The organism is Nocardia sp. NPDC058058 (genome assembly GCF_042885355.1).
In the GTDB taxonomy this organism is placed as follows: Bacteria; Actinomycetota; Actinomycetes; order Mycobacteriales; family Mycobacteriaceae; genus Nocardia.
This window is the reverse complement of sequence record NZ_JBHVSA010000004.1, coordinates 1,252,842-1,310,512: the sequence shown is the minus strand read 5'-3', so window position 1 is coordinate 1,310,512 and position 57,671 is coordinate 1,252,842. Positions and strand designations below refer to the sequence as shown.

The 57,671-nt window shown below is 67.7% G+C and carries 43 protein-coding genes (2 of these 43 cut by a window edge); 15 read left to right on the top strand and 28 right to left on the bottom strand.

Annotation, left to right across the window (positions count from 1 at the left end; translation table 11 throughout):
• The 3 genes from ACFVUS_RS37035 to ACFVUS_RS37025 form a co-directional block, all read right to left on the bottom strand.
• A protein-coding gene (locus ACFVUS_RS37035) for an amino acid adenylation domain-containing protein (protein WP_387777679.1) crosses the window boundary here: on the bottom strand, positions 1 to 13,754 show its 5' portion. The gene continues 424 nt to the left of window position 1, outside the view; 13,754 of the gene's 14,178 nt are visible here — the first part of the coding sequence; it begins with the start codon at positions 13,752 to 13,754; its stop codon lies off the left edge, out of view.
• A 6-nt stretch (positions 13,755 to 13,760) separates the two neighbouring features.
• Complete coding sequence (locus tag ACFVUS_RS37030; protein WP_387777676.1) at positions 13,761 to 14,474, bottom strand: DUF6875 domain-containing protein; 714 nt, start codon at positions 14,472 to 14,474, stop codon at positions 13,761 to 13,763.
• A gap of 192 nt (positions 14,475 to 14,666) precedes the next feature.
• Complete coding sequence (locus ACFVUS_RS37025) at positions 14,667 to 16,058, bottom strand: glycine--tRNA ligase (protein ID WP_387777673.1); 1,392 nt, start codon at positions 16,056 to 16,058, stop codon at positions 14,667 to 14,669.
• Between the two features lie 241 nt (positions 16,059 to 16,299).
• Here ACFVUS_RS37025 and ACFVUS_RS37020 point away from each other — a divergent pair, with 241 nt between their 5' ends.
• The 3 genes from ACFVUS_RS37020 to ACFVUS_RS37010 all read left to right on the top strand — a co-directional run bounded on the left by ACFVUS_RS37020 (position 16,300) and on the right by ACFVUS_RS37010 (position 18,229).
• Complete coding sequence (locus ACFVUS_RS37020; protein ID WP_387777670.1) at positions 16,300 to 17,313, top strand: hypothetical protein; 1,014 nt, start codon at positions 16,300 to 16,302, stop codon at positions 17,311 to 17,313.
• 208 nt (positions 17,314 to 17,521) lie between these two features.
• Positions 17,522 to 17,812, top strand: coding sequence for a metalloregulator ArsR/SmtB family transcription factor (locus tag ACFVUS_RS37015; RefSeq protein WP_364640379.1), 291 nt, complete (start codon positions 17,522 to 17,524; stop codon positions 17,810 to 17,812).
• A gap of 3 nt (positions 17,813 to 17,815) precedes the next feature.
• Positions 17,816 to 18,229 (top strand): Fur family transcriptional regulator, encoded by a 414-nt coding sequence (locus ACFVUS_RS37010; RefSeq protein ID WP_387777667.1) that lies wholly within the window; start codon positions 17,816 to 17,818, stop codon positions 18,227 to 18,229.
• Positions 18,230 to 18,298: 69 nt separating this feature from the next.
• Here the strand turns inward: ACFVUS_RS37010 and ACFVUS_RS37005 are convergent, their stop codons facing one another.
• A complete protein-coding gene (locus ACFVUS_RS37005; RefSeq protein ID WP_387777664.1) occupies positions 18,299 to 19,273 on the bottom strand; it encodes a hypothetical protein in 975 nt (324 codons plus the stop codon).
• Between the two features lie 103 nt (positions 19,274 to 19,376).
• Between ACFVUS_RS37005 and ACFVUS_RS37000 the strand changes: the two genes are divergently transcribed.
• Complete coding sequence (locus ACFVUS_RS37000; RefSeq protein ID WP_387777661.1) at positions 19,377 to 20,003, top strand: TetR/AcrR family transcriptional regulator; 627 nt, start codon at positions 19,377 to 19,379, stop codon at positions 20,001 to 20,003.
• A gap of 45 nt (positions 20,004 to 20,048) precedes the next feature.
• On the opposite strand, the gene ACFVUS_RS36995 is transcribed toward ACFVUS_RS37000, so the two are convergent.
• The 3 genes from ACFVUS_RS36995 to recO all read right to left on the bottom strand — a co-directional run bounded on the left by ACFVUS_RS36995 (position 20,049) and on the right by recO (position 22,208).
• Positions 20,049 to 20,462 (bottom strand): hypothetical protein, encoded by a 414-nt coding sequence (locus ACFVUS_RS36995; RefSeq protein WP_375968468.1) that lies wholly within the window; start codon positions 20,460 to 20,462, stop codon positions 20,049 to 20,051.
• A complete protein-coding gene (locus ACFVUS_RS36990; protein WP_387778568.1) occupies positions 20,459 to 21,262 on the bottom strand; it encodes an isoprenyl transferase in 804 nt (267 codons plus the stop codon). Before ACFVUS_RS36990 ends, ACFVUS_RS36995 begins: the two co-directional genes overlap by 4 nt.
• Before the next feature lie 178 nt (positions 21,263 to 21,440).
• Positions 21,441 to 22,208, bottom strand: coding sequence for a DNA repair protein RecO (gene recO / locus ACFVUS_RS36985; protein ID WP_387777658.1), 768 nt, complete (start codon positions 22,206 to 22,208; stop codon positions 21,441 to 21,443).
• Positions 22,209 to 22,463: 255 nt separating this feature from the next.
• Between recO and ACFVUS_RS36980 the strand changes: the two genes are divergently transcribed.
• Entirely contained in the window at positions 22,464 to 23,885 is a 1,422-nt protein-coding gene (locus ACFVUS_RS36980) for an amidase (RefSeq protein WP_387777655.1), read from the top strand.
• Between the two features lie 37 nt (positions 23,886 to 23,922).
• Here the strand turns inward: ACFVUS_RS36980 and era are convergent, their stop codons facing one another.
• From era to ACFVUS_RS36950, 6 genes are all read right to left on the bottom strand, one after another.
• A complete protein-coding gene (gene era, locus ACFVUS_RS36975; protein WP_364638534.1) occupies positions 23,923 to 24,864 on the bottom strand; it encodes a GTPase Era in 942 nt (313 codons plus the stop codon).
• On the bottom strand, positions 24,861 to 25,271 hold the full coding sequence (locus ACFVUS_RS36970) for a cytidine deaminase (RefSeq protein ID WP_387777652.1): 411 nt from the start codon (positions 25,269 to 25,271) through the stop codon (positions 24,861 to 24,863). The genes era and ACFVUS_RS36970 overlap by 4 nt, the downstream gene beginning before the upstream one ends.
• Positions 25,264 to 26,586, bottom strand: a complete 1,323-nt coding sequence (locus tag ACFVUS_RS36965; protein WP_387777649.1) for a hemolysin family protein — start codon at positions 26,584 to 26,586, stop codon at positions 25,264 to 25,266. The genes ACFVUS_RS36970 and ACFVUS_RS36965 overlap by 8 nt, the downstream gene beginning before the upstream one ends.
• Complete coding sequence (ybeY, locus tag ACFVUS_RS36960) at positions 26,583 to 27,149, bottom strand: rRNA maturation RNase YbeY (protein ID WP_364638543.1); 567 nt, start codon at positions 27,147 to 27,149, stop codon at positions 26,583 to 26,585. The genes ACFVUS_RS36965 and ybeY overlap by 4 nt, the downstream gene beginning before the upstream one ends.
• A gap of 22 nt (positions 27,150 to 27,171) precedes the next feature.
• Positions 27,172 to 28,230 (bottom strand): PhoH family protein, encoded by a 1,059-nt coding sequence (locus ACFVUS_RS36955; protein WP_387778565.1) that lies wholly within the window; start codon positions 28,228 to 28,230, stop codon positions 27,172 to 27,174.
• Between the two features lie 185 nt (positions 28,231 to 28,415).
• Positions 28,416 to 29,318, bottom strand: coding sequence for a LysR family transcriptional regulator (locus ACFVUS_RS36950; RefSeq protein WP_387777646.1), 903 nt, complete (start codon positions 29,316 to 29,318; stop codon positions 28,416 to 28,418).
• A 156-nt stretch (positions 29,319 to 29,474) separates the two neighbouring features.
• On the opposite strand from ACFVUS_RS36950, the gene ACFVUS_RS36945 reads away from it, so the two are divergent.
• The gene (locus ACFVUS_RS36945; RefSeq protein WP_387777643.1) at positions 29,475 to 30,722 is read left to right on the top strand and encodes an MFS transporter; all 1,248 of its coding nucleotides are present in this window, start codon (positions 29,475 to 29,477) and stop codon (positions 30,720 to 30,722) included.
• A gap of 169 nt (positions 30,723 to 30,891) precedes the next feature.
• On the opposite strand, the gene ACFVUS_RS36940 is transcribed toward ACFVUS_RS36945, so the two are convergent.
• The 6 genes from ACFVUS_RS36940 to hemW all read right to left on the bottom strand — a co-directional run bounded on the left by ACFVUS_RS36940 (position 30,892) and on the right by hemW (position 36,960).
• Positions 30,892 to 31,632 (bottom strand): 16S rRNA (uracil(1498)-N(3))-methyltransferase, encoded by a 741-nt coding sequence (locus ACFVUS_RS36940; protein WP_387777640.1) that lies wholly within the window; start codon positions 31,630 to 31,632, stop codon positions 30,892 to 30,894.
• A gap of 4 nt (positions 31,633 to 31,636) precedes the next feature.
• On the bottom strand, positions 31,637 to 32,788 hold the full coding sequence (gene dnaJ / locus ACFVUS_RS36935) for a molecular chaperone DnaJ (protein ID WP_387777637.1): 1,152 nt from the start codon (positions 32,786 to 32,788) through the stop codon (positions 31,637 to 31,639).
• Between the two features lie 36 nt (positions 32,789 to 32,824).
• A complete protein-coding gene (hrcA, locus tag ACFVUS_RS36930; protein ID WP_375968474.1) occupies positions 32,825 to 33,865 on the bottom strand; it encodes a heat-inducible transcriptional repressor HrcA in 1,041 nt (346 codons plus the stop codon).
• Positions 33,866 to 34,028: 163 nt separating this feature from the next.
• Positions 34,029 to 34,355 carry a hypothetical protein gene (locus ACFVUS_RS36925; protein WP_387777634.1) on the bottom strand — a complete coding sequence of 109 codons (327 nt, stop codon included), beginning with the start codon at positions 34,353 to 34,355 and terminating at the stop codon, positions 34,029 to 34,031.
• 141 nt (positions 34,356 to 34,496) lie between these two features.
• Positions 34,497 to 35,732: an epoxide hydrolase family protein gene (locus tag ACFVUS_RS36920; RefSeq protein ID WP_387777631.1), complete on the bottom strand. Its 1,236-nt coding sequence runs from the start codon at positions 35,730 to 35,732 to the stop codon at positions 34,497 to 34,499.
• A 31-nt stretch (positions 35,733 to 35,763) separates the two neighbouring features.
• Entirely contained in the window at positions 35,764 to 36,960 is a 1,197-nt protein-coding gene (hemW, locus tag ACFVUS_RS36915) for a radical SAM family heme chaperone HemW (protein WP_387778562.1), read from the bottom strand.
• Between the two features lie 214 nt (positions 36,961 to 37,174).
• On the opposite strand from hemW, the gene ACFVUS_RS36910 reads away from it, so the two are divergent.
• The gene (locus tag ACFVUS_RS36910; protein ID WP_387777628.1) at positions 37,175 to 38,011 is read left to right on the top strand and encodes an immunity 49 family protein; all 837 of its coding nucleotides are present in this window, start codon (positions 37,175 to 37,177) and stop codon (positions 38,009 to 38,011) included.
• A gap of 3 nt (positions 38,012 to 38,014) precedes the next feature.
• On the opposite strand, the gene ACFVUS_RS36905 is transcribed toward ACFVUS_RS36910, so the two are convergent.
• Positions 38,015 to 38,422, bottom strand: a complete 408-nt coding sequence (locus ACFVUS_RS36905; protein WP_387777625.1) for an SgcJ/EcaC family oxidoreductase — start codon at positions 38,420 to 38,422, stop codon at positions 38,015 to 38,017.
• A 389-nt stretch (positions 38,423 to 38,811) separates the two neighbouring features.
• Between ACFVUS_RS36905 and ACFVUS_RS36900 the strand changes: the two genes are divergently transcribed.
• The 5 genes from ACFVUS_RS36900 to ACFVUS_RS36880 are packed head-to-tail and all read left to right on the top strand — an operon-like array spanning position 38,812 to position 44,525.
• Complete coding sequence (locus ACFVUS_RS36900) at positions 38,812 to 40,602, top strand: nitrite/sulfite reductase (RefSeq protein WP_387777622.1); 1,791 nt, start codon at positions 38,812 to 38,814, stop codon at positions 40,600 to 40,602.
• A 15-nt stretch (positions 40,603 to 40,617) separates the two neighbouring features.
• Entirely contained in the window at positions 40,618 to 41,328 is a 711-nt protein-coding gene (locus tag ACFVUS_RS36895) for a phosphoadenylyl-sulfate reductase (protein WP_387777619.1), read from the top strand.
• On the top strand, positions 41,307 to 42,233 hold the full coding sequence (cysD, locus tag ACFVUS_RS36890; RefSeq protein WP_387777616.1) for a sulfate adenylyltransferase subunit CysD: 927 nt from the start codon (positions 41,307 to 41,309) through the stop codon (positions 42,231 to 42,233). Before ACFVUS_RS36895 ends, cysD begins: the two co-directional genes overlap by 22 nt.
• Entirely contained in the window at positions 42,233 to 43,531 is a 1,299-nt protein-coding gene (locus ACFVUS_RS36885) for a sulfate adenylyltransferase subunit 1 (protein ID WP_387777613.1), read from the top strand. The genes cysD and ACFVUS_RS36885 overlap by 1 nt, the downstream gene beginning before the upstream one ends.
• A 1-nt stretch (position 43,532) precedes the next feature.
• Positions 43,533 to 44,525 carry a sirohydrochlorin chelatase gene (locus ACFVUS_RS36880; RefSeq protein ID WP_387777610.1) on the top strand — a complete coding sequence of 331 codons (993 nt, stop codon included), beginning with the start codon at positions 43,533 to 43,535 and terminating at the stop codon, positions 44,523 to 44,525.
• A gap of 346 nt (positions 44,526 to 44,871) precedes the next feature.
• Here ACFVUS_RS36880 and ACFVUS_RS36875 read toward each other — a convergent pair whose 3' ends face one another.
• Entirely contained in the window at positions 44,872 to 45,090 is a 219-nt protein-coding gene (locus ACFVUS_RS36875) for a hypothetical protein (RefSeq protein ID WP_387777607.1), read from the bottom strand.
• A gap of 181 nt (positions 45,091 to 45,271) precedes the next feature.
• Between ACFVUS_RS36875 and ACFVUS_RS36870 the strand changes: the two genes are divergently transcribed.
• The 3 genes from ACFVUS_RS36870 (at position 45,272) to ACFVUS_RS36860 (ending at position 47,517) form a co-directional block, all read left to right on the top strand.
• A complete protein-coding gene (locus ACFVUS_RS36870; protein ID WP_387777604.1) occupies positions 45,272 to 45,829 on the top strand; it encodes a hypothetical protein in 558 nt (185 codons plus the stop codon).
• A 104-nt stretch (positions 45,830 to 45,933) separates the two neighbouring features.
• Entirely contained in the window at positions 45,934 to 46,581 is a 648-nt protein-coding gene (locus ACFVUS_RS36865) for an HAD family hydrolase (RefSeq protein WP_387777601.1), read from the top strand.
• A 174-nt stretch (positions 46,582 to 46,755) separates the two neighbouring features.
• Positions 46,756 to 47,517 carry an SDR family NAD(P)-dependent oxidoreductase gene (locus ACFVUS_RS36860; RefSeq protein ID WP_387777598.1) on the top strand — a complete coding sequence of 254 codons (762 nt, stop codon included), beginning with the start codon at positions 46,756 to 46,758 and terminating at the stop codon, positions 47,515 to 47,517.
• Between the two features lie 458 nt (positions 47,518 to 47,975).
• On the opposite strand, the gene ACFVUS_RS36855 is transcribed toward ACFVUS_RS36860, so the two are convergent.
• The 7 genes from ACFVUS_RS36855 to ACFVUS_RS36825 all read right to left on the bottom strand — a co-directional run.
• Positions 47,976 to 50,327: an Hsp70 family protein gene (locus ACFVUS_RS36855; RefSeq protein WP_387777595.1), complete on the bottom strand. Its 2,352-nt coding sequence runs from the start codon at positions 50,325 to 50,327 to the stop codon at positions 47,976 to 47,978.
• 630 nt (positions 50,328 to 50,957) lie between these two features.
• Positions 50,958 to 52,547, bottom strand: a complete 1,590-nt coding sequence (locus ACFVUS_RS36850; RefSeq protein WP_387777592.1) for an FAD-dependent oxidoreductase — start codon at positions 52,545 to 52,547, stop codon at positions 50,958 to 50,960.
• A 15-nt stretch (positions 52,548 to 52,562) separates the two neighbouring features.
• Positions 52,563 to 53,567 (bottom strand): diiron oxygenase, encoded by a 1,005-nt coding sequence (locus ACFVUS_RS36845; RefSeq protein WP_387777589.1) that lies wholly within the window; start codon positions 53,565 to 53,567, stop codon positions 52,563 to 52,565.
• 145 nt (positions 53,568 to 53,712) lie between these two features.
• Positions 53,713 to 54,750, bottom strand: a complete 1,038-nt coding sequence (locus tag ACFVUS_RS36840) for an Hsp70 family protein (RefSeq protein WP_387777586.1) — start codon at positions 54,748 to 54,750, stop codon at positions 53,713 to 53,715.
• Between the two features lie 345 nt (positions 54,751 to 55,095).
• On the bottom strand, positions 55,096 to 56,925 hold the full coding sequence (locus tag ACFVUS_RS36835; protein ID WP_387777583.1) for an N-acetylmuramoyl-L-alanine amidase: 1,830 nt from the start codon (positions 56,923 to 56,925) through the stop codon (positions 55,096 to 55,098).
• A gap of 180 nt (positions 56,926 to 57,105) precedes the next feature.
• The gene (locus ACFVUS_RS36830; RefSeq protein ID WP_375968490.1) at positions 57,106 to 57,555 is read right to left on the bottom strand and encodes a Rieske (2Fe-2S) protein; all 450 of its coding nucleotides are present in this window, start codon (positions 57,553 to 57,555) and stop codon (positions 57,106 to 57,108) included.
• Positions 57,556 to 57,648: 93 nt separating this feature from the next.
• On the bottom strand, positions 57,649 to 57,671 hold the 3' portion of the coding sequence (locus ACFVUS_RS36825; protein WP_387777580.1) for a DUF6529 family protein. The gene runs 751 nt beyond the window's last position; 23 of the gene's 774 nt are visible here — the last part of the coding sequence; the start codon falls outside the window, past its right edge — the gene reads right to left on this strand; its stop codon occupies positions 57,649 to 57,651.

The following is a 57,671-nucleotide window of genomic DNA, read 5'->3' as shown; positions in this document are numbered from 1 at the left end:
TCCATCATGATCAGCGAGTCGACTCGCGCACCGCGACCGCGCAATTCGACCGCGATGGCGTGCGCGATCGGACCGCCCGCGGAATAGCCGAGCAGGTGATACGGCCCCTCGGGCTGTACCCGGCGGATCTCCTCGACATAGCGCACGGCCAGATCGCGAATCGTGCGATCGGCGGTGCCGCCGTCCACCACGCCCGGCGATTGCAGTCCGTACACCGGATGCGCGCGGTCGATGTATTGCACCAATCCGCCGTAGCACCAGGCCAATCCGACCGCGGGATGGATGCAGAACAGCGCCGGGCCGTCGCCCGCCGGACGCATGGGGAGCAGGACCCGCAGCGACGGTTCCACGCCCTTCTGCTCGGCGGCCGCGGTGATCCGGCGGGCGAGTGCGGCGGGGGTGGGGTCCAGGAACATCCATTGCAGTGGCACCGGGATGCCGGTGCGCTCGCGAACCAGGGTCACCAACTGGACCGCGGCCATGGAGTTACCGCCGACCTCGAAGAAGTTGTCGTCCACGCCGATCCGTTCGGCCGCGAGTACGGTTTCGAAGGATGCGGTGAGGGCGCGCTCGGCATCGGTGCGCGGCGCGCGGTACGGACGCCGCTGCGGCTCGGGGTGAATCTCCACGGCGGGGGTGTCCTCGTCGTGAATCCTCACGGTGAGGGGTGGGAGCCCGCCCGCCTCGACCACACCGATCGGGGTGTCCGGGGCCGCGGTGACCGCCGCCACCAGGGCAACGAAGGCGTCGGCCATGAATCGCGCGGTGGCACGGTCGAACAGATCGGTGGCGTAGGTCAGCGCGCCGGTGATGCCCGCCGGCTCACCCGCAGCGCCGAACTGCTCGGCCACCATCCATTCCAGATCGAACTTCGAACCGGGTGCCGGAGCTTCGAACGGCCGAATCTCCAAGCCCGGCAGCGTGGTACGCGGAATGCGCACGTTCTGGAAGGCCAGCAGCACCTGGAACAGCGGATGATGCGCGGTGGAGCGGGCCGGGGCCAATGCCTCCACCAGGCGTTCGAAGGGCAGATCCATATTGCCGTACACGGCCAGATCGGCACGGCGGGTCGCCGCGAGCGTCGCGGGGAAGGTCGCGGCCGGGTCCAAGCGGGAGCGCAGGACGACGGTGTTCACGAACATCCCTACGAGATCATCGAATTCGCCGTCGCCACGGCCCGCCACCACCGAACCGAGTGCGATATCGGTGTCATCGGAGAGCCGGGCCAGCAGCACCGCCAGGGCGGCGTGCACGACCATGAACGGGCTCGCGCCCTGGGCGCGGGCGAGCACCTGGAGACGGTCGTGAACCATTGCGGGAATGGCGAATTCGATGCGATCGCCGATACCCGAGGGGAGCTCGGGGCGGGGGCGGTCGGTCGGGATGCGATGCACCTCGGGCACTCCGGCGAGCGTCTCACGCCAGAAATCCAATTGGCCGTGCGCGAGGCTCCGCGGGTCGGCGTCGGAGCCGAGCAGATCACGCTGCCACAGTGCGTAATCGGCGTATTGCAGTGGCAGCGGAGCCCATTTCGGCGCATCACCGGCGGTGCGGGACATATACGCGCCCAGCACATCTCGCGCGAGCGGGGCCATGGACCAGCCGTCGGCGGCGATGTGATGCACCGCGAGCGCCAGCACCGCGTGCCCGGGCGCGGTGTGCAGAACACAGACGCGCAACGGCACTTCGCGAGTGATGTCGAAGCCACGGGACAGCTCCGACATCAAGCGCTGCGTGACTTCCCCTACATTCGTAGCGATTTCGGTGACGGGTGTCGCACCGGGGGTGGCGGGCAGGATCTCCTGATACGGCAGACCGTCCGCGCCCGCGGGGTAGATGGTGCGCAGGGTCTCGTGTCGCTCCACCACATCGTCGATGGCGGCGCGCAGTGCCGAGATATCCAGTATCCCTTCGATTCCGAACGCACCGGGGATGTTGTAGACCGGCGAACCGGGGTCGTAGCGGTTCAGGAACCACATGCGCTGCTGGGCCGCCGACAGCGGAATCCGTTCGGGGCGTTGCCGCGGGCCGGGTCGCGGGCGATCAGCCGCCGCGCCCGAGGTGACGAACGCGGCCAGTTCGGCCACCGTGGGAGCGTCGAAGAGTGCCCGGACGGGAACCGCGCGGTCGAGTGTCACACTCAGCCGCGCCACCACCTGGGTGGCGATGAGCGAATTGCCGCCCAGCGCGAAGAAATCATCATCGCGCCACACCTGATCGATGCCGAGGACCTCGGCGAAGACGGCGGCCACCGCCGCCTCGTCGGGGCCGATGGCGGCCTCACGCGTACCGGCGATGAGCCGCGGGGCGGGCAGGGCATCGCGGTCGAGCTTGCCGTTCGCGGTGCGCGGGAGTTCATCGAGCACCGTGATGGCGGCCGGGACCATGTAGGACGGAAGTCTTTGCGCCACCGCACGCTTCAGCGCCACCGTATCCACCTCGGCTCCGGTCTCCGGGATCACATAGGCGACCAGCATTCCGCCGCGAGCGTCCTCGCGCACCAGCACGACGGCACGGGCCACGGCCGGATCGGCGCTCAACGCGGCTTCCACTTCACCCAGTTCGATGCGCAGGCCGCGCAGCTTCACCTGGGTATCGGTGCGGCCCAGGTATTCCAGATCGCGATTGCGACGGCGAACCAGATCGCCCGTGCGATACATGCGCCGTCCCGGTACGAACGGATCGGCGACGAAGCGGGCGGCGGTCAAGTCGGCGCGGTCGTAATAGCCACGCGCCAACGGGATTCCGGACAGATACAGTTCGCCGATCACGCCCTCCGAGACGGGGCGCAGCCGATCATCCAGGACCAGCGCCCGCACACCCGGGGCGGGTGCGCCGATAGTGATCGGATCACCCGGGCGCAGCGGTGCGCTGCCGGTCGCCCACACCGTGGTCTCGGTGGGGCCGTAGTCATTGAAGTGCAGGCGATTCGGCTGCGGCGCGGACCAGGCCGCGACCAGTTCCGGCGGGCAGGGCTCACCACCGGTGATGATCACGCGCAGCCGATCCAAACCCGCCGGGTCGACCGTCGCCAGCGCCGACGGCGTAATGGCGATATGCGAGACCTGTTCCCGGGCAAGCAGTTGCGCGAGGTCCGCACCCGCGAAGACAGTGGGCGGAGCCACCACCAGTGTCGCGGCCGCGCTCAACGCCATGGTCAACTCCAGCACCGAGGCATCGAAACTCGGTGACGCCACCTGCAATACGCGGGAATCGGAGGTGATTCCATCCCGAACGCGCTGCGCATCGGCGAGGTTCGCCAGACCGGCGTGCGTCACCACCACGCCCTTGGGCGCACCGGTCGATCCGGAGGTGAACATGACGTAGGCGGCGTTCCCGGGCAGCGCGCGCGGTGTGGGACCACCGGCCGATCGGCCATGCGGCACTAGCGCCCCGGCGCGGGAGCTGGGCGCGGGTTGGTCCGTACCGCTCCGCTCATCGCGGTCGCCCCGGTCAGCGGCCGCCGCGCCGACCCGAGGGTGCCGCACCGCAGACGGGAGGTTGTGCACGGCAGCGGATTCCGCCGCCCCGTCGGTGTCCAGGCACCACCAGTCGACGGCGTCGGGCAGGCGGTCGCGCTGAGCGGTCACGGTCAGGCCGATGCTCACTCCGGAAACGTCGACGATGCGGGCGATGCGCTCGGGTGGATACGCGGGATCGATCGGGACGAAGGCCGCGCCGCTGCGGGTGATCGCCCAGACCGCGAGAATCGATTCGATCGAGCGCGGGATGCCAACGGCCACCAGGGTTTCCGGTCCGGCTCCGGCCCGGGTGAGTTGGTCGGCGAGGTGCCGTGACCGCGCATCGATCTCACCGTAGGTGAGTTGGCGGTTGTCACAGGTGACCGCGACGCCGTCCGGATTCGCGGCAACCGCGGCGGCCATGAGCTCGGCCAGCGTACGCGGTGTGGCGGCCGGGATCGCCTGCACCGCCAGCTGATCGCGTTCGGCGGCCGTCAGCAGGTCGATATCGCCTACTGCCAACTCGGGATCGGATGTGACCGCGGTGAGTAGCCGCGTCAGCCGATCGGTGAACGCGGCCGCCGTCGATTCGTCGAAAAGATCTGTGGCATAGCCGCATCGCAGTTGCAGGCCGTCGACATCCGCGACCACCGTCAAGCTCAGGTCGAATCGGCTGTTGGTCTGCGGCAATTCGATCGGGGACACCGTCAGCTCGGGCAGGCGGAGTTCCGGAATCGTCAGGTTCTGGTACACCAGCATGACCTGCACCAGCGGATGCCGGGATTCGGACCGCGCCGGGGCGAGCACCTCGACCAATCGCTCGAACGGCACATCGGCGTGCTCGAAAGCGGCCAGATCACCGTCACGCACCCGGTCCAGCAGCGCACCGAAGCTCTCCCCGGCCTCGACCGCTGTGCGCAGGACCAGGGTGTTCACGAACATCCCGACAAGATCATCGAGGTCCCGCTGCCCGCGCCCCGCCACCGGGGTGCCGACCACCACGTCCCCGCTGCCGCTCAGCCGGGCCAGCAGCACCGCCAGCGCGGCGTGTACGACCATGAACGGGGTCGCCCGGTGCCTCCGGGCAAAACGGTCGATTCCGGCCGTCAGCGCGCCATCCAGCCGGGCCACGGTCTCCCCGGCGCGATGGGTCGCCCGCGCCGGACGCGGCCGATCGGCCGGCAGCTCGACATGATCGGGCAGATCCGCCAGCGTCCGCGACCAGAACCCCAACTGCCGCGCCAGCAGCGACTCGGAATCCCCCTCCTCCCCCAGCCGCGCCAACTGCCACAGCGTGTAGTCCGCGTACTGCACCGGCAGCTCCGCCCACCCGGGCGACTGCCCGGCCGCGCGCATCGCATATGCGGCGGCCACATCCCGCGTGAGCGGGGCCATCGAGAAACCATCGGTCGCGATGTGATGCGCGACCAGCACTACGACGTGCTCCTCCGCATCCGAGTGCGCAAGCGATCCCGCCGCCGCAGCAGCTTGATCGGAACCCGCGAGCGGCCCACTCGAGGGCAGCGCAGGCGATCTACCCGGCTCAACCCGGAACAATCGCAAGCGCAGCGGGACGGCAGCGGTGACATCGAAACCGGTTGTCACAGTGTCGATCACCGCCGACACCAATTCCTCTGCGGTGACCGTGACGGGTTCCAGATCCAACGGCACCGCATCGACGGCGAGCACGCGCTGGCCGCCGACACCGTCGATATCGGGATAGACGGTGCGCAGGCTCTCATGCCGCTCGAGCACATCGCGCAGCGCGGCCCGCAGCGCGACCCGATCCAGTCGCCCCGAAAGCCGCAGCGCCACAGGCACGTTGTACGCGGGCGACGCGGGATCATAGCGATTCACGAACCACATGCGCTGCTGCGCGGGCGACAGCGGCACCGGATCCGGACGCGGACCGCGCACCAACTCAGGACTCGGTACGCCGCGCAACGCGACAGCCACGCGCTGAGCCAGATCGCCGACGACCGGAGCGTCGAAAAGCAACCGCACCGGGACGGAGATACCCAGATCGGCGGTCAGGCGAGCCGCGACCCTCGTCGCGATGAGCGAATCGCCGCCCAGGGCGAAGAAGTCGTCGCGCGCACCGACTCGTTCGTGACCGAGCACCTCACCGAAGGTCGCGGCAATCAGCACCTCGCCTCCGACCGGCTCGACGTACTCCGCCTGTGCCACTTCGGGTTCCGGTAGTGCCCGCAGATCGATCTTGCCGGTACGGGTCCGAGGCAATTCCGCGAGAACCTGAATACTCGCCGGCATCAGATAGCGCGGCAGCCGCGCCGCCGCCCACGACATGAGCTCCGCCACCGTGAGCGGTGCGGCCGCCCGCACCGCTGCCGAAAGAGTCACGTACGAGGCCAGTGCGGTTGCGCCGGTGGCGGTTTCCCTGGCCACGGTGATCGCCGACTCCACCTGCGGGTGGCCGACAAGCACGGCGTCGACTTCACCGGGCTCGACGCGAATCCCGCGCACCTTCACCTGGAAGTCCGTCCGCCCCACGTACTCGAATCCCGCAGAGGTGCAGCGCATCAGGTCGCCCGTGCGGTACATCCGCTGGCCAGCGGCGTACGGATCCGCGACGAACCGGCCCGCGGAAAGACCAGCGCGCCCGGCATATCCACGCGCCACCCCCGGACCGCACAGGTACAACTCGCCCACGGCCCCCACCGGCACCGGCCGCAACCAGCCATCGAGCACCAGCAGGGTCGCACCGGGCACCGGAGCCCCCAGCACCGCCACGGTCTCCGCCGTCATCGGCTCGCCGTACGCGGCGGCGATGGTCGCCTCCGCCGGACCGTAGGAATTGACCATGATGCGACCGTCCGCCGCCAGCGGAGCCGTCATGCGTGCTACCAGGGCGGGCGGGCAGGGCTCGCCGCCGGTCGCGATGACGCGGACAGTGTTCAGGGCCTCGACGGCCACGGTCGCGAGGACGGTGGGCGTGCAGATCAGGTGGGTAGCCGAACTCGCGACAAGAGCGGACCCGAGTTCGGCACCGGCGTTAGCTTCGGGCGGGGCCACGACCAGAGTCCCCCCGGCCGCGAAGGTGCTGAGCCACACCAGGATCGCGGCGTCGAAGGCCGGGTTGAGGCAGTGCAGCATGCGGGTATCGCGATCGAGGAGGCAGTGCCGCGCGGTGGCGGTCGTCAGGTTCGCCAGGCCGGTATGGGTGACGGTCACGCCCTTCGGGGTGCCGGTGGAGCCGGAGGTGAAGATGACGTACGCGGCATGTGCGGGAAGCAGCGGCGTGATTCGGTCGGCATCGGTGATCGGGTCGGCGGGTGACTCTTCCATTCGGGCAGACGTTTCCGGGGCATCGAGCACCAGCCAGGGCAGGTCCGACGGCAGGCCGCCGACTACCGTGGAATCGGTGATGCCCAGCAGCGCATCGCATTCGGCGGCGATGGTCGCGGTGCGATTCGCGGGCTGGGAGATGTCCACCGGGGCGAACGCCGCACCGGATTTCGCCACCGCCCAGATCGCCACCATGGACGAGAGCGAGCGCGGGAGTGCGATCAGCACTGTCCGCTCCGGGCCTGCACCGGCATCGATCAATATGCGCGCCAGGCGATTTGCCCGCACGTCGAGGTCCGTGTACGTCATGACGACCGGATCTCCGAGAGCGTCGGTGATCGCGATCGCGTCGGGCAGTCCCGCGGCGGTGAGCAGGTCCGGGAGCAGGCGGGCCGGGATCGCCGGTGCGCCATGGCGGACGGCGGGGGAATCCAGCGCATCGCTGGTGCGCAGGGCAGAGATTCGGCGCTGCGGATCCTCGGTGAGGGCGACCAACAGCTTCGCGAGAGACGTTGCGATCGAATCAGCCTGTGCGCCATCGAAATAACGTGGCGATCTGGTCAGCTCCAGACGCAATTCGGCATTGGCGTAGGTGGCCAGCGAGAGCGGATAGTGGGTGCCGTCGTGCGCGCTGATGCCGGTCACGGCCAGTTCGGCCTGGCGGGTGGCGGCGGTCAGGGCCGCCGCGTCGACCGGATAGGACTCGAAAACCGTTGCGGTGTCGAACAGCGGGCCGAGGCCGGTGTGGGCGTGGATCTCATCCAGGCCGAGGTACTGCGCATCGGCGAGGGCGGCCTGCTCCCGCTGGACGCGGGTGAGCAGATCGGCGACGGTTTCTCCCGGGTCCAAGGTGATGCGGACCGGGACCGTATTCACCAGCATGCCGACCATGCGATCGGAACCCGGCAGCTCCGGTGGCCGCCCGGAAACCGTTGCGCCGAACACGATATCGGCTGAGCCCGTGAGCGTGCCGAGCAGCAGCGCCCACGTCGACTGGACAATGGTGTTCACGGTGACCTGGCAGGAGACCGCCAATGCGCGCAGACGTTCGGCGGCGTCATCCGGCAGGGGAACCGCGTGCGCGACCGGTGCGGTGGTCGTATCGGCGCGCGGGGCGGCGGGCGCGACCAAGGTCGGGCCGTCGAGATCGGCCAGCGAGCGCGCCCACACCTCCCGGGCCCGCTCGGTATCGCGGCCGGAGAGCCATGTGAGGTAGTCGCCGAAGGGAACCGGCGGTGCGAATCCGCTGTCGTCCCCGGAGGTTTCGTACAGGCCGACGAGTTCGGCGAACAGCAGCGGCATGGACCAGCCGTCGAGAATCAGATGGTGGTTCGTGATGACGAGCCGGTACCGGCGCTCGCCCATCGCCAGGCACAGGAATCTGATGAGCGGTGGCATGGCCACGTCGAAGGGTTTCGAAAGCTCCTGCGCCGCTATCGCATCCAACTCCGACTCGGTAGCGCCGAACGCTTCGCGGTACTCGCACGGAGCCTGCGCGCGGGCGGCGATGACCTGCACCGCGCGCTCTCCCGACTGTGCGAAGCCCGCCCGCAGCACTTCATGCCGTTGAACCAGCGCCCGGGTGGCAGCCGTCAGGCGCGTCGGATCCAGCTCACCTTCCACATCGATGACGGCCTGCACCGAATACCCATCGGCCTCGCCCCCGGCCAGTTGCGCCTGGAACAGCAGTCCGCGTTGCAACGGAGTCAGCGGCAGCACATTGTCCAGCCGCCCGTAATCCCTTTCCCACGAATTGATTTCCGACTGCGTGACGGATAGCAGCGACACATCGCCGGGCGTGATCCCACCGGATTCCGGCGTTCCCACCGCGTCAGCGATCTCCTCCACCGCCGCCACCCATTCGTGCGCCAGCGCTTCGACCGCACTGCTCGTGATGGCACCGGGTGCGTACTGCCATACCGCCCGGAGTCGCAGCCCGTGCTCGGACTCCAACACCACCGCATCCACCGAAACCACAGCGGCCAAGGGCATTTCCGCGTCAGCGTGACCGCCGAGACGGGCCGCCATGCCCACCGGCAACCACTCCCCCGCGACCTCGAGCGCCGGAATCACACCGAGATAGTTGAACCCGAACTGCGGCTCCGGCAACCGAGCCAACCCCGCGCCGGCACTCTCATTCGAATACCGCAGCAGCCCGTATCCGAGTCCGCCCCGGGGCACCCCGCGCAACTGATCCTTGACCAGCTTCAAAGCCCCGACCGCCGATTCGGTGGCGACGGGACCCAGCCGCACCGGCACCTGCGCGGTGAACCAGCCGACGGTCCGCGACAGGTCCGCGCCCGGCACCACCGTCTCGTCCCGCCCGTGCCGCTCCACCAGCACAACGGTTTCCGCGGCGGCACACCCGACTGTCTCCGTATCGGCGGCCCGAACGCTGCCGGGGTCTGCCGCGCGAACGGATTCCGCGGCGGTGGCGGTGGCTCGAGCGCGGCGGGCCAGCGCCAGGGTCAGCCCGGCCAGCAGCGCATCCTCGACGCCGCATCGATAGGCGGCGGCGAGCCTGTTCACCAATATCGCGGCGGCGGTGGCGGAGATCTCCACCTCGAGCCGTCCCGCTGAGCCGTGCGTATCGAGCTCCGGGTCCAGGCGTCGCGTGCCCAGAAGCGGGTCCTGCGCCAAAACCTTTTGCCAGTAGTCATATTCGCTGTCGGGCCACTGCGGATCGGACTCGATATCCGAGGTTGTCCGCGCCGTATCGCCGGCTGCCGCGACATCGCGCAAAGCGTGCGCCCAGGTGCGCATGGAGGTGCCGGTGGACTGCAACGCCGGAATAGCCCCGACGGCGGCCTGCGACCAAGCGGACATGAGGTCCGGCAACAGAATTCGCCAGGAGACCGCGTCACAGGCCAGATGGTGCACCGCGATCACGAGTCGGCCGGAGACATCGGGACCCGCGTCCAGCCAGGTGAGCGCGACCATAATGCCCGCCCGCGGGTTCAACCGCGTCACCGCCGCGGCCAACTCCGGTTCGATCGCGGCGGCGAGACGATCGGCCACGTCCGATCCGATGTCATGCGACATTCCCGACTCATGTTGCGCACATACAACTCTGGCGATCAGGGCGGCCGCATCAACCAGATGCGATGGCTGCACCTCCAGCTCCGGGCCGGAGGCGGCGGAAACAACGCGAGCGCGCAACATATCGTGCCGGTCCAACAGCGCCTGCACGGTGCGGGTCAGCGCATCCCGTTCGACCCCCGGCGGGAGTTGAACAACCATGGATTGCGCGAAATGCTCCCAGCCCGGCCGGGACAGCAGCCAGGCCGCGACCGGGGTGAGCGGCATGCGCCCCACCCCGCCACCGGGAAGTTCGGCAAGCCCGGCCGGACGATCCTCGGCACGAGCGACGATGGCGGCCAGCGCCGCCGGCGTGCGCTGCTCGAAAACCTCACGCGCCGAGAAGATCAGCCCGGCGGCCCGCGCCCGCGAAACCAGGGTGATCGCCATGATCGAATCACCGCCGAGCGCGAAGAACGAGGTATGCGGCCCCACCTCGGCGGTACCGAGAATCTCGGCGAACAGTGTGCACAGTATGCGCTCGGTCGCAGTGACCGGTTCCGCCCGCTGAACAGGCTGCGCGACAACGGGTTCGGGCAGCGCCCGCCGATCGACCTTGCCGTTCGCGGTCAAAGGAAGCGCGCCCAGCACGGTTACCGTGCCCGGCACCATATAGGGCGGAAGTCGCCGCGCGGCATGATCCAGCAGATCGGCCTCGGTGACACTCACCCCCGCGTGCGGCACCACATAGGCCGCCAGCACCGTGCCCCCGTTGCGTCCGGGCCGGGCCACGGTAACCGCGATCTCCACCGCCGCATGCGTATTCAACGCCGCGTCGATCTCCCCCAGCTCGATCCGCATACCCCGCAACTTGACCTGGAAGTCCCCTCGCCCCACGTACTCCAACACCACGGCAGGGTTGCCGCCGCGCAATTCGGAATCCAGCGCACCATGTCCGAGCGCGACGGCGGCACTGTCGCCTGCCCGAACCACAACACCGCGCGTGGCGAGAGTCCAGCGGACCAGATCGCCGGTGCGGTACATGCGGCCACCGCCGGGGGCGGGGACGAAACGTTCGGCCGTCAGACCGGGTCTGCCGACGTAGCAGCGCGCGACACCGGGCCCGGTCACATACAGCTCGCCCGCCACGCCGATGGGGACGGGGCGCAGCCAGCGATCCAGGACCAGCATGCCCGCGCCGGGGATGGGGTCGCCGATGCCCGCGTTCTCACCGGGCACCAGACCCTTGGTGTAGGTGACGGCCACGGTGGATTCGCTGGGGCCGTAGGAGTTGAGTAGATCGCGGCCGATTCCGAAGCGCGCCACTATATCCGGCGGGGTCGGCTCACCGCCCGAGGAGACCGCGCGTACGCCGTCCAGAGCATCCGGCTCCAGGGTGGACAGCACCGCCGGGGTGGAGCACACCTGGGTGATGCCGTAGTCCTGCACCAGCGTGGCCAATTCGCTCCCGAGCACCGGATCCGACTCGGCCACAACCAATGTCGTACCTGATGCGAATGCCATCAGCCACTCGAGTACCGAAGCGTCGAAACTCGGGTTCAGGCATTGCAGCACCCGGGCACCAGGTGCGACCCGGTATGAATCAACCACCGCCGCAGCCAAACCCGCGAGACCCGCATGGGTCACCACCACACCTTTGGGCGTACCGGTCGACCCGGAGGTGAACACCACATATGCCGGGTTGGCCAGCCGTGGCCGACCGCGTAGCTCATGCGCGGCCAGCGGATCGGCGGAGTACCGCACCCCGGCGACCCTGCCGCCCAGGTCATTCGGAGAATCCGGGCCTGCGCCGCGATGCGGCGCGGCCACCGCAGCAAGCGCAAACCCCCCATCGGGCGCAGCATGCGCATACTCCCCATCGGGCCGATCGGACGCGGGAATGCCGGGAACGTCCTCGGTGGGCGCTCCAACGGAGTCAGGGGCGCTCGGTCCAGCGGTCTCGACAGGCGGTGCGCTCCGCAGACTCTGGATGAACGATTCGTTCGTCACGGGTTCGGCTGGGCCGTCGGGGTCGGGCTGCCCGGAAAGCAAGTGGTCCAGGGGAATCCAGCGCACCGCGTCGGGCAGATCGGCGGAATGCGCGAAGGCCAGGCCCAGGGTCGCGCCGCATTCGGAGGCGATGCGCGCCATTCGGTCGGCGGGCATGGCGGTGCCCAGCGGTACGAAGGCGGCCCCGGTCTTGGCCACCGCCCACAACGCGACCATCGCCTCGATGGAGCGTGGGAGTGCCAGCAGCACAGTCGATTCCGGACCGAGCGCCGGGGACGACGGGTGTGCGGGATCGGCGGATTCGTGTAGGAGCCTACGCGCCAGGCGGTTCGACAGCGCGTCGAGTTCGCCGTAGGTGAGTTGGCGGTCTCGGCCGATGACGGCGAGGCCGTCGCGCCCTGCCTGTCGCAACCCCGCTGCCAGAATCTCCGGTAGCAGGCGGGGTTCCGGGGCTTTCGCGCCGTGTGAACCCGCGAGCAGTGGCTTCTCGTCGGCGGTGTAGTACTCCAGGGATGTCAGCGCCGTATCGGCCTCGGCGGACAGCAGGGATTCGAGCAGGGTCAGGAAGCGGCGGTGCTGGCGGCCCAGCGAATCCTCTTCGTACAGGCGGGGATTCGCGGCGAAGTCGACATGGATCGGTGCGCCCGCACCATGCTGGTAGAAGTTGACGAACAGATCCTCGATCGGCCCGGAGGTCAGCACGTGCAGGCTGGAATCGACGCCCGCGAAGTCGATTCCGGCCGGGAACAGCATGATGTTGATGACCGGGCCGACGAAGCCGCGACCGAACTCCGGCCGTGCCACGTCCTCCCGAGCCTCGCCCGGCCGCATACCGTCGCCGCCCGACGGCACCCCGGAATCAGGCCCGGCATCCGCGCCAACAGCAGGCCGATCCCCCGAATCAGACTCGGCATCCGCGCCGTTCGCGGGTCGCTCCCCCGCACCCCAGTGCATATCCTCGGCGCGAAAACGCTGGTGGCGCAGGGCTCCCGAGGCCGCCACCCGAACCGCGTCGAGAACCTCGCCGACCGTGCCCGCGCGCGGCACCCGGAGGCGCAGCGGTACCACGTTGGCGATCATGCCGCCGGAGCGGCGCAGTACCGCCGTGGTGCGGCCCGAGACCGGCAGGCTCAGCACCACGTCCTCGGTGGCGGTGAGCCGGGCGTAGTACAGCGCCAGCGCCGCCATCACCACGGTGGCCGAACTCGCGTCGAAGCGATGCGCCGCGCTCTCCAGGCGTGCGGCGGTATCGGCTCCGAGTTGGGCACGGGCCTCGCGGCCCAGGGCGCGAGCGGGCGCGGTGGCAGAGACCAGGCTGCACCGTTCGGGCATGCCCGCGGTGACCTCGCGCCAGTACCGCTCATCGGAGCCGAAGCGGCTCGAATCGCGGTATGCCAGTTCGGCTTCGTGCACCTGTAGCAGCGAGGCGGCGGTTCCGGCGGGCGCCGGCTCACCGCGCACGGTCGCGTTGTACAGCTGGGCGACCCGATACAGCATGGTCACCGAACCGAAGCCGTCGATGAGGATGTGGTGGGCGCGGGTGTACCAGAGGTGATGGTCGGGCCCCACCCGGATCACCGTGGTGATGCCCGCCCGCTCCCCCAGCAGATCGATGGGCGCGGCCACATCGGCGCGCATCCATTCCAGCGCCGCCGCAACGGGTTCCGGCCGGTCGGCGAAATCCAGGAACCCCACCGCGGGTTCGATATTGGGGTCGACGACCTGATACGGCCGGTCCTCGATCTCCACCAATCGCAGTACGCCGGAACCGAATTCGCGTCCCGCGACGGCCGCGGCGTTACGCAGCGCGCCCAGGTCGAGCGGACCACGCATCTCGATGTACTGCGCCTCCGAGAGCGGCACGCTCGGATCCAGTTGCTGCGCATACCACATGCCGAGCTGGGCCGGAGAGAGCGGGAAGACTGTGGCGGTCTGTTCCGCCGCGAGTTCGCGCGTCATAACGCCTCATCGAGTACCGGTCGAACACGATTCGTCTTCCCGCTGTTCCTCATACGCCGGAACCCAGGAGTCGGGACGAGCCGTCAGCCGGCCCACCATGACCGTCCGCACATGGGCGGGCAGTCCGGGTGCGAACTTGCGCACATACGCGTCCATCCATTCCGGCTTTTCGAGCAGGAAAGGGAAATCGGTTGTCATCATCGAGCGCACCACCAACATGGGCAATGGCGCGTCCAATGGCCGGAAGTCTTTGTTCCACAATCCCGGCTGATCACATCCCGGGTAGAATTGCCCGAGCATCGCACCACGTTCGACAAATTTGGTCTTGAATTCCGCGTGAATCTCGTCGATCAATGAATAGTCAACCAAATTCGGGAATACGGTGATCATTCCGCGCAACACCGATGTCGAACTGCCATTGCCCGTTGGCAGTTCCGGATAGACCTCGAGGGCGTCCTCGATGATGGCCCGCACCCACATCGGCCGCGGCTCCGCGGCCGGGACCTGCGCAAGCCACAGCAGGTCCCGCCGCATGGACGGTTTCACATACGGACATACCGGTCCGTCACGACCCAGGTCGGCACTGGGTCGGGTCAGAAAGGAATCAGCCCAAGATCGAAAGGCCGCAACCGTGGAACGCGCGGCAGGACAAGACGATCCCGAGTCCCCCAATGAGACCCATTGCAGCCCCGAACGGGGGCCGATAACACGCTCACTCATGACTCACCTCGGCAGATTGAGCTACAGCGACATGCGCCGTTGCACCCCATACCTATTAATACTGCCTCGGTCATGGGCCGTTAACACGAGTAGTGGCATACTCAATTGCCAATCAGCGCCCCGAATTTCAGGGGCAACCGAATAAAGAAAAGACCGGTCAGGCATTGACCGGTCTTCCTCGGGAGTCTGGAATCAGGCGCCGATCAGGCGCGCGGCCAGGTAGCCCTCTACTTGATCAAGCGCGATTCGCTCCTGCGCCATGGAATCCCGCTCGCGCACGGTCACCGCGTGATCCTCGAGCGTGTCGAAGTCGACGGTGATGCAGAACGGGGTGCCGATCTCGTCCTGACGGCGGTAGCGGCGGCCGATGGCGCCGGCGTCGTCGAACTCGACGTTCCAGTTGCGGCGCAGCTGCGCGGCCAGATCCTTCGCCTTGGGCGAGAGATCCGCATTGCGCGAAAGCGGCAGCACCGCGGCCTTCACCGGCGCGAGACGACGATCCAGGCGCAGCGTGGTGCGATCCTCCACCCCGCCCTTGGCGGTCGGCACCTGCTCCACGTGATACGCGTCCACCAGGAACGCCATCAGCGAACGGGTCAGACCGGCCGCGGGTTCGATCACGTACGGCGTGTAGCGCTCACCGCTGGTCTGATCGAAGTAGCTCAGATCCTGTCCCGAATGCTCGGAGTGGGTCTTCAGGTCGAAGTCGGTGCGGTTGGCGACGCCCTCGAGCTCACCCCACTCGCTGCCCTGGAAACGGAAGCGGTACTCGATATCCACCGTGCGGGTGGAGTAGTGCGAGAGCTTCTCCTTCGGGTGCTCGTACAGCCGCAGGTTCTCCGGATCGATGCCCAGATCGGTGTACCAGGCCAGCCGGGTGTCGATCCAGTACTGATGCCACTGCTCGTCCTCACCCGGCTTGACGAAGAACTCCATCTCCATCTGCTCGAACTCGCGGGTGCGGAAGATGAAGTTGCCCGGGGAGATCTCGTTGCGGAAGCTCTTGCCCATCTGGGCGATACCGAACGGCGGCTTCTTACGCGCGGTGGTCTCGACGTTCTTGTAGTTCACGAAGATGCCCTGCGCGGTCTCCGGGCGCAGGTAGTGCATGCCCTCTTCGGACTCGACCGGGCCCAGGTAAGTCTTGAGCATCATGTTGAAATCGCGCGGTTCGGTCCACTTGCCGACGGTGCCGCAATCGGGGCACACGATGAGCTCCATGGACACCGAGTCCGGATCATCGAGCTTGTGCTTCTCGGCGTACGCCTCCTGCAGGTGATCCTGCCGGTGCCGCTTATGGCAGTTCAGGCACTCCACCAGCGGATCGTTGAACACCGCGACGTGCCCGGAGGCGACCCACACCTGACGCGGCAGAATGATCGACGAATCGAGGCCGACCACATCCTCGCGACTGGTGACCATCGAACGCCACCACTGCCGCTTGATGTTCTCCTTGAGCTCGACACCCAGCGGACCGTAATCCCACGCCGATTTGGTGCCGCCGTAAATCTCACCGCTCGGGTACACCAGACCCCGTCGCTTGGCGAGGTTGGCGACGGTGTCCACCTTCGACTTGGGTGCCACTGAGGAAATCTCCATCCGGTCCGTGAAAACTACAAGGGACGTACTCAAGCCTATCGGTACCGGGCTAGGCGTTTTACCCCGGGCGCGGGCATCGCGAGCGCACCCGGGTGGGTCGCGCTGCCCCCGGTATTCGGGGCTGCGGGCCTGCGGTCGACACGCCATAGTGGAACGACCGGTCGGCCGCTCCAGCGCCGCGACGACTGACACGGGTGCGGGCGATCGGCGAGGCCGGGGGCAGGCTATGTGGAACTATCCGACCGGCGATGACGAATACCGGCCCTGGGAGGATCCGCCACCGCCCGCCGCGCCGCCCGCGTCACCGGCGGCCCGGCCGGTCCCGCCCGCGCCGACCGCCCAGCCCGCCCCACCGATCAGGAATGCCGGACCGATCGAATCGTGGCAATCCAGATTGTTCGGCGCCATCGCGATCCTGCTGGTGACAGCGGTCATCGTGGCGTTGAAGATCCACGCGTTCTCTTCGACACTGCCGCACCATGATTCGACGGTGCGGGTCACGATTCCGAGCACGCCGACGGGACTGTCGTACGGATTTCCGATCGACCCGGCCCATCCGTTCCGGGGGACCGCCGCCAACCTCTGGGACCAGGGCGGGGACGGGGTGCGGTTGCCCAATGCCCAAGCGGTGGGCCATTTCTCGGCCGAGCAGGTGGCCGCGGCCGAAGCCCGCGCCAAACAGCTCATCACGCTGGCCAGGCTCGACCCACACGTACTCGAAACCGGTGATGCCGAACCGGTACTGGCACTGCTCGCGCCACACCAGGTGGAAGCGCTGCGCGAGCAGCTCACACCGGGCAATGAGAGCCAAACCGCTTGGATTACCACCAAACTCGCGCCGGGCTTCACCCTGCTGCCCGCTACACCGCGCGTGACCGGCAGCATGTCGGCGAACCTCGGCGACAAGGGCGAGCTGAGCATCAAGACCGATTACATCGTGGCCTACGCCTTCCGCCCGCCCGCATCGCCCGTGATCAACGATCCGATGCAGGTGATCGTGCTGGTGCGGGAGCAGGTCGAGTACACCTGGGTCGACGATCCCGCCTACGGACAGAGTTCGCAGGGCATGCACTTCGGCGATATCCGGTCACACACCTACGCCGCCAACTGCGCGTGGTTCAAGAAGGGCCATCTGGCCCCCTCCTACAGCGAGACCTCGAAACCGAGTGGAACCCCGGCGCGCCCGACCGAACAGTACTTCGACCCCACCATCCCGATTCCCACCGAATCCAACTGCTGAGCGGTTACGAACCGACCCTTCCCGACACGCTCCGAGTGTCACGTTTGACATGCGCACCCTTGCATATAAGAATGGCATCGGTTTCCAATAAGGAGTTGGTTCGATGACCACCGACAGTGGTGCCCCCCTGCGGCGCTCACGCGTCGCCACCGAGGCCCCGGCCGCGATTCCGCACGACCCGTACCCGTACCGGTCGCCCCAGCCGCCGATGGTGCCCTCGCGCACCATTCTGGACTCGGCCGGAGAACTGCTGCGCGCCCTGGCCGCGCCGGTGCGCATCGCCATCGTGCTGCAACTACGCGAATCGCCGCGCTGCGTCCACGAACTGGTCGACACCCTCGGGGTGACCCAGCCGCTGATCAGCCAGCACCTGCGGATTCTCAAATCCGCGGGCGTGGTGCGCGGTGAGCGCACCGGGCGCGAAGTGATCTACGAACTGGTCGACGAGCATCTGGCGCATATCGTCATCGACGCCGTCGCGCACGCAGAGGAGGGGTGAGTAGTGGGAACAACCGAGAAGACGGTCGGCGTCCGCAGCACCCGCCAGCGCAGCGCCATCGCGGCCCTGCTCGCCGATATCGACGAATTCCGGTCCGCCCAGGAGCTTCATGATGAACTCCGGCGGCGCGGCGAGGGCATCGGGCTGACCACGGTCTACCGGACGCTGCAATCGCTCGCCGAGGCCGGACTGGTCGATATGCTGCGCACCGACTCCGGGGAGTCCGTGTACCGGCAGTGCTCCACCGGACACCACCACCATCTGGTGTGCCGCCACTGCGGGCGCACCGTGGAGGTCGAGGGACCGACGGTGGAGGCGTGGGCGGATTCCATTGCGGCGGAACACGGTTTCACCGATATCAGCCACACCATGGAGATCTTCGGCACCTGCGGCGGCTGCGCCGCCGCGAAGAGCTGAACGGCCCATTCGAACGGCAATCGCGCCCCTTGCGGTGAAACGCAAGGGGCGCACTGCGTTCGGTGAGCATCAGCCTGCGGCGGCCGGTACCGGCTCCCTGAGATCGACCGTCGCGGCAGCCGGGCGTGAGCGCACGATGCCGATACCCAGCAGGGCCACGGCGGCCACGGCCCAGACCAGCAGGACCGTCAGCGGGCCGCCCGCCTTCGCGCCGTCGAAGAAGGCGACCGAGCGGAGCAGACTGGCCGCCGCGCCCGGCGGCAGCAACTGGCCGATCGTGCCCCAGGGCCGCGGCAGCAGTTCGGGAGCGGAAGTGGCCGCCGAGAACGGATTTCCGATGAGCACGATGGTGATCGCCGCCAAGCCGATGCCCGCCCTGCCGATCGCGGCGGCGAGACCGACCACGGTCCCGGCGACGGTGAAGGACACCAGCCCCGCGATCGCGGCCAAGGTCAGGTAGGAGCCCGGGAGCAGCGACAGCCAGCCGCTGATGATGCTCATGCTGAGCAGGCCGCCCGCGATGGCGAAGGTCGTCAGACCGATTCCGCGCGCGGGGATGGACGGGATCAGCAGGGTCAGCAGTACGCCCGCGGCGATACCGGACAGGGCTAGCGGCAGCACCATCGCACCGAAACCACTGCCGCGCGGGTCATCCGGATCGGCGGCGACCACATCCTGAACGGCCGGGGCCGGGGTTCCCGAAAGCTGCTGGGCAATGGCCGAGAGCTGTTGTGCCACCGCGGGACTCGCGGCGGAGGCGACCAGCACCAGCGGCTGGCCGCCGGTCACGATGGCGCCGTACACATCCCGATTCGCGATGGCGTCGCGGGCGGCGGATTCGTCTGCGACGGTGCGGATATCGAAGGCGTCGGCATCATGTGCGGCCAGCTGTTGCGAGACGGCGGCCGCTTGCGGCCCGGTGACGGCGATGGGCAGCTCGCGCGGCTTGATATTGGCAGCGGGCCAGGCGAATGCGATGAGCATGATCGCTTGGATGAGCGCGGCCGCGAGGCCGAAGGCGACAGCGCGCTGGGTGGTGGACATCAGACACTCCCCGTAAATCGGATGTTCGTTCTCTTTTATTGGGACAACCCTGACATCGAGCTGTCAGCTTGTCAAGAACGGATATTCGTTTTACTTTGGGCGTATGCCCAGAGTCAGCGAAGAGCACCTGGAACGCCGCAGACAGCAGATCCTCGACGCCGCGCAAACGTGCTTCGCCCGCAAGGGCCTGCACACCACCACCATGCAGGACGTCTTCGCCGAGTCCGGACTGTCCGCGGGGGCGGTGTACCGCTACTTCAAATCCAAGGACGACATCATCGCGGCCCTCACCACCGAGGCCACCGTCGATCTGCGCGCCGCTTTGAGCGAGGCGGTCTTCAGCGATCCGCTGCCCACTCCCCCGGAGCTCATTCGCACCATCTCCGAAACCATCGTGCGGCTGTCGGGGCCCGGCGGCCCGGTCCGGCTCATCCCGCAGGCCTGGGCGCTGGCGCTCACCGATGCCAATATCGCCGACTACGTGCGCACCAATATCGGTGGCATTCGCCGACTCTGGGTCGACTACGCCATCCGCATGCGCGAAATCGGCTGGCTCCCACCGGATGCCGATGTCGAGGCGGTCGGCAAGGCGTTCCTCGGGCTGCTACCCGGATTCATCCTGCAATTCCTGATCCTGGGCGATACCGACCCCGAATCCTTCTCACGCGGAGTCGAACAGATGTTGCCCGCGTACGCGAGACTGCCGCTGCCCGAAGCCTCGCCCAACTGAGCGCGATTCACCGGCGGCGACGAAAGCCGTTGCCGCCGTGTGAATTCAGGGCAGCACCAGACCCTGGCGGGCGCGGCCCGCACCGGACAGCACCAGCAGCAGCATGGTGGCGAGCGCTTCATCCTCCAGGCCCGCGGCCGGGAAGGTGTAGCGCAGGATGATGTCCGCCAGCTTGTCGTGACCGACGATCGTGATCGAGCCGAACTGTAGAGCCGCGTTGCGTTCGGCAACGCGCTTGTGCAGCTGCGGTTTCAACGGGCGATCCCAGGCCAGCACACAGGTCAGGGTGAGCACGTCCAGGCCGGGGGCCAGATTCACCCCGCGCAGCGAGCACAGCGCGCCGTCGAATTCGAAGCCCAGGCCGCCGCCCTCCTCGACCCGGACCGCGACGTCATAGCGGGACAGCGCGGCCCCGGCGCGCGCCTGCAATTCCGCCGCCGGGGCGATCGCATCGCTCACTTCGCGCCACCGAAGCGGCGGTCGCGCTTGGCGTACTCCATGCAGGCGTCCCACAGGTTGCGACGGTCGAAATCCGGGAAAAGCGTTTCCTGGAACACGAATTCGGCGTACGCGGACTGCCACATCAGGAAGTTCGAGGTGCGGAACTCACCCGACGGGCGCAGGAACAGATCCACATCCGGCATATCCGGCTCGTCCAGGAAGCGGGCGACGGTGTCCTCGTTCACCTTCTCCGGATCGATCTCACCGGACTTCACCCGGCGCGCGATTTCCCTTGCGGCATCGGCGATTTCGGCGCGACCGCCGTAGTTGACGCACATGGTCAGCGTCATCACGTCATTGTCCTTGGTGAGCTCCTCGGCGATCTCGAGCTCCTTGATCACGCTGCGCCACAGGCGCGGTCGCCGCCCGGCCCAGCGCACCCGCACACCCATCTCGTGCATCTCATCGCGGCGACGCCGGATCACATCGCGGTTGAAGCCCATCAGGAACTTCACCTCATCCGGACTGCGCCGCCAATTCTCGGTGGAGAAGGCGTACGCCGACAGCCACTTCACCCCGATCTCGATACAGCCCTCGACGGTATCCATGAGCACCGCTTCCCCGCGCTCATGCCCCGCGGTCCGCGCCAGCCCACGCTCCTGCGCCCAGCGGCCGTTACCGTCCATCACCAGCGCGACATGCCTGGGCACGAACTCGGCGGGAATCGCGGGCGGCGTCGCACCCGAGGGATGCGGCGAAGGCGGACGCACCGCGCGCTGGACAGCGGAAGGTTTGCGAGTACCGATCACGCCCACCATCCTGCCCGATGCCCCCAACCCCGCGAACACACCCACGGACTTCCCACCGACTCCCCACACTTCCCCCACATAGCGGCATCGCCGCACCAACGCGAGCACACGGGATGGAACGTGAAGACTCCGGCAATATGACGGTGGGTGCGGACTGCTCACACCCCGGAACTCCGGGGATCCCCAATCAGCTGACGGCGGCGGATTCGGCGGCTTCGTGCGGGCGGGTGCGCTCGATCAGGGGGAGGGTGCGGAGTTGGCGTTCGAGATGCCATTGCAGGTGGGCCGCGACCAGGCCGCTGGCTTGGCGGCGGAGGTTGTCGGGGACGGCGTTGACGCCGGACCAGTCGCCGCGGTGCAGGGCGCTGAGGTGTTCGAGGACGCCGAGCATGGGGGTTGCCGAGCCCGGGGGACGGCAGTGCACGCAGACCGCGCCGCCCGCCGCCACATGGAAAGCGCGGTGCGGGCCGGGGGTGGCGCAGCGGGCGCAGTCGTCGAGAGCCGGTGCCCAACCGGCGAAACCCATGGCGCGCAACAGGAATGCGTCGAGGATGAGTTCATGCGGGCGAATACCCTGCGCGATGGCGCGCAGCGCACCGGCGGTCAGGGTGTGCAGTCGAGGCGCGGGCGCGCGCTCCTCACCCGCCAGGCGTTCGGCGGTTTCCAGCACGGCGCAGGCGGTGGTGTAGCGGCCGTAATCGGCGACGATGTCCGAAGCGAAGGCTTCGACCGTATGCACCTGGGTCACCACATCCAGATTGCGACCGGGGTGCAACTGCACGTCCACATACGCGAACGGCTCCAGCCGAGCCCCGAACTTGGAGCGGGTGCGGCGCACGCCCTTGGCGACCGCGCGCACCAGACCGTGCTGGCGGGTCAGCAGGGTGACGATACGGTCGGCCTCGCCCAGCTTGTGCTGGCGCACCACTACCGCATTGTCTCTGTACAACTGCACCGCAACAGTCTCGCACGCGGGACCGACCGCGCGACGACGGTGTGCGAGCGCGCCGAAAGATTTGGTACGGGCGCGAATACCGGAAACTCCCGATGCCCGGTATCCGATCGCCCGTCTGTGCAGCGCCGGGATCGCAGCAGCCCACAGGATATCGCCGACTGAGAACTCTCGGGTTCCTAAATGGGCGGAGACCCTGGACGTGTGACCAGAATCGCGCTAGGTTTCCGGCGTGCGGCAGGGAGATGGGAATCACGGATGACCACGGCATCGGTACATGAGCTCGGGCTGGCGGAGCTGGCGGCGGCGCTCGAGCGGGGGAAGATCAGTTCGGTGGCGGCCACCGGGGCGGTGCTGGACGCCATCGACGCCAGCCAGCAGGGACTCAACGCGTTTCGGATCGTGCGGCGGGAGCAGGCGCTGATCGAGGCGGCCGAGGCCGATCGGAAATTGGCCGCGGGTGAACGGGCACCGCTGCTGGGAGTGCCGATCGCGGTCAAGGATGACACCGATATCGCCGGCAGCCCAACGGCTTTCGGATGCGGTGGCGAATTCCCGGACAAGACCGAGGACGCGGAATCGGTGCGCAGGCTGCGCGCGGCGGGTGCGGTGATCGTCGGCAAGACCAATACCTGTGAGCTGGGGCAGCTTCCGTTCACGAGCGGTAATGCGTTCGGGCACACCAGGAATCCGTGGAGTGCGGAGCATACGCCGGGCGGGTCGTCCGGTGGTTCGGCGGCGGCCGTCGCGGCCGGATTGGTGCCTGCCGCACTGGGTTCCGACGGTGCGGGGTCGGTGCGCATTCCGTCGGCGTGGAACAACCTGGTGGGCATCAAACCGCAGCGCGGGCGCATCTCCACCTGGCCGCTGCCCGAGGCGTTCTACGGCCTCACCGTGAACGGTCCGCTGGCGCGCACGGTCGCCGACGCGGCGCTGCTGCTGGATGTGGCGGCGGGACCGCACACGGGCGATCTGCATAGGCCGCAACCGATTCGAGCCGCCGACGCGGTCGGGCGCGATCCGGGCAAGCTGCGCATCGCGCTGTCGCTGCGCACCCCGTTCACGGCCATCAAGACCGCACTGGACCGCGAGGTGGAGGCGCGCGTGCACGCCACCGCCAACGCACTGCGAAACCTCGGGCACGAGGTCACCGTCGCCGATGTGCACTACGGCATCCTGCTGGGCGCGACCTTCCTGCCCCGCTCCATGGTCGGCATCCGCGACGCGCTGCACCGCCTACCCGGCGCACAGGTGGATCCGCGCACCCGGAGCAACGCCGTCACCGGCCGTGTACTCGGCCCGGCGCTCTTCGCCGCCCGGCGCGCGGAACCGTTGCTGCGCATGCGAATCGGCCGCTTCTTCGACAACTACGACCTGGTGCTGGCCCCCACCACCGCCACTCCCCCGCCCGGCGTGCACGAGATCGACGATATCGGCTCGTGGGCCACGGATCAGCTCATCACCTCGTCATGCCCGTACACCTGGCCGTGGAATGTCCTGGGCTGGCCCGCGGTGAACGTCCCCTCGGGCTTCACCGACGCGGGCCTGCCCGTCGGCTCCCAGCTCATGGGCCCGGCCAACTCCGAACCCCTGCTGATATCGGTTGCGGCCCAATTGGAATCCGAACTCCAATGGCACAAACACCGCCCAACCCCTTGGTGGAACCGCCCCGCTGCCTGACCAAGATCAGGCGGCGGCATCACACGGGTGCCCGATGTCAGAAGCCCAAGCGGCCCAACTGCTTCGGGTCGCGCTGCCAATCCTTGGCCACCTTCACGTGCAGGTGCAGGTAGATACGAGTGCCGAGAATCTTCTCGATCTGCTTGCGGGCGCTGGTGCCCACCTCTTTGAGGCGGGCGCCGCCCTTGCCGATGATGATGGCCTTCTGGCTGGGGCGTTCCACGTAGAGCAGGGCGTGCACGTCGAGCATGCCCTCGTGGGTGCGGGTGCCCTCGGTGGCGGTGTCCTCGTTCTCCTCGCGCTCGAGGATGTCCTCGATGACGACCGCGAGCGAGTGCGGGAGTTCGTTGTCCAGGCCTTCGAGCGCGGCTTCGCGAATGAGCTCGGCCATGAGGGTTTCCTCGGGCTCATCGGTGAGTTCGCCGTCCGGGTAGAAGGCGGGGCCCTCGGGCATCTGCGAGGCGATGACGTCGATCAACGTCTCGACCTGCTCACCCTTGACCGCGGAGACCGGCACCAGTTCGGCTTCGGGGCCGAGCAGCGCGGATACCGCCATGAGTTGATGCGCGATGGCGTCGCGGCTCACCTTGTCGATCTTGGTGACCACACCCAGCAGCTTGGTCTTGGGCGCCATCAACTTGATCTGCTCGACGATCCACCGGTCGCCCGGACCGATCTTCTCATCCGCCGGAATGCAGATGGCGATCACGTCGACCTCGGAATAGGTATCGCGCACCAGATCATTGAGCCGCTGCCCGAGCAGCGTGCGCGGCCGGTGCAGACCGGGGGTGTCCACCAGAATCAGCTGCGCGTGCTCACGATGCACGATGCCGCGAATGGTGTGCCGGGTGGTCTGCGGACGCGAGGAGGTGATGGCGATCTTCTGCCCCACCATGGCATTGGTCAGCGTGGATTTGCCGGTGTTCGGCCGTCCCACGAAACATACGAAGCCCGAACGGAATACGTCTTTACTGCTCATTCGAATACCTCCGACTCGGTTTCCAGATCGAAGCCCTCGGGAATACCGGGCCGGGTGGCCGGGTCACCTTCGACCGGCCCTTCCACTACCTCGAACACCGCGCCCTTGGCATCGGTGAAGACAATGCGCGCCGTCGGCGACACCTCACGCACCGCGGGCACGCCGGGATCGGAGAACCGCCCCGCCACCACCACCGCGGCCTCGAAACCCTCTGCGCCACTGGAGATCGCGGCAGCCACCGCCGACTGCAACGCGGTCAGCTTCAGACTCGGCAGACCGACCTCGCCCGCCGCGTAGGTGCGCCCATCGGTATCCCGGATGGCCGCGCCCGCGCTGCCGCCGGTGCGGCCCATCGCACCGCGCGCGAGGATCAACAGTTTGTTGTCCTCGGCGTCCAAGTCAGTCATCGGATTCTCCCTCTTCGTGTGCGCCGTCCGGTTTCCCTTCGGCCGCTTCGTTTTTGACCTTCTCCAGCGGGCGGCGCACCACGACCGTGTGCACCCGCACCCGGCCGCGCGCGTCCGAACCGCCCTCACCGCGCAGCTGCAAACCGTGGATCACGGCCTTGGAACCCGGCAGCGGGACACGGCCCAGCGCATGCCCGAGCAGGCCGCCGACGGTGTCGACATCCTCATCGTCGATTTCCATATCGAACAGTTCGCCCAGGTCCTCGACCGGAAGTCGCGCGGAGACACGGTATTTGCCCGGGCCGATCTGCTCGACGGGCGCGGTCTCATCGGTGTCGTACTCGTCGGCGATCTCACCGACGATCTCCTCCAGCACATCCTCGATGGTGACCAGTCCGGCGATACCGCCGTACTCGTCCACCAGCACCGCCATATGGTTGCGGCGGCGCTGCATCTCATCGAGCAGGGCGTCCAGGGGTTTGGAATCGGGCATGAAGACGGCGGGGCGCATGACCTCGCGCACCTTCACCTTCTTGGCCCGGTCCGCGTACGGCACAAGGTCTTTCAGGTAGACGACGCCGAGAATGTCATCGACGTTCTCACCCACCACCGGAATACGGGAATGCCCGGAACGCACGGCCAGCGACATCGCCTGCGCCGCGGTCTTCTCCGCCTCGATCCACACCATCTCGGTGCGCGGCACCATGACCGCGCGCGCGGTGGTCTCGCCCAGTTCGAACACCGACTGGATCATCCGGCGTTCCTCGGCGTCCACCACTCCGCGCTCACCGGCCAGATCGACGACCTCGCGCAATTCGATCTCGGAAGCGAAGGGGCCGTTGCGGAATCCCTTACCGGGGGTAATGGCATTACCGACCAGAATCAGCAGGCGGCTGATCGGGCCGAGCAGCGTTCCGATGGCCTGCAACGGCAGCGATGCGCCCAATGCCAGTGAATACGCGTGCTGGCGGCCCAGTGTGCGCGGGCCGACCCCGATCACCAGATAGTCGACCAGCACCATGACCGCGGCCGTAACCACCAGTGCCGCAACCTCGTTCAGCCAATCCAGCAGGACCGCCGCGAGCAGCACCGTCGCGGTGATCTCGCACAGCACGCGCAGCAGCACCATGAGATTCACATAGCGCGGGCGATCGGCGATGATCTTCGCCAGGCGGGTCGCGCCGGTGCGATCGGCGCGCACCATATCGTCAACGCGCGCAATGGAAATCGTGTTCAAGGCCGAATCCAGCGCGGCGAAAACGCCACCGGCCGGAACCAGCACTACGGCCAGCAGCAGCAGGACGAACGAATTCACGCGGGATCCAGCGGATCACCGGAATCGGTGAAGCCGGTCTTACCCAGCAGCCGGCGATCGCGCTCACGATCGCGCTCGGCGATCTCGGCACGCACCTGCGCCTCGCGCAGGCTCTCGTACCAGCCCTCCAGCAGCGAGGCCTGGAGCGCGAACATCTCCTTCTCCTCCTCCGGCTCGGCATGGTCGTAGCCGAGCAGGTGCAGGACGCCGTGCACGGTCAGCAGGGCGAGCTCGTGATCCATGGAATGCCCGGCCTTCTCGGCCTGCTGGGCCGCGAACTCGGGGCAGAGCACGATATCGCCGAGCATGGAAGGGCCGGGCTCGGCGGCATCGGGCCGCCCGCCCGGCTCCAGCTCATCCATGGGGAAGGACATGACATCGGTCGGACCCGGCAGGTCCATCCAGCGCATGTGCAGGTCCGCCATGGTGTCGAGATCGACCAACACCATCGACAGCTCCGCGGCCGAATGGACATCCATCTGACCGATCGCGAAGCGCGCGACGCTGACCAGTTCCTCTTCGGATACTTCGATACCCGATTCGTTGGCGATCTCGATACTCACCCGCTCAGCCTATCGGCCGAGTTCAGTGCCGCCCCTCCCGGCTCGCGGCACGCCGCTGCGCGCGGTTGCCCGGATAGTGCGCGACCTGTGGCCGGGACTCGGCCTCATAGCGGTCGTAGGCGTCGACGATCTCGCCGACCAGGCGATGCCGCACCACATCGGCGCTGGTGAGCTCGGCGACGTGGATATCGTCGACATCGGCGAGGATCTCGGTCGCGGCGCGCAGCCCCGAACGCGAGCTGCCGGGTAGGTCGACCTGGGTGACGTCACCGGTCACCACGATCTTCGAACCGAAGCCCAGACGCGTCAGGAACATCTTCATCTGCTCGGCGGTGGTGTTCTGCGCCTCGTCGAGAATGATGAACGAATCGTTCAGGCTGCGACCGCGCATATACGCCAGCGGCGCGACCTCGATGACACCCGCGGCCATGAGCTTGGGAATGGCCTCGGGATCCATCATGTCGTGCAGGGCGTCGTAGAGTGGACGCAGATACGGATCGATCTTCTCGTTGAGGGTGCCGGGCAGGAAGCCCAGCCGCTCACCCGCCTCGACCGCCGGACGCGTCAGGATGATGCGGGTGACCTGCTTGTTCTGCAGGGCCTGCACCGCCTTGGCCATGGCCAGATACGTCTTACCGGTACCGGCCGGGCCGACGCCGAACACGATGGTGTGATGGTCGATGGAATCGACATATCGCTTCTGGTTCAACGTCTTCGGGCGAATCGTCTTGCCGCGCCGGGACAGAATGTCCAGGCTCAGCACCTCCGCCGGGGAATCCGAGGAACCCTCGGTGAGCATGGAGTAGGTGTGCCGCACCGCCTCCGGGCTGACCTGACGATTGCGCGCGGTCAAGTCCACCAGCTGCGCGATGACCCGTTCGGCGAGCGCGATATCGGCGGGCTTGCCGGTCAGGGTGACGGTATTGCCGCGGACGTGGATATCGGCATCGAGGAGTCGCTCGAGCTCACGCAGGTTCTCATCAGCCGAACCCAGGAAACCGAACACCGACTCGGGTGCCAATTCAATGCTGGAGCGAACGGTCCGGCCCGCCGGTCCGGACCCATTGTCGCCGGCGCCGATGCCGACATTGGGGATGTTCTGGTCGCCGATTTTGCCTGGTGTACTCAAAAGTGACTATGGCCTGCTTCCCGGTCTAGAGAGTCACATCTTTGATGGAAGTTTACCGCCGCCCACCGACACCGCCCAGTGAATAAGCCGCTACCGGCAGGGTGACGCGAGAACGCCGCATCGCCGCTGCCTGGGCGTTATCCGCCGCCGGAGCGCTGGCGCGCCCAATCGACGGTGAAATCCCGAAAACGGCGCACCGCGTCCGACGGCGCGCCGCCGGTGCGCCAGATCAGGCCGACCTCGCGCACCGCGTCCGGTTCGGCGAGCGGGATCAGCGCCGCGTCCGGCTGCGGTCCGCCGGTCAGCGGATACTCCAGCGGCACCACCGAAACGCCCAAACCGACCGCCACCAGACCGGCGATGGTGCCGAGATTGCTGCATTCGAAACCGATGCGCGGCCGGAAATCGGCTGCCGCGCACAGCTCGTCGAGCACCTGGCGCATACCGAAGCCCTGATGCATGGCGATGAACTCGGCATCGGCCACCTCGGCCAGCCGCACCTGCCGCCGCGCCGCCAGCCGATGATCCGGCGGCACCGCCAGCGCCAGCCGCTGCCGTAGCAGCGGCCGCCACCCGACACCCGGCCGCTTCGGCCGGGGCGACAACATCCCCAGGTCGGCACTGCCATCGAGCACCAGACCCGTGACCACATCGGCCGCGTCCTGTTGCAGTGTGAAAGTGATCCGGCCCGATACCCGCCGGAACCCGGCGATCAACTCGGGCACCACCCGAGCCCCGAGCGAATGCTGAAACGCCAGCCGCACAACGCCTTTCGCGGGATGCGCGAGATCCGCGAGTTCCCTTGCCGCGGAGTCGAGTTCACCCTGAGCCCGCCGCGCGTGCTCGTAATAGACCCGTCCGAACTCATTGAGCGTCAGCCGCTTCCCGTGCCGATCGAAAAGCCGCACCCCGAGCCGCGTTTCGAGCCGAGCCAGCATGCGCGACAAAGTCGGCTGCGTCAGATGCAACCGCTCGGCCGCCACCCCGACCCGCTCCAACTCGGCCAGCGTCAGAAACCAGTGCAGATCATCACTCGCCATGCCCGGCCTCCCGGATTCGTTCAGGAGTGAACCAGTGCGGATTGTCACTCGGCATGACCACCCTCCTACCCGGTAGCTCTACTAATGCAGCAAATGCATCAACTCTGCGTTGATTATGCATTTCCTTTCGGAGGCGGGCGCGCCCATGCTCGGCTGATGACCGCTGTCGCCGCATCCGCCACCGCCGACACCACGGGACACGAGCGTCGAATCACGGTCGCGCTCTTCGCCGCCGGGCTGACCACCTTCGCCTCGATGTACAGCGCGCAGGCGCTGCTGCCGAGTCTGTCGATCGCGTTCGGCGCGACTCCGGCGCGGGCGGCGCTGGCGGTATCACTGACCACCGGGCTGCTGGCACTGGCGATCGTGCCGATGAGTGTCCTGTCCGATCGAGTCGGGCGCACCCGCGTGATGATCGGATCGGCCGTGGCGGCCAGCGTCATCGGGCTATTGCTGCCGTTCAGCCCCACGCTGGAGGTGCTGCTGGCCGGACGGGCAATACAGGGTGTAGCGCTGGCGGGGGTGCCCGCGGTGGCGATGGGATATTTGGCAGAGGAGATCGGCGCGGGCGGGCTGGGCGCGGCGATGGGCGTCTATGTCGCGGGGACCAGCCTGGGCGGATTGACCGGACGGCTCATCCCGGCATTTACCCTGGAAGTCGGATCGTGGCGCTGGGGTGCGGCCACGATCGCCATTGCCGCGGCGGCATGTGCCGGAGTCTTCGTGCGCATGCTGCCGGGCTCGCGTCGGTTCACGCCGCGCCCGATCGCAATTCGTTCTGTCGCTGCCGGTTTCGCGAATCACCTGCGGGATCGCACATTGTTGCCGCTGTACGGACTGGCCTTCGTCATGATGGGCGGCTTCGTCTCGCTCTACAACTTCCTCGGCTATCGGCTCACCCGCGAACCATTCGGGTTGTCGGCCGCCACAGTTGGTTTGGTGTTCGTGCTGTACCTCGCGGGGACGGTTACAGCCGCCGCGTCGGGCCGGATGACAGCGCGAGTCGGCAGATCCCGGGTCATGGGGTTGGGTCTGCTCGCCATGGCCGCCGGACTGCTACTGACCCTGCCCGACGTATTGCCGATCATCCTGTTCGGCGTATTGCTCTGCACCGCAGGCTTTTTCGCCATCCACGCGACGGCAAGCGGCTGGGTCGGCGCAGCTGCCGACGGCAATCGCGCGGCAGCATCCGCCCTCTACATGTGCGCCTATTACCTCGGCAGCTCCGTCGTCGGCGGACTGGGCGGCTTGGTCTTCGGCCGCTTCGCATGGCCCGGACTCGCCGGGTACATCGCGGTGCTTGTCGCACTCGCCACCGGCCTGGTCGGCACGCTTACAGTGCGCTCACGACCGTCGCAACCCCAATCACCAGCGGCCGCAAACGATCCCGTGAAGTCCGCATAGCGCACGACAAGTACGGAGACTTGACCACCCGCCATCCGCCAACCCACTCGACATCTCACCTACTAGTCATCCCGGCATGCTTTTGGCCGGGATCCACCGCAACCGTGTGGATTCCGGCCAAAAGCGCGCCGGAATGACGGGGCTTGTACATCCACCGGGGCGTAGGGACTTACCAGCGTGGGGTCAGTGCGCCCAGTGCGCCGAGGGCGACCGCTGCGGCGGTGGAGGTGCGCAGGACGGTGGGGCCCAGGAGGACGATGTCCGCGCCGGCGTCGGCGAGGGCGGTCAGTTCCGAATCGTCCAGGCCGCCTTCGGGGCCGACGATGAGGATTACCTCGGGGGCGTCGGTGAAGGGGAGGTCGGTGAAGCGGCCCGCGCCGGATTCGTGCAGGGCCGCGACGATCGCGCCGTGGGATTTGGCTTCGCGCACCAGGTTCAGGAGGTCGCGGGTGTGGTGCAGGTCGGCGACGTCGGGGATGTAGGGGCGGCGGGATTGGCGGGCGGCCTGTTTGGCCGCGGTGCGCCATTTCTCGACGGCCTTGTGCGCCTTGTTATCCCATTTGGAGACGCAGCGAATGGCCTGCCAGGGCACGATGGCGTCGGCTCCGGCCTCGGTCATGAGTTCGACCGCTAGTTCGGAGCGTTCGGATTTGGGGAGTGCCTGGACCACCGTGACCTGCGGGGTCGCCGGAGCGGCGACCCGTCGGTCCAGGACCTTCAACTCGAGGCGATCCTTTTCGGCCGCAACCACTTCGGAGTCGGCGAGCAGCCCGTTGCCGTCGGAGAGCATGATCGGCTCGCCGACCCGGATGCGCCGGACGGTCGCCGCGTGGCGGCCTTCCGGGCCGTCCAGGACGGCCGTGGCACCCGGTTCCGGGATGTCGTCGAGGTAGAAGACGGTGGCGGCCAAGGGATCAGCGTCCGCTGAAGGAGGCGCGCAACCGGGCGAACAGACCGCTGTTGTGCTCGGACTGCGTGGAGAGCACCTCGGTGCGCTCATTGGGTCGCATGCCCTTGTACTTGCGCAACAGTTCCTGCTGCTTGCTGTCCATCTTGGTGGGGATGACGATATCCAGGTGCGCGATCAGATCACCGCGGGAGTTGGCGCGCAGCTTGGGCATACCGTGGCCGCGCAGCACCGAGACCTCGCCGGGCTGGGTGCCCGCCGGAATGGTGAGCTCGACCGGACCGTCCAGGATGGTGTCGATGACGACCGTGGTGCCCAGCGTCGCGTCCACCATGGGCACGCGGATGGTGCAGTGCAGATCATCGCTGTCGCGCACGAAGGTGTCGTGCGGCTGCTCCACGATCTCGACGTACAGGTCACCGGCGGGGCCGCCGCCCGGGCCGACCTCGCCCTGCGCGGCCAGGCGAACGCGCATACCGCTGGCCACACCCGCCGGAATCGGCGCGGCGACCTCGCGGCGCGAACGCACGCGGCCGTCGCCGCCGCACTTGCGGCAGGGATCGGGAATGGTCTCGCCCGCGCCACGGCAGGTGGGGCACGGCCGCGAGGTCATGACCTGACCCAGGAAGGACCGCTGCACCGTCTGCACTTCGCCCGCGCCACCGCAGGTTTCGCAGCGCACCGGCTTGGAGTTGCCGTTGGTGCCCGAGCCCACGCACACATCGCAGAGGATGGCGGTGTCGACGGTCAGGTGTTTGGTGACACCGACCGCGCACTCCTGTAGCGAGAGCCGGGTGCGCAGCAGCGAATCCGCGCCGGGCTGCACCCGGCCGCGCGGCTTGCGCGGGTTGGAGGTGTTCATCCCGCCGAAGAAGGCTTCGAACACATCACCCAGACCGCCGAAGCCCGCGCCGGAGAAGCCGCCGCCCATACCGCCGCCGGATTCCATCGGGTCACCGCCGAGGTCGACGATGCGCCGCTTCTCCGCATCGGTCAGCACCTCGTAGGCCGTCGACACCTCGCGGAAGCGCTCCTGCGCCTCCGGTTCCGGGTTGACGTCGGGATGCAGTTCACGCGCCAGCTTTCGATAGGCGCGCTTGATCTCCTGGTCGGTCGCGTTGCGTGCGACGCCGAGCAGTGCGTAATAGTCCCGTGCCACTTGTGCTCTCTAGTCCTGTTTCGTCTCGCTGGTTGCTCACCGTTCGGCGAGCACCTCACCGATGTACCGGGCCACGGCCGCTACCGAGGCGATGGTCCCCGGATAGTCCATACGCGTCGGGCCCAGCACCCCCATGCCGCCAAGAACGGTACCGGGCATCCCGTATCCGGTGGACACCACCGCCGTTCCACGCATCTGTTCGACCTTGGTCTCCTCCCCGATCTGCACGGTCACGGTACCCGGCTGCTGTGAGGCGGCCAGCAACTTCAGCACGATGACCTGTTCTTCCAGGGCCTCGAGGACTGAACGCAGGGAACCCGGGAATCCGTTCCCGGCGAAGTCCCCGGCATTGCGGGTGAGGTTCGCGGTGCCGCCGAGCACCAGGCGCTCCTCGGGATGTTCGACGAGGGTTTCCACCAGCACCGTGGAGACGCGGATGAGCACATCGCGCAGCTTGCCGGTGGAGTGCTCGGGTAGTTCGGCCACCGAGGCGGACGCGGACGCGAGGCGCTTGCCCTCCATGGCCTTACCGAGCATGGCGCGCAGTGCGCCGAGATCGTCGTCACCGACGATATTGCCCAGATCCACCAGGCGCTGATCGACGCGACCGGAATCGGTGATGACCACCAGTAGCAGCCGGGCCGGATTGAGCGCCACGACTTCGATATGGCGGACGGTGGAGGCGCTCACGGTCGGGTACTGCACCATGGCGACCTGACGGGTCAGCTGGGCGAGCAGGCGGACGCCGCGACGGAGTACGTCATCGAGATCGACACCGCTCTCCAGGAATTCCATGATGGCCCGGCGCTCGGCGTTCGAGAGCGGCTTCACCTCGGAGATGTGATCGACGAACTGCCGGTAGCCCTTATCGGTCGGTATCCGCCCCGAGCTGGTGTGCGGCTGGGTGATGTACCCCTCGGCCTCGAGCACCGCCATGTCATTGCGCACCGTGGCACTGGAGACACCCAGATTGTGCCGTTCCACCAGTGTTTTCGAGCCGATCGGCTCCTTGGTCGAAATGTAGTCCGCGACGATCGCCCGCAGGACCTCGAGCCGCCGTTGCTCCGTGGTCGACATTCAGCCCCACCTCCTCGCTCGCGTTCGGGTGCACCGTGACCGCCGCCGTGGGCAGTGCGCGGATGATTCCCTGATAGTCGCGCTCCAGTTTAGTTGCCGATCGGCAAATTACCTGCGCGACCTCAGCGCGATCCGGGGGCGGGACGGAACGCCGGGGTGTGGATCAGCCCGCGGAACCGGAGCGGTAGAGGCTTGTCAGCAGGGCGTCCAGTCCTCTTCGAGTCGTATTGCAGGGCACCTGACTCGAATTGTCGGTGCTGCCGGTTCCGACCGCCCCGTCGTAGAGCAGACCGAGCACGTTCGCCCCCAGATCGAGGACGGCCGAACCGGTGCCCAGGAACTGGACTCGCGTGCCGTCGTCACAGTGGATGGTCTCGGTGCTGCCGGTGCCCACATTGCCGATCGTGGCCGGGCCCTCGGCCTGGGCGGGCGCTGCCGATACGGCAAGGGCGGCGGTGGCGAGCAGTCCGGCGGCTATGGCGCGTTTCATCGATCCCTCACGAAAACAGTTGTGCGACAACCGACCTCGATGGCCGGTGGGACACAATGCTATTGCGACCCCGGTTTGAAATAGGTAGATTTCAAACCGGGAGGAATGTAACGCCCATCACATTTCCGATCGGCCCGCGCGCTATCGCAGTCCCGCGAAGAAAGCGCGAATGTCCGAAACAAGCAGGTCCGGGGTCTGCATGGCCGCGAAATGGCCGCCGGTGTCGAACTCGGTCCAGCGCACGATGTTGTTGAGCTGCTCGGCATAGCGCCGAATGGCCGGATCCCCGGCGAAATTGGCCACCCCGGTCGGGACCCGGGAGTGCGTGGGATGCTGCGGGGAATGCAGGGATTCGTAATACATTTGGGCCGATGAGCTGCCGGTATTGGTGAACCAGTAGATGGAGACGTCGGCGAGCATGTGGTCGCGGTCGACGCGGTCTTCCAGCGCGCCGCGAGATCCGGTCCAGGCGTGGAACTTCTCCACTATCCAAGCCAGTTGGCCCGCAGGGGAATCCGCGAGCGCGAACCCGAGGGTGTGCGGGCGGGTGCCCTGGATCTGGTAGTAGCCGCTGCCGTCGGTGAGGAATTCGCCTATGAGCGTGAGCTTTTCGCGTTCCAGCTCGGTGAGGGTGGCGGCATCGTCATCGGGCACTTGACCGTGCGGCATGAAACCCCAGGTGGCGGCGTTGACATGCACGCCGAGCACCCGGTCCGCATCGATCCGGCCCAGATCGGGGCCGATGAACGCGCCGTAGTCGCCGCCCTGCACGGCGTAGCGCGGATAACCCAGGCGGCGCATGAGTTCGGCGTAGGCGCGCGCGGTGCGAATACTGTCCCAGCCGGAATCGGTTGTGGGACCGGAGAATCCGAAATTCGGATGGGACGGGATGATCAGATCGAATGCGGGACTGCCGTCCTCGGGATCGCTGAGCGGTTCGATCACATCCAGGAACTCCAGCACCGAACCGGGCCAGCCGTGCAGCATGATCATCGGAGTCGCGCCGGTGCGGTGGGATCGTATGTGCAGGAAGTGAATTCGCGCGCCATCGATGACCGTCACGTACTGCGGATAGGAGTTGAGCCGCTTCTCCCACGCCTGCCAGTCGAAGCGCTGCGCCCAATACTCGGCGAGCTCCCGTAAATACTCGCCCGGCACCCCGCGCGCCCACCCGGTGCCGGAAATCTGTGCGGGCCACCGGGTTTGACTCAAACGCTGCCGGAGATCACGCAGCTGTGCCTGCGAGACCTCGACTTGAAAGGGGATGATGTCCTCGTCGAACGTACTGATAGAGGCCAGGGTAATCCCGCGCCCGGCGGCCCGTGGCCGAATAAACGGGATCTCCGGACAGACGCGGCAATGGCCGCGTTCGGCCATCCGCGCGGCCGTCGGACCAGCCGCGCGCCGATCAGGTGAGCAGGGTGCGGACGACGGCATCGGCGAGCAGGCGGCCCCGATCGGTCAACACCAGCCGGTCGGCGCGCAGTTCGGCCAGACCGTCCGCGACCACGCGCTGCGCCGCCGCCGCGCCGTCGGCATCGAGATCGCCCAGCGGCAATCCGGTGCGCAGGCGCGCGGTGAGCATGACCCGCTCGGTATAGCGCTCGGAGTCGCTGAGCTGCTCCCAGCCGGCGGCGGGCAGGCCGCCGAGCGCCACCCGATCCGCGTAGCGCGCAGGGTGTTTCACATTCCACCAGCGCACGCCGCCGACGTGACTGTGCGCGCCCGGACCCGCGCCGAGCCAGTCACCGCCATCCCAGTAGCCGAGGTTGTGGCGACAGCGGGCGCCGTCGTTCGCGGCCCAGTTGGAGACCTCGTACCAGCCGAGCCCGGCGGCCTCGAGCCGCGAATCGATGCGTTCGTAGCGGGCGGCGAGCACATCGTCGTCGGGTGCGGGCAGTTCACCGCGGCGCACCCGGCGGGCCAGCGCGGTGCCGTCCTCGACGATCAGCGAGTACGCCGATACGTGATCGACCCCGGCGGCCAGCACCGCGTCCAGGCTGGCGTCGAGATCGATATCGCGCTCCCCCGGCGTGCCGTAGATCAGATCGAGGTTGACGTGTTCGAACCCGGCGGCGCGCGCCTCCCGCGCGGCGGCGACCGCGCGCCCCGGTGTGTGGGTGCGGTCCAGCACCTTCAGCACATGCGCGGCGGCGGACTGCATGCCCAGCGAGATTCGGGTGAAGCCGCCATCGAGCAGCCTCGCGAAGAATTCCGGTGAGGTCGATTCCGGATTCGACTCGGTGGTCACCTCGGCCCCCGGCGCGAGCGTGAAGTTGTCCCGAATGGCGGTCAGCACATTCGCGAGCCCGTCCCCGCCGAGCAGCGAGGGCGTCCCCCCACCGACGAAGATCGTCTCCACGGGCGGCGTCGCGCTCGGAAAAGCCGCGAATTGCTCAGCGGCGGTTGCCAATTCGCCGCGCAGCGCCTCGAACCAGGACTGCGGCGATGCCGAGGTACCCAGCTCCCCCGCCGTATAGGTATTGAAATCGCAGTATCCGCAGCGCGTCGCACAGAACGGCACGTGGATATAGATCCCGAACGGCCCGCCCCCGAAGTCCCGCAGCTCCAGCGAAGGCTGATCTGCGGAAACGGTTGGGGCGATACCGACGGAATTCACCTCTCCAGTGTGACCGGTAGCCCAGCTCACACCGCACGCGCCCGGGCACCGGACGGCGAGAGACCGCTGTCCGCTCGCCGCACCCACTCGAATCCGGCCCGTGCGCACCACGGATGACGCAACCCGCGGTTTCTCGCGGCAGGCGCTACCGCCCGGCGGCTGACATGCTGTCCCCGCACATCGGCGAACAGGGGGATCCATGTGGGATGACGACAAGCGGCCGGGGGATGTGGTGGCTCGGCACGCGATCGATGTCGCGGAGCTGGCGATCGTCGATGCCGGATCGGTGGCCCCGATCGTCTATCACGTGCCGATGCCCGCGGTGCGGCCGGACGGACCGAATTTCGCGCGGTCGTTCGGCGGAGAGTTGTTGGCGCGCACGCTGATCTGGGATCCGCGGGCGACGCAGGAGATGACCTGGCGGTACGCGAAGATGGCGGTCGAGACGGTCACCGATCGGTTCCGCGCCGGGGGGATCGCGTCCGGGTTCGACAACCACGATCGGGTCACCGGGTGGCGGGCCGCGTTCTACTGGGCGCTGATCGCCCGCGATCCCGACGCGATGAACGAGATCGTGGAGTATCCGATCGAGCGGTTGCGGGAGACCGGCGGGAACGCCTTCGACGAGTTCCAGTACGAGTGGGCACGGATTCTCCAGGAGGCCTGGCGGTTCGGCCCCGAGGCGGTCGTGGAGCGGGCGCGAGCCCTGGATACGACCAGCCGGGTGGGCGCGCAGGAATCGGTGAACGGATTGCTGCGGCCCAGTATCGAGGTGTTCGCCCGCTTCGCCGACGGTGATGCCGATGGCTTCCTCTGGGAGCTCGGCAATGGTCTGCGCCTGCACCGGTCGTTCTTCGATACCGACACCTGGCGGCATGACCCCGAAGGCGTGTTCTCGCTGCCGTTGCTGGCGCTGGCCTGCTGGGCGAGTGATCTCGGACTGCGGATAGATATCGAATCCGAGTATCTGCCTTCGGGTTTCATCCTCCGCCCGGATTGGCTGCTCGTGCTGGAGGCGATCGAGCAGCCGGGGTGAGCCTCATGCGGCGATCACCGGGGTGTTCTGGCAGAAGGTGAGCAGCCAGCGGCCGTCCTCCCTGGTCAGACCGTAGAGCGGGGTGCCCTCGGAGACGAGGACGTCATCGTGGGTGAGGTACTGCTGGCGCACCTTCACCACGGCGACATCGGGACGGATGAAGCGGATGAAGAACGGTTCGTAGGTGGCGTAGCCGTCCTTGGTCGCGCCGGGGAGCACCGCGCGGGTGAATTCGGAGATCTCGTCGCGCCCGTTGAGGAATTTGCCGTGCCCGGTGGTCCAGATGGCGTCGGGGTGGAACAGGTCCAGGAAGGCGTCCGCGTCCTCGGCGCGCTGTGCGGCGGCGACCTGGGCGACGACGGCGTGGATGGCTGCGGTCTCGGCGGCGGTGTCGAGTTCTGAGGTGCTCATTTGCCCAGTTTCGAACCTCGAGTGCGGTCAAGGTCAACCGTCCAAGATCGATAACCCGGTGATCTATGACTGTTGTCACAAACCAGGCTTGCTAACCAGGGGATTTCCCTCGAAAGTCCGGAAAATATCGTCGGGCGGTCGGAACAACCTCTCTGACATGGCACAATAAGCTCCATGACGGAACTTGGAGTACGACTCGTGGCCCGGCGCCATGTCGACTTCAAGCGTGTCTGCAGCGCGAGCTGTCTGGCCGGAAGCCTCCGGTAGATCGGCTCCCCCCTTCCCCGGATCGACGCCAATTCTGCGGCGTCGAACTTGCCGGTTCGCTGATATCGGAGGCGTGAGTCAGCCCCTCTCGCCTGCCCGTAAGACTTTCAGGAGCGACCCCCATGACGTCGAGCACCGACGCCGACAGTTCCGAATCCGCTCGTCCCGCACGCCCCGAACGGCCCGCCGCCGAACGCCGCGTCCGACCGGATCGCCCACGCTCGGACGCGCCCGTCGCGCCGCGTGAACGCACCGGTAAGCCGGTGCGGCGCAAGTCGGAGGGACAGTGGGCGCTCGGCTATCGCGAGCCGCTGAACGCGAACGAGCAGAGCAAGAAGGACGACAACCCGCTCAACGTGCGCGCGCGCATCGAGAACATCTACTCGAAGCAGGGTTTCGCCTCCATCGACAAGAGCGATCTGCGCGGCCGCATGCGCTGGTGGGGTCTGTACACCCAGCGCGAGCAGGGCTATGACGGCACCTTCACCGGTGACGAGAACATCGATCTGCTCGAGGCCGAGTACTTCATGATGCGGGTGCGCTGCGATGCGGGCGCGCTCAATGTGCGCCAATTGCGCACGCTCGGACAGATTTCCACCGAATTCGGCCGCGATACCGCGGATCTGTCGGACCGCGAGAACGTGCAGTACCACTGGATCGAGATCGAGAACGTGCCGGAGATCTGGCGACGGCTCGAAGAGGTCGGCCTGCAGACCACCGAGGCGTGCGGCGACTGCCCGCGCGTGGTGCTCGGTTCGCCGCTCGCCGGGGAATCGTTCGGCGAGGTGCTCGATCCGACGCCCGCCATCGACGAGATCGTCAAGCGGTACATCGGCAAGAAGGAATACTCCAACCTGCCGCGCAAGTTCAAGACCGCCATCTCGGGCCAGCAGGATGTGGTGCACGAGATCAACGACATCGCGTTCGTCGGTGTCGAACATCCCGAACACGGTCCGGGACTTGACCTTTGGGTCGGCGGCGGCCTGTCCACCAATCCGATGCTGGCGCAGCGTCTGGGCGCGTGGGTGCCCCTGGACGAGGTGCCGGATGTGTGGGAAGCGGTCGTGTCGCTGTACCGCGATTACGGCTACCGCCGCCTGCGCACCAAGGCGCGCATCAAGTTCCTGGTCAAGGACTGGGGCGTGGAGAAGTTCCGCGAGGTGCTCGAGACCGAATACCTGAAGCGCAAGCTGATCGACGGTCCCGCGCCCAAGCAGCCGGAGCGCCCGATCGACCACATCGGCGTGCAGAAGCTGCGTAATGGCTTGAACGCCATCGGCTTCTCCCCCATCGCCGGTCGCGTCTCGGGCACCATCCTGCAAAAGGTCGCCGACGCGGTGGAATCCATCGGTTCGGACCGGATTCGATTCACCCCGTACCAGAAGCTGATCGTCCTGGACGTCCCCGACGACAAGGTCGAATGGCTCATCGACGAGCTGAAGCCGCTCGGCCTGCACGGTCGTCCGTCGCATTGGCGGCGAAACCTGCTGGCGTGCAGCGGTATCGAGTTCTGCAAGCTGTCCTTCACCGAGACCCGCAAGCGGTCCCAGGTGCTGGCCCCCGAGCTCGAGACCCGCCTCGCCGATATCAACGCCGACCTCGATGTGCCCATCACGGTGAACATCAACGGCTGCCCCAACTCCTGCGGTCGTTCGCAGATCGCCGATATCGGGTTCAAGGGCATGCTCGTCGACGACGGTGACGGGAATCAGATCGAAGGCTTCCAGGTTCACCTCGGAGGCAGCCTCGGACTCGACAGCGGCTTCGGCCGGAAACTGCGCCAGCACAAGGTGACCAGCACCGAGCTCGGCGATTACATCGAGCGCGTCGTACGCAACTTCGTCAAGAACCGTGATGAGGGTGAGCGTTTCGCGGTGTGGGCTGTCCGCGCCGAAGAGGCAGACCTGCGGTAGTTGGAGGAAACAGCAATGACCACAACGAAACTCGCCGAAGCGGACCTGCGCGCGCTGGTGGAACAGGGCAATAACGATCTGGGCCCGAACGCCACCGCGCAGGAACTGCTGGAGTGGACCGAGAAGAACTTCGGCTCCAACTACATCGTCGCGTCCAATATGCAGGACGCGGTGCTGGTGCAGTTGGCCTCGCAGGTGCGACCCGGCGTCGATGTGCTGTTCCTGGACACCGGCTACCACTTCGCCGAGACCATCGGCACCCGAGACGCTGTGGAACTGGTGTACGGCGTGAACATCGTCAACGTGCAGCCGGAAAACACTGTCGCCGAACAGGATCAGCTGCTCGGCAAGGATCTGTTCGCCCGTGACGCCGCCGAATGCTGCCGCCTGCGCAAGGTGGTGCCGCTGACCAGGTCGCTGGCGCCGTACAACGCCTGGGTCACCGGCATCCGCCGGGTCGAGGCGCCCACCCGCGCCAACGCGCCCCTGATCTCCTATGACGAGGGCTTCGGCCTGGTGAAGATCAATCCGATCGCCGCCTGGTCCGACGAAGAGATGGCCGCGTACATCGAAGCCAATGGCATCCTCGTCAATCCCCTTGTGGAAGAGGGATATCCGTCCATCGGTTGCGCTCCGTGCACACGGAAGCCGGAACCGGGATCCGATCCGCGAAGCGGCCGCTGGGCCGGCCTCGCCAAGACCGAATGCGGGTTGCACGCCTCATGACTTCAACAGAGACAGAATTCGACACTCTTGCCGCGCTGGAGTCCGAGTCCATCCACATCTTCCGCGAGGTCGCGGGCGAGTTCGAACGGCCGGTGATCCTGTTCTCCGGCGGTAAGGACTCCACCGTCCTGCTGCACCTGGCGCTCAAGGCCTTCTGGCCCGCCAAGCTGCCGTTCGCGCTGCTGCACGTGGACACCGGGCACAACCTGCCCGAGGTGCTCGAATTCCGCGATCGCGTGGTCGAGAAGTACGGGCTGCGTTTGCATGTCGCATCCGTCGAGGAATACCTCGCGGACGGGCGGCTCACCGAACGCCCGGACGGCATCCGCAATCCGCTGCAGACCGTGCCGCTGCTGGACGCCATCAACGAGAACCGCTTCGACGCGGTCTTCGGTGGCGGCCGCCGCGATGAGGAGCGTTCGCGCGCCAAGGAGCGCATCTTCTCGCTGCGCGACGCCTTCGGGCGCTGGGATCCCAAGCGGCAGCGGCCCGAACTGTGGAACCTGTACAACGGTAGGCACGCTCCGGGCGAGCACGTGCGGGTGTTCCCGATCTCCAACTGGACCGAACTGGATATCTGGCGCTACATCGCCCGCGAGAACGTGGAGCTTGCGAACATCTACTACGCGCACGAGCGCCCGGTGTACCAGCGCGACGGCATGTGGATGACCCCCGGCGTCTGGGGCGGCCCGGCCGAAGGTGAGGAGCTGTCCGTGAAGTCGGTGCGCTACCGCACCGTCGGCGACGGATCCACCACCGGCGCAATCATTTCCGATGCGGCCGACAATGCGGCGATTCTCGCCGAGGTCGCCGCCTCCAGGCTCACCGAACGCGGCGCGACCCGCGGCGACGATCGCGTCTCCGAGGCCGCCATGGAAGATCGCAAGCGAGAGGGCTACTTCTGATGTCCGACCTACTACGACTGGCCACCGCCGGCAGTGTCGACGACGGCAAGTCCACCCTGGTCGGACGGTTGCTGTACGACACGAAATCGGTGCTGGCCGACCAGATCGACGCGGTCACCCGCGCCTCGGTCGACAAGGGGCTGGCGACGCCGGACCTGTCACTGCTGGTGGACGGCCTGCGCGCCGAGCGCGAACAGGGCATCACCATCGATGTGGCGTACCGCTACTTCGCCACGCCCGCACGGTCTTTCGTGCTCGCCGACACCCCGGGGCATGTGCAGTACACCCGGAACACGGTGTCCGGGGCGTCGACCGCGCAGCTGGTGATTCTGCTGGTGGATGCCCGCAAGGGTGTTATCGAGCAGACCCGCCGCCATGCCGCGGTGATGGCGCTGCTGGGTGTGCCGAAGCTGGTGCTGGCCGTGAACAAGATCGACCTGGTCGATGATCCGGCCGGTGTCTTCGCGCGCATCGTCGCCGAATTCTCGGAGCTGACAGCCAAATTGGGCTGGGCCGCCGAGGATGTGGTGGAGATTCCGGTGTCCGCGCTGCACGGTGACAATGTCGCCTCGCGCTCGGACAAGACGCCGTACTACACCGGGCCCTCGCTCATCGAACATCTGGAATCGGTGCCGGTGGATGCCGACAGCACCCGCCACGAGGTGGGTCTGCGCTTCCCCGTGCAGTACGTGATCCGGCCCCGCACCGCCGAATACCCGGATTACCGCGGTTACGCGGGTCAGGTCGCGGCGGGCACCGTGCGCAAGGGTGACGAGGTCGTGGTGCTGCCTTCGGGCACCCGCACCACCGTCGAGCGCATCGACACCCCCAATGGCGAGCTCGCCTCCGCGCAGCCCGGCCGCAGCGTCACCCTGGTGCTGGCCAATGATGTCGACGTCTCGCGCGGCGACACCATCGTGGCCGCCAATGACGCCCCCGAACCGATCGAGGCCTTCGACGCGACGGTCTGCTGGCTCGGCGACAAGCCGCTGCGTCCCGGCGCACGGCTGCTGCTCAAGCACGGCACCCGCACCACCCAGGCCATCGTCGGCACGCTCATCGAGCGTTTCGACGAACAGCACCTGTCCGCTGATCCGTCCCCGGAAACGCTGGCGCTCAACGACATCGGCCGCATCTCGATCCGGGTCGCCGACCCGATCGCGGCCGACGACTACAGCGTCAACCGCTACACCGGCAGCTTCCTGCTCATCGACCCGGCGGGCGGCAACACCCTCGCCGCCGGCCTGGTCGGCGATGCCCTGACCAAGGTCGAGGTCGGCACGGAAGCCGGAGCCTGACATGAGTTCGCCCGGCAGCGGCGCGTTCTCGACCGCGCCGCTCCCGGTCGCCCTCCGCCACACCACGATTCGGCCGGGATCGGCCGAGGTTTCCGCAGCCGATACCGTCGCCGCGCATCAGGCGACGGTGGAAACATCCAGTGTGGCAATAACTTCGCCGAGCGCACGGGCGCTCGGCCGGGTCCGCACCAGCGGCGTACGCCCCGCCCTGATCGCTGTCGCGCACGGCAGCCGCGACCCGCGTTCGGCCGCGACCATGTACGCCGTCGTCGAACAACTCGCGGCGGCCCGCCCCGACGTGGATGTACGCCTGGCCTTCCTGGATCTGAACGCCCCCTCGGTCGACCAGGTCGTGGACGCCATTGCCGCCGAAGGCCATTCACACGCGGTAGTGGTCCCCCTCCTGCTCGGCAGAGCATTCCACGCCCGAGTGGATCTCCCCGGAATGCTCGCGGCCGCCCGCACCCGCCATCCCCGCCTGCGCCTGACCCAGGCCGACGTCCTGGGCCCGGATCCGCGCCTGATCACCGCTCTGCGGGATCGGGTGCTCGACCGTCTCGACTCGGAGTTCCATTCGGGCGCACCGAGTCCCGTCGCACGCACCGATGCGCAAAGCACGCACGCGGCGTTCGATCCTGTGCCGCGCTTGGGCGTTGCCGTCGCAGCCGTGGGCTCGTCCTCGGCGGCCGCGAACGCGCGCACCGCCGAAGTGGCACGTCACCTTGCCGCCATTACCGGCTGGGATACCGAAATCTGCTTCGCCACAACCGAACCCAGCATCACCGAGGCACAATCCCGCCTGCGCGCACGCGGCGCGGACCAGATCCTGGTGGCTCCGTGGTTCCTGGCCCCCGGTCTACTCACCGACCGACTCTCCGCCGCCGCCCCCGACCTGGCGCACGCCGAAGTAATCGGTGCTCATCCGGCGCTCACCGACATCGCGTGCGATCGCTACCATGCGGCCACCACCACCGCACTCACCATGTCCGCCTGATCCGAGCATGTCGCAGCGCGGCCGGCGCGACCGATTCGTACCGAGCACGGAGCTTGCGCCGAACTCCGCGTTGGCGTTTGAAGGCGGTGCTGCAGCCGAAGGCGTCGGCGTGGCCGAGGGATCTGGCCAACTGGGCGATGGTGAGATCGGTCATGCGGAGCTCTGTCGTGCGGCCGCTCCGGGAGCGCTCATCCAGCCGGTCGGATCCGAGCGGATTCAGCAGGTCTTCCGGATCGATTGGCGCACGGGCGATTCCGACGAGGAACGGGGGCGGGAGCCACCGGCGGGCAGGCTCGAGGTGGGCTCGGCGCGGGCCGTTCCCACGGTCGAGGGTGCCGCGGTTCTGCTACATGCAGGCGAGGAAGTGGCCCGCGGAGCCGGAGGACTTGGAGCACATGGCGTAGTCGTCGCTGGCGATCGGGGCGGGGTTGGTGGCGCCGGGGGCGACCGAGATGTCGGCCGAGGGGGCGTCGACGAGCGGGATTTCGGCGGAGGCGGTCGCGGCGGTGAGAGCGGCGGCGGCGAGGCCCAGGGTGAGGACACTGGCGCGGAGGACGGGACGCATGAGCGGGCTCCTTGTGAAAAGAATTCATTTCATAACAGCAGCTCGCATGCTACCCAGACGCATCCACCCGCAACAGGTATAGCGCAAATTCGGCGCGGACGTTGCCGAATGGTCATTCGGACGAGTTCGGATTCAGGTCGCGAATAGTTTAGGCTTTCCTAAGTTAGTGGAAGGTTTGGGCATGCTCGGAGAGATCGGCGCTGGGCGCGCTACCGCGCGGGGACTGGATTCCTGGCAGGCGTTCTGCGGGTACGCGGTGCTGGCCACCGGGGTGCTGGCGGGGGCGGTGTGGATCGCGGGGCATGCGCGGATCAGTCCGGAGGTGCACTTCTGGGGGCTGTCCGTCCATTTGGCTTCGCTGGCCGTGGGATTCGGGGCGGTGTTGATCGCGGATTCGTACGCGCTGCGCTGGGCGGTCGGGCGGGTCACGCTGAGCGAAATGCTGCGGGGGATGAATCGGCTGCATGTGCCGATTTGGGCGGGGCTGGCGGGACTGGTCGGCAGCGGGTGTGTACTGGAGCCGAATCTCGCATCGTCCATGACTCGGACCAAACTGGTGATGGTGCTGTTGTTGACGCTCAACGGGATTCAGGCCGCGGCGCTGGCTCGGCGACTGCGAGCGCGCGGGGATGCGCCGCTCACCGGGCGACTGCTCGCATGGGGTGTGGCCACCGGGGTGGTGTCGCAGGTGTGCTGGTGGACGGCGACCGGCATCGGGGTCATCAACGCGCAGCGCTGACCGCTCGATCCACCCGGCCGCGCTCGCGGACCACATCGCGGAGCCCTGGAACCCGCATCGGGTTCTCCGGCGTGGAGCCTCGGCGCGCCCGATAGGCTGGGCCGATGATCAAGGCAGTGGTGTTCGATGTGGGCGAGACGCTGATCGACGAGACCCGGATCTGGAGCCGATGGGCGGACCGGCTCGGGATTCCGCGGTTCGCGCTACTCGGGGTGATCGGCGGCATGGCGGCGACGGGGCGACCGCTCACCGACGCGTTCGAACTGCTGCTGCCCGGGGTGGATCTCGATCGCGAGCAGGTCAGCTGGGCCACCGATGAGCCGGAGAGCCTGCGCAATAACTTCGACGCCGACGACCTGTACCCGGATGTGCGGCGGGCGCTGGGCGAGCTGAAGGCGCGCGGGCTGATCGTCATCATCGCGGGAAATCAACCGCCGCAGGCGAAGTCGGCACTGGAGAAGATGAACCTGCCGGTGGACGGCATCTACACCTCGGCCGAATGGGATCTGGAGAAGCCCGATCCCAAGTTCTTCGTCAAATGCGCCGAAGTGGCGGGCGTGGAGCTCGGCGAGGTCTGCTATGTGGGCGATCGCGTCGACAACGATGTGCTGCCCGCGAACGGGGTGGGCATGATTCCGGTGCTGATCAAGCGCGGCCCGTGGGGTTATCTGCATTCGGAACTGCCGCAGACCTCGTACGGCGTGGTGGTCAACAGCCTGGACGAACTGGCCGAATTGCTCGCTCCCGCCTGAGTTCCGGCCCGACTCGGCTCTGCCGCCGGGTCTTCATGATCCGGTCCGGGCCGGGCTCCAACCATTTACATGACACATCAACTCAAAGGCCGATTCCCGCCAGCCACGGTGCGCCGTTTCTCGTTTACTAGACATGTCAACGAAAACGGTTCTACCGCATAAGGAATGGTCATCATGGGTGCACGCTTCGAATCCAAGGTTGTTCTGATCACCGGCGCCACCTCCGGAATCGGCGAGGCCGTTGCCCGCCGCATCGCCTCCGAGGGCGGCGCGGTGGTACTCGGCGCGCGCGGCAAAGAGGTCGGCGATCGCATTGCCGAGGAGATTCGCGCCACCGGGGGCCGCGCCCTGTTCATCCCCACCGATGTCACCGTCGAAGCCGATGTGGCCCGCCTGACCGAGGCCGCCGTCGGCGAATTCGGGCGCCTGGACGGGGCTTTCAACAACGCGGGGGCCATCAATGCCTTCGGCGATATCCAGGACATCGACGAGGCGGGCTGGCGCGCCGATCTGGAGCTCAACCTCACCTCGGTGTATTACGGTCTGCGCCACCAGGTTCCGGCGATCGCGGCCTCCGGCGGCGGCGCGATCCTGAACAACGCCTCCAATCTGGGCAAGGTCGGTATGGCGCAGGTCGCCCCCTACGTCGTCGCCAAGCACGGCGTCGTCGGCCTGACCCGCGCGGTGGCCCTGGAGGGCGCGCCCAAGCAGGTCCGGGTGAACGCGCTGGCCTCCGGCGCGGTCGACACTCCCGCGTTCCGCAACTCCATGGGCGCGACCCCCGAGGGCGAGGCCGCCATCGCGGCCCTGCACCCGCTGAACCGCATCGCCCAGCCCGAGGAGATCGCATCGTTCTGCGCCTACCTGCTCAGCGATGAGACGACGTTCATCACCGGTGCGGTGCTGTCCGTCGACGGCGGTTTCACCGCCCGCTGACCCGACCTGGCCCACCACCGCGCCTGGGCACTTGCGGCGCGGCGGTGGGCCGGTCGTACTCGACGCCGGGGTGGAGCGTTCGAGGGGTTCACCCCACCCGCGTCGCCGTCTTCTATTGCGGAACTTGGTCTTTCCGGCCACCGGACGAACGCCCGGTGGCCGGGACGGCAAGCCCATGGAGGTGGCGGCCGACAGTATCCGCCACCTCCGGAGCCGCATCGAGCCACAGCATGCGGCCGGGCAGCCGGTGGCCAGCACGTCCACCCACCGCATCACCGCCGCCACTCGAACGGCCAGGTATCTCGATCGAACTCCACGCCCGCGCGAATCTCTGTGCGGCACAGGCCCGATGGGCACACTCCCCGGAAAGGCACTTCCGCACCGAACAACTCCGACCCCGAGGAGTCGGCTCGGCAGCCGCCGGGCCGCGCACAGCTTGTCGAAGCGTGGGCACTGGGCTAGCGATGGCCGCCACCCCCTCCGCCGCCACCGCCACCACCGTGGCCTCCGCCGCCGCCCGCTCCTCCGCCGCCCATACCGCCGCCGCCCATGCCACCACCGCCCATGCCACCACCGGCACCGCCACCCGGGGAACCGCCACCGGCGCGACTGCCGCCGCCCGAGGGTGAACCGCCCTGTGCGCCACCGCCACCGGCACGGGAACCCGCGCCCGCTCCGGCGCTGCTGGCACCGCCACCACCGGCTCCGGCACCCGCGCCACCACCGGCTCCGGCACCACCGCCCGCTCCGGCGCCACCACCGGCTCCGGCACCGCCACCCGCTCCGGCACCTCCACCGGCCCCAGCACCGCCGCCCGCGCCGGCACCGCCACCGGCACCCGCGCCGCCTCCAGCTCCGGCACCGCCACCGGCCCCAGCACCGCCGCCGGTTCCACCGCCACCACCGGCACCGGCACCGCCTGCTCCGGCTCCCGCACCGGAACCGCCCGCGCCGCCTGCTCCCGCACCGGAGCCGGCGCCGGTGCCCGCACCGCCATTGCCCGCGCCGCCATTTCCGCCGGAGGTGTCACCGGCACCGGAAGTCGTTCCGCCGCCCGGTGTTCCGCCGGTACCCGCAGTGCCACCGGGGCTGGTCGTACCGCCACCGGTGGTGCCGCCCGGGCTGGTTGTTCCGCCGCCCGCGGTGCCACCCGGGGTGGTTCCACTTCCGGCGGGGTCACCCGTCGTACTGCCACCCGGGGTGGTCTCGCCACCGGGACCCGTGGTCGAGCCGCCGGGCGTGGTCTCGCCACCGGGGCCGGTGGTGGAGCCGCCGGGGGTGGTTTGGCCGCCGGTGCCGCCGCCCGCGTTCTCACCGGGAGATGTTCCGCCACCGGGGGTTTGGCTGCCCGGCGCGGTTCCGCCCGGTGCCGTGCTGCCGGGTGCCGTGCCACCGGGAGCGGTTCCGCCCGGTGCGGTGCCGGGGGTGCTCGCGGGGTCGCCGGTGGTCGAACCGGGGGTCGCGGGTGCACCCGGGGTGCCGGGCGAGCCGGGAGTCGTTGCGCCGGGCGCTGTTCCGGGCGCGGTGTTCGGTGCACCGGGGAGCGTGCGGGGCATGCTGATCGAGGGGATCTGGCCGAGCCCGAAGGGCGAGGTCAGCGATTGTGCGGCCAGGAACGGCAGCGGGTTGGTGAACCGCGCCGGATCGGCATAGGTGAGAGAGTTTGCGGCGCTGCGGGTTTCGCAGTGCGTACCGGGCCGGGTGTCGACCGGGCGGCCACCGGACCAGGCGGGGGTGACCGTGGTGGCGGCCGGGGCGTAGCTGGTGATCGCCGCGGCGGTCGTCACCCGGTGCACCCGGGTGGGCGCGCCGGGGGCGGCGGTGGCGTCTTCCAGGAGCAGTACATCGGCCGCGCCGCGAGTGCCGGAGTCGGTGGGTCCGGGCAGGGCTTGCAGGCCGGTGGTGCCCGCGACGGTACCGCCGAGGACTGTCGCCGCGGACATGGCCAGCGCGGAAGCCACTGCGGCGCCGGAGAATACGGCAGCGCGCGGGGCATAGCGGCCGATGGCCGAGCCGGTGTCGGCGGAGCGGAATGCGGCCAGGGCCGCGCCGACCGCGACGGTATGCGCCGGATCGGGAGACATGATGACGGGGCGGCCCAGATCGCCGAGCACCCGAGCCACCTCGATGGGCCGCGCCGCGCCGCCGATCAGCAGTACACGGTCGATATCGTCCATGGTGAGCCCGGTGCCGTGCACACAGGAGCGCACCACCCGTAGCGAATTGCGAATGTGCCAGCTGCGCAATCTATTCGTATCCGCGGCGGGCACCACGGCCGAGACCGGCTGATGCTCACCGGGCGCGATGCTGCGGGCGTAGCGGGCGAGCAGCGCGCCGAGCGGCCGCCCGCCGTATTCGGTGGAGCGTTCGGCGACACCGAGAATGCCGCGTTCCTCACGGTCGGCCTCGGTGCGCACCACGGCCACGTCGAGACAGTTGCCGCCCAGGTCGTAAACGAGAGTTATTCCGGCACTGGAGATTCCATACTCCGAGTCGAGCCACTCCACGGCCGCGACCGGTTCCGGCATCAGCGCCACATCCGCCGCGCCGGACCAATCCAGTGCCCGCCGCAGCCGAGTCACATGCTTCTCGGTGTAGCAGGCCGGATAGGTGGTCACCGCGGGCGCTTCGGGCGCATTGGTCTCGATCAGCCCGTTCACCACCGCGGCGACCAGATCGGCGGGTGACCAGATGCGCCCGTTGATCACGACCGGATCCGGATCGGTGGTCAGATCGGCGAAATCGGTGACCACCGGCGCGAATCGAGGAATGCCGCCGATGCGCGGCCCGCCCGCGCTGTCGAAGGTCACGGCTGTCCGTCGAACTCGTACGGCGGGCCGGTTCCGTTCACCGGCGGCGGTCGCCCATACGGAGTTCACTGTGCCGATGCTCATGCCAAAGCCAACAGTCATTGCTATCCCGTCAACGCACCGTGACCACGGCCTCACAGGCGTACCAACCATGTGGACGCGGTCGTTTTCCAAACAGCGCGTTCAGGTTAGCTGGCACATGCCGGATGTGAATATCGAATCAGGGGAAAAGATTTCGCGTCCAGTAGCGAAGTTGGCGAATCTACTGGTCAGGTAGGTACAGCTTCAAGATCGAATCCAACTGGACACCAAGACAGTTGAAAAAAGGTTGTCGCGTGGCTACAGCGCAGCGAACGTTGAATTCATACCGACCGGTAGGCGATTAGTGTCCGGAAAAGAAAACCGCAGCGTCAGTTTGCGCGCGTGAATTGCCGATCACTGGTCGGTTGCTGTGCCCGAGTACCCCACTCGCGCAGGCGCACCGGCCGCGATTCGAAGTCAATTCGTCTCTACTACCCGAGATGTCGTCCTGGGCAAACGCAGCATTACAACTCACACAACACAATCCGTACACAAAACAGACCGCCTCACACGACAGGGTCGTATGAGGCGGTCCGAAGTACGGCGGAACTAGCGGCTGCGCACCAGCAGCGGCAGTCGCCGCCGCACCGGACGGTTCACCGCGCCGCCGCGAATGGCATGCGGTTGACGTGAACCGACCAGTCGGTCGAATTCTCCTGCGCCCCGGGCGGGTTCGGCCAGCCGCCCGGCATTGAAGTCATCCACCAACTGCCGCACGGTCTCCTGCGCGCACGACTTGTTGGTACCGATGAACCCCGTCGGCCCGCGCTTGATCCAGCCGGTCACATAGGACCCCGGCACCACGTTCCCACCGGCGTTCTCCAGCACCCGCCCGTCGAGATTCGGAATCACGCCGGCCCGCTCGTCGAACGGCAGCCCGGTCAGCGGCACACCCCGGTAGCCCACCGAGGTGAGCACCAGGCCGGTCGCCAAAAGCTCTGTGTCCGTGGTGGCCTCGGCCCGCAGCACGCCGTCGTCCCCGGCGACGAGCTCATTGCGCACCACCGCGACACCGGTCACCCGGTCCACGCCCTCGAACGCCGTCGGCGCGGACAGGTACCGGAAGACGATCCGCTTGCGCCCGCCCACCGGCCGATCGGCCAAGCCGCGCAACAGCTTCAGCTTCTGCTCGACCTTCTGCGAGGCATCGGCGGGCGTCTCGGGAATCGCGCCCTCGACCACGATGTCCACATCCGCGCCGAGCAATCCCACGAATTCCGGCACGGTGAAGGCGGATTCGGCCGGACCGCGGCGGCCGAGCACGACCACTTCCTCGATCTTGCTGCGCCGCAACGCCGTCAGCGCCCGCGGTGCGATATCGGTGCCCGCCAGCAGTTCCGGATCGGTGGTCAGAATGCGCGCCACGTCCAGCGCCACATTGCCGTTGCCGACGATCACCGCGCGCTTTTGCGACAGATCGAAGAACCGGCCCGCGTGATCGGGATGCCCGTTGTACCAGGCCACGAACTCGGTCGCGGAGACGCTGCCCGGCAGCCCCTCCCCCGGAATACCGAGTTTGCGATCGCTGGACGCGCCCACCGCGTAGATCACCGCGTGGTGGTGCGCCAGCAGCTCCTCATGCGAAACATGTTCTCCGACATTCACATTCAGGTACGAGCCGAACCCGTGCTGCGCGGAGATGACATCGAAAAGCTCACCGACCTGCCGGGTCTTGGTGTGATCGGGCGCGACGCCGAAGCGGGCCAGACCGTACGGCGTGGCCAGCCGGTCGAACACCGTCACCGAGACACCGGGCTGGGTCAGCAGTTCATCGGCCGCGTACATGGCCGAGGGACCGGAGCCGACGATAGCCACCCGCAACGGCTCGCGTCCCGGCTTGACCTCCGCGGCCTCGATCGGCCGGGCCAGCAGCGGCCGCGGCCGCTCCTGACGATAGAAGTCGGCATTGATCTCGATGAAGGGCAGCTGCTCATCGGTCAGCTTCTTCGTCGAGACAATGGCGTCCACCGGGCAGGCGGTCGCGCACGCGCCGCAGTCCACGCACGCCTGCGGGTCCACGTACAGCATCTCCGCCGTCCGGAAATCCGGTTCGTCAGGCGTGGGATGGATGCAGTTGACCGGGCAGGCGTAGACGCAGGAGGCGTCGCTGCAACAGGATTGGGTGACTACGTACGGCACTGTACGTCCCTTGTCTCAGGCGGCCTTGCCGGAGCGGATGGGCTCCGAGCGGTAACGGGAGGCCGCGCCGGCGATTCCGAACATCTTCCAGACCCGCTTGGAAATCGGGTTCATCAGACCGATCTCCTTGGCGAGCGCACGCACATCGATGAAGTAATCGCTGAACGCCTGCTTGGAGTCCGCGGAGCCGTAGAACAGCTCCTTGCGCACCTTGTCCGGCACGTTGAACTCGTCGAAGAACGCCTTGGGCGGGGTCACGATGGAACGGCCCAGGATGAACATGACGATCGGCATGGCGATCGAGAGCACCAGCTTGCTGGCCTGATTCGATTCCGGCACATGGCGCTTGAGGAATTCGTGCGCGAACGAGATGTGCCGCGCCTCCTCGGCGACGTGAATCGCCATGACGCCGCGCATGATCGGGTGCACGTCCTCACCGGAGCGCAGGATCTGCTTCTGGATGTGGTCGATCGGCTCCTCGCCGGCGAGCACGGCCATGAAGAACAGGTTCGGGAACATGACCGCCACCGGAACGGCGACCTGGCGGAACTGCCGCACCAGCGGGCCCATACCGGGCACGTCCAGGCCGATGCGGTTCACCATCTCCTGGAACATCTGGGTGTGGTTGAGCTCTTCGGACATCTCGTGGGTGCAGTACCGGAATTCCGGGTCACCGTTGGCGAGGCCGAAGGTGTGGTTCACCATGCCGCTGATCAGGATCGACTCGAACTGCAGGCCAACCTTGGCGACATTGGCCTGGCGGTACTTGCCGACGGCGATCTGCTGCTCCTCGCTGAGGGCGAGGTACCAGGGGTGGCGTCCGATGGGGTCGGCGGAGGCGGGCAGAATCCAGCGCTCGGGCTTGGTGTTCGCGTCGAAGTCCGGGTTTTCCCAGTCGATGTCCTCGAACGGATCGAAGCTGCGGTTGACCGAGCCCTCGGAAAGCAGCAGCAGCTTCTGCGCGTATTCGATAGCTTCGGCAACCACGGGGTCGTCGACATGGGTCGTGGTCGGAGACATCGTCGTCACCCTCCAGTCGGTGATTTATGTGTATCCCATGGTTACACCAAACTGGAGCAGCGTCAACACGTGCTAGCAAGATGCTTGCACGTGTTGCGGCGAAACGTCCCATGATCGAAGGCAAACCGCCCGGTAACCGGCGGATCTAGAGTGCGGCCACCCGGGTGACACGCCGGAGGAGATCAGCTAGCACATGATGCCGATGGCCCCCGGAATCCTGCGCGAGTACCGACTCTTTGGCCGCGATGGCCGCGCCGTCCGCGATCGTGCGCTCCGGATCGGGCGCGACCGTCACCGGGCGGGCCAGCTGTTCGGCCAGCACATCGGCGACCTCGGGCGGCCGGGCCGCACCGCCGACCACCAGCACCCGATCCACATCGGCCATGGTGACATCGGCGATGCGCAGGCAGCGGTACACCAGTTTCATCGAGGCCAGCACATGTTCGGCGCGCAGTTCACCGGTATCGCTGTCCGAACTCACCCTGGAGATGACGGGCGCGTCCGGATTGCGCCGCAAGCGTCCCGCGACCATGCCGCCGAACGCCCGGCCACCGAAATCGGCCGAATGCAAAGGCAATCCGACGATCGGATTGCTCGGTGCGCCCGCACCCACCCGCACCAGCGTCACATCCAACCCGGAACCGCCCAGGTCGTACACCAGGGCCAGGCCGGGCATGAGCGGACCACGCTGCGCCGCCAGCCAGGCCGCGGCGGCCACCGGTTCGGGCAGCAGGCGCACCTGCGCGAGCCCGATCCCGTCGAGCGCGGAACGCAGGTCGGCCACCAGATTCGCGGAGTACCCGGCCGGATGGGTCACGGTGATTCCGGTATCCCCGCCTCCCTGCTGCCCGGCCGGAGCCTTCCCCAGCACCTCCTCGAGCACGCTGTCCGCCACGGTGGCAACGAGATCCGCGGCGGAGAGCGCTCGGTGACCGACCCGCGCGACCGGGGCCCCGCGCTGGGTCAGATCGGCGAATTCGGTGATGACCCGGCCGTGCCGCGGAATACGGCCCACCCGTGCCAGCCCGGAACTGTCGAAGGTGAGGGTGGTGCGCCAGGTGGTGGGCGGCGGTGCGCCGCGGCGGGCCGCGAAGGGGGTGCTCCCCCGCCGCACCGAGCGATCGGCGGCCGTGACGCACACCGTATTGACCGTGCCGATACTCAAGCCCACACCGAACGCCATCTCATCCACCTCGATCGACGAGTCGTTCTCAGCCGTCCTGACCCGACCCGGGATTCATGCAACTCCTGCGCCGGATGCTTGCCAACCACCGGACACGCGGTTGTCCGCAACTGCACCTGTCCGCGGGCACAACCGCGCCAGCCAGCAAGGGTGCGCGAGACACGCCCGAAGCAATCGTGGTCGCGAGAAGTTTGCTCGACTTGGACATTTCGCAACACACGCGACGAGAGATACCGGTCGGAACGCAAGTCCGCCAGGATGACGAAAAGCGCCCCCGCGCCGATTGATTCGAGGCGGGGACGCTTTCGATGGAACGGTCGGCCGGTTTACCCGGGTCGACGCGAACTACTTGGCCGGAGCCGTCAGAATCGTGGAGCTCAGCGCCGACACCATGCTGTACGCCAGGTTGATCAGATCCGAGGCGACACCGTTCTGACCCATGAGCATCTTGGCCAGCGGTCCCACCATCTTGATGACCGACTGCACCAGCCCGCTCATCGATTCGGTATCGAACAGTTCACCGGTCTTGGAGCTGCGATCGGTGGACGGGGACTGCGCACCCGGTGTACCCGGATTAGGCAGCGTGCCCGGACTGGTCCGCGTGCTCGGGCTCGATTGCGTTCCCGCACTCGGGGGTTGCGGTGCCGCGGCGGGCGGCGCCTTGGGCGCGATCGGAGCCGCGATCGGCTGCACGCCGTTCATGGCATTGGCCCTGGGCAGTTCGCTCGCGCCCGGAATCGTGGCGGGCAGTACGCGACTGTCGGCCGCGGGCTGCTGACCGGGCACCACCTGATTGGGCTGTGCCACACCGGGAGCGGGTGCGGCCGGTTTCGACTGACCCGGCTGCGCCACCTGCGGCTTGAGCAGATCGCTCAACTGCGGGAAGAGCAGTTCCGGTGAGAAACCCTGCGGCGCGGGCGGAGCCGCCTTCGGATCCACCGCGCCGCCCTGGGACTGCGGCTGCGGTGCGGCGCCCGGAGCCTGCGGTGCGGGCTGAGCCCCACCCGGTGCGGGCTTGGCGTCGGGTGCGGGCGCGGCCTGCGGTGCGGGCGCGGTGCCCGGTGCCACCTCGGCGGGCGCCGCCCCCTGCGGAGCGACCTGCGGTGCGGCCGGAACGCCCTGCGGCGCAACCGGTTCGGGACCACCGGCGGCCGGACCGCTCGGTTCGGGCAGACCACCGGGCATCGCGCCCGGCGACTGCGCGCCACCCTGCGGCGAGTTGGCTCCCGGTCCGCCCTGCGGAACCGCTTGCGGCTCAGCCTGGGTCCCGCCCGGTTCGGTCTGCGGTTCGGTGCCGGGCGCGGGGGGAAGCTGATGCTGTGCGGGTTGCACCGGCGGTACGTTCGCGGGTCCGACCACCTGATCGGCACTCGCCGGCGGCACCGGCATACCGAGCAGATACGACACCACACCGGTGGTGATGGTGACCGCGTGCCGCAGCTGGCCCTCCTGCGATTCCAGCAGCGCGGCGTCCTCGGCGTTGGCACCATTGCCCATTTCGAGGAAGACGTCCGGCACCTGGGTCAGGGCCGGACCGGCGATATCGGCGCGCGGTTGCAATCCCTCGACCGCGCCGTTGTAGGCGGCGGCCGGGAAACCGGCCTGAATGTAGGCGTCGCGCATGGCTTTACTGGCGGCGAGTCCGGCGACGGACTGCACCTCGTTGGCCTTGCTGTCCGGAATCGGCAGCTGCGGCACGATCAGGTGGAAGCCGCGGGCGTCGGCGGGCGCGCTGTCGGCGTGAATGCTGACGGCGATATCGGCGCCGGATTGGTTGGCGGCGCGGGCGCGTTCGTCGACGCAGCCGCCCCAGCCGGTGTCATCGGGGCGGCTCATCACGACCCGCGCGCCGAGGCCTTCGAGGGAGGTGCGCACCAATTGCGACACATCCCAGTTGATGGTGTGTTCGGGGACGCCGTGCAGGCTGGTCATGCCGGTGGTCTGGCAGGCCTTGGTGCCGCCGCGACCGTCGTCGACCTGTTTGGCGACGTCCTGACTGTGATTGGGACCCTGATGGCCCGGGTCGAGGAAGATCGTCTTCCCGGCGAGCCTTTGCGGCATTTCCGGCAAAACGGGCGAAGCTTGGGCGATGCCCGGGATGAGCCCGGAGACCGTCGAGAATGCCGCGGCCGTCACGGCGGTGAAGATACCGGCCTTGACAATATTCGGCTTCATAAGCTGGCGGCGCTCCCGGGATCGAGGCGCCCCTCCCTTCCCACTAGTAACACCAAACCCAGCGGTTCACTTTCGCAACACCAGTTACCCTCTGGCAAGCCTCGTGATCGAACTGTTACTAGTGGTCAGGGCTATTGGACGCTTGATCTCGCCGCTCAGGCGAGGTATTTCAGCTATCGATCAGGCCGACACGATGGAATCGCCCTCGACCCGCACCGCGCGGGTGTCCAGCGCACGCGGTGCGGGACCGCCCGCGACGCTCCCGTCGAGATTGAATTTGCTGCCGTGACATGGGCATTTGATGACGCCATCGCTCACCTCGCTCACCTTGCAGCCCAGATGCGTGCAGGTGGACGAGAACCCCGCGAACGCGCCCGCGGTCGCCTGGGTGATGACGGTGTCGCCCTTGATGACACCGCCGCCGACGGGCACCTCGGAGGTCTTGGCGAGCTCGGTGCTGCCGTCCTGCCGCTTGTCCTGAGCGCCGTTGGTCGAGGCGGCGGCCTTCTCGGTATTGCCGTAGCTACTGCACGCGACGGCGGTCAGGGCGGTGGCGGCGATGCCGGTGGCGGCGAGCGCGGTGCGGCGATCCATCCGGAATATGTCCGGGGCCGAAATCTGGTCGGTCATGATTACTCCTCGCTTGTGGCGGCCGTGGGCTGACGGCCACACCTTGTGGACGTGTTTACGGGGGTGACGGGTTCACTCGGCCGGGACCGGAAATCACGGGGCGAACCCCTGCGTGC

Coding starts and splice junctions, on each gene's coding strand:
- ACFVUS_RS37030 (WP_387777676.1), bottom strand. CDS start 14,474: ATGAGTGAGCGTGTTATCGGCCCCCGTTCGGGGCTGCAATGGGTCTCA.
- ACFVUS_RS37020 (WP_387777670.1), top strand. CDS start 16,300: ATGTGGAACTATCCGACCGGCGATGACGAATACCGGCCCTGGGAGGAT.
- ACFVUS_RS37015 (WP_364640379.1), top strand. CDS start 17,522: ATGGTGCCCTCGCGCACCATTCTGGACTCGGCCGGAGAACTGCTGCGC.
- ACFVUS_RS37005 (WP_387777664.1), bottom strand. CDS start 19,273: ATGTCCACCACCCAGCGCGCTGTCGCCTTCGGCCTCGCGGCCGCGCTC.
- ACFVUS_RS37000 (WP_387777661.1), top strand. CDS start 19,377: ATGCCCAGAGTCAGCGAAGAGCACCTGGAACGCCGCAGACAGCAGATC.
- ACFVUS_RS36990 (WP_387778568.1), bottom strand. CDS start 21,262: ATGGTGGGCGTGATCGGTACTCGCAAACCTTCCGCTGTCCAGCGCGCG.
- ACFVUS_RS36980 (WP_387777655.1), top strand. CDS start 22,464: ATGACCACGGCATCGGTACATGAGCTCGGGCTGGCGGAGCTGGCGGCG.
- era (WP_364638534.1), bottom strand. CDS start 24,864: ATGAGCAGTAAAGACGTATTCCGTTCGGGCTTCGTATGTTTCGTGGGA.
- ACFVUS_RS36970 (WP_387777652.1), bottom strand. CDS start 25,271: ATGACTGACTTGGACGCCGAGGACAACAAACTGTTGATCCTCGCGCGC.
- ACFVUS_RS36950 (WP_387777646.1), bottom strand. CDS start 29,318: ATGGCGAGTGATGATCTGCACTGGTTTCTGACGCTGGCCGAGTTGGAG.
- ACFVUS_RS36945 (WP_387777643.1), top strand. CDS start 29,475: ATGACCGCTGTCGCCGCATCCGCCACCGCCGACACCACGGGACACGAG.
- hrcA (WP_375968474.1), bottom strand. CDS start 33,865: ATGTCGACCACGGAGCAACGGCGGCTCGAGGTCCTGCGGGCGATCGTC.
- ACFVUS_RS36925 (WP_387777634.1), bottom strand. CDS start 34,355: ATGAAACGCGCCATAGCCGCCGGACTGCTCGCCACCGCCGCCCTTGCC.
- ACFVUS_RS36920 (WP_387777631.1), bottom strand. CDS start 35,732: ATGGCCGAACGCGGCCATTGCCGCGTCTGTCCGGAGATCCCGTTTATT.
- ACFVUS_RS36910 (WP_387777628.1), top strand. CDS start 37,175: ATGTGGGATGACGACAAGCGGCCGGGGGATGTGGTGGCTCGGCACGCG.
- ACFVUS_RS36905 (WP_387777625.1), bottom strand. CDS start 38,422: ATGAGCACCTCAGAACTCGACACCGCCGCCGAGACCGCAGCCATCCAC.
- ACFVUS_RS36900 (WP_387777622.1), top strand. CDS start 38,812: ATGACGTCGAGCACCGACGCCGACAGTTCCGAATCCGCTCGTCCCGCA.
- ACFVUS_RS36895 (WP_387777619.1), top strand. CDS start 40,618: ATGACCACAACGAAACTCGCCGAAGCGGACCTGCGCGCGCTGGTGGAA.
- cysD (WP_387777616.1), top strand. CDS start 41,307: ATGCGGGTTGCACGCCTCATGACTTCAACAGAGACAGAATTCGACACT.
- ACFVUS_RS36885 (WP_387777613.1), top strand. CDS start 42,233: ATGTCCGACCTACTACGACTGGCCACCGCCGGCAGTGTCGACGACGGC.
- ACFVUS_RS36880 (WP_387777610.1), top strand. CDS start 43,533: ATGAGTTCGCCCGGCAGCGGCGCGTTCTCGACCGCGCCGCTCCCGGTC.
- ACFVUS_RS36875 (WP_387777607.1), bottom strand. CDS start 45,090: ATGCGTCCCGTCCTCCGCGCCAGTGTCCTCACCCTGGGCCTCGCCGCC.
- ACFVUS_RS36870 (WP_387777604.1), top strand. CDS start 45,272: ATGCTCGGAGAGATCGGCGCTGGGCGCGCTACCGCGCGGGGACTGGAT.
- ACFVUS_RS36865 (WP_387777601.1), top strand. CDS start 45,934: ATGATCAAGGCAGTGGTGTTCGATGTGGGCGAGACGCTGATCGACGAG.
- ACFVUS_RS36860 (WP_387777598.1), top strand. CDS start 46,756: ATGGGTGCACGCTTCGAATCCAAGGTTGTTCTGATCACCGGCGCCACC.
- ACFVUS_RS36845 (WP_387777589.1), bottom strand. CDS start 53,567: ATGTCTCCGACCACGACCCATGTCGACGACCCCGTGGTTGCCGAAGCT.
- ACFVUS_RS36840 (WP_387777586.1), bottom strand. CDS start 54,750: ATGGCGTTCGGTGTGGGCTTGAGTATCGGCACGGTCAATACGGTGTGC.
- ACFVUS_RS36835 (WP_387777583.1), bottom strand. CDS start 56,925: ATGAAGCCGAATATTGTCAAGGCCGGTATCTTCACCGCCGTGACGGCC.
- ACFVUS_RS36830 (WP_375968490.1), bottom strand. CDS start 57,555: ATGACCGACCAGATTTCGGCCCCGGACATATTCCGGATGGATCGCCGC.